General features: G+C 45.2%; 57 protein-coding genes (1 of these 57 only partly in view). 24 read left to right on the forward strand and 33 right to left on the reverse strand.

Annotated features, from left to right (window positions below):
• The 4 genes in view from ACYTXU_RS10895 to ACYTXU_RS10910 are tightly spaced (at most 14 nt apart) and all read right to left on the reverse strand, a layout consistent with a single transcriptional unit that may run on beyond the window.
• A protein-coding gene (locus tag ACYTXU_RS10895) for a class I SAM-dependent methyltransferase (RefSeq protein WP_462206794.1) crosses the window boundary here: on the reverse strand, positions 1–423 show its 5' portion. It extends 894 nt beyond the left edge of the window; only the first 423 of its 1,317 coding nucleotides appear in the window; it begins with the start codon at positions 421–423; its stop codon lies off the left edge, out of view.
• 14 nt (positions 424–437) lie between these two features.
• Positions 438–1,256 (reverse strand): DUF1365 domain-containing protein, encoded by an 819-nt coding sequence (locus ACYTXU_RS10900; protein ID WP_462206795.1) that lies wholly within the window; start codon positions 1,254–1,256, stop codon positions 438–440.
• Positions 1,249–2,511 carry an NAD(P)/FAD-dependent oxidoreductase gene (locus ACYTXU_RS10905; protein ID WP_462206797.1) on the reverse strand — a complete coding sequence of 421 codons (1,263 nt, stop codon included), beginning with the start codon at positions 2,509–2,511 and terminating at the stop codon, positions 1,249–1,251. Before ACYTXU_RS10905 ends, ACYTXU_RS10900 begins: the two co-directional genes overlap by 8 nt.
• Positions 2,508–3,419, reverse strand: coding sequence for an acyl-CoA desaturase (locus tag ACYTXU_RS10910; RefSeq protein WP_462206798.1), 912 nt, complete (start codon positions 3,417–3,419; stop codon positions 2,508–2,510). The genes ACYTXU_RS10905 and ACYTXU_RS10910 overlap by 4 nt, the downstream gene beginning before the upstream one ends.
• Positions 3,420–3,643: 224 nt before the next feature.
• Here ACYTXU_RS10910 and ACYTXU_RS10915 point away from each other — a divergent pair, with 224 nt between their 5' ends.
• Both ACYTXU_RS10915 and ACYTXU_RS10920 read left to right on the forward strand, forming a co-directional pair.
• Entirely contained in the window at positions 3,644–4,132 is a 489-nt protein-coding gene (locus tag ACYTXU_RS10915; protein ID WP_462206799.1) for a nuclear transport factor 2 family protein, read from the forward strand.
• Positions 4,113–4,709: a chalcone isomerase family protein gene (locus tag ACYTXU_RS10920; protein WP_462206800.1), complete on the forward strand. Its 597-nt coding sequence runs from the start codon at positions 4,113–4,115 to the stop codon at positions 4,707–4,709. The genes ACYTXU_RS10915 and ACYTXU_RS10920 overlap by 20 nt, the downstream gene beginning before the upstream one ends.
• A gap of 16 nt (positions 4,710–4,725) precedes the next feature.
• Here ACYTXU_RS10920 and ACYTXU_RS10925 read toward each other — a convergent pair whose 3' ends face one another.
• The 10 genes from ACYTXU_RS10925 to ACYTXU_RS10970 all read right to left on the reverse strand — a co-directional run bounded on the left by ACYTXU_RS10925 (position 4,726) and on the right by ACYTXU_RS10970 (position 18,204).
• Positions 4,726–6,105 (reverse strand): cryptochrome/photolyase family protein, encoded by a 1,380-nt coding sequence (locus tag ACYTXU_RS10925; protein ID WP_462206801.1) that lies wholly within the window; start codon positions 6,103–6,105, stop codon positions 4,726–4,728.
• Between the two features lie 11 nt (positions 6,106–6,116).
• Entirely contained in the window at positions 6,117–7,064 is a 948-nt protein-coding gene (locus ACYTXU_RS10930; RefSeq protein WP_462206802.1) for a YbgA family protein, read from the reverse strand.
• Positions 7,065–7,244: 180 nt separating this feature from the next.
• The gene (gene greA / locus ACYTXU_RS10935) at positions 7,245–7,727 is read right to left on the reverse strand and encodes a transcription elongation factor GreA (protein ID WP_462206803.1); all 483 of its coding nucleotides are present in this window, start codon (positions 7,725–7,727) and stop codon (positions 7,245–7,247) included.
• Positions 7,724–10,948 carry a carbamoyl-phosphate synthase large subunit gene (gene carB / locus ACYTXU_RS10940; protein WP_462206804.1) on the reverse strand — a complete coding sequence of 1,075 codons (3,225 nt, stop codon included), beginning with the start codon at positions 10,946–10,948 and terminating at the stop codon, positions 7,724–7,726. Before carB ends, greA begins: the two co-directional genes overlap by 4 nt.
• 14 nt (positions 10,949–10,962) lie before the next feature.
• Positions 10,963–12,141, reverse strand: a complete 1,179-nt coding sequence (gene carA / locus ACYTXU_RS10945; protein ID WP_462209416.1) for a glutamine-hydrolyzing carbamoyl-phosphate synthase small subunit — start codon at positions 12,139–12,141, stop codon at positions 10,963–10,965.
• Positions 12,142–12,250: 109 nt separating this feature from the next.
• On the reverse strand, positions 12,251–13,327 hold the full coding sequence (locus ACYTXU_RS10950) for a tetratricopeptide repeat protein (protein WP_462206806.1): 1,077 nt from the start codon (positions 13,325–13,327) through the stop codon (positions 12,251–12,253).
• A gap of 405 nt (positions 13,328–13,732) precedes the next feature.
• Entirely contained in the window at positions 13,733–14,539 is an 807-nt protein-coding gene (dapB, locus tag ACYTXU_RS10955; protein WP_462206807.1) for a 4-hydroxy-tetrahydrodipicolinate reductase, read from the reverse strand.
• Between the two features lie 32 nt (positions 14,540–14,571).
• Positions 14,572–15,192 (reverse strand): GDSL-type esterase/lipase family protein, encoded by a 621-nt coding sequence (locus ACYTXU_RS10960; protein WP_462206808.1) that lies wholly within the window; start codon positions 15,190–15,192, stop codon positions 14,572–14,574.
• Positions 15,192–17,189 (reverse strand): OPT family oligopeptide transporter, encoded by a 1,998-nt coding sequence (locus ACYTXU_RS10965; RefSeq protein ID WP_462206809.1) that lies wholly within the window; start codon positions 17,187–17,189, stop codon positions 15,192–15,194. The genes ACYTXU_RS10960 and ACYTXU_RS10965 overlap by 1 nt, the downstream gene beginning before the upstream one ends.
• A gap of 79 nt (positions 17,190–17,268) precedes the next feature.
• Positions 17,269–18,204, reverse strand: coding sequence for a LysR family transcriptional regulator (locus ACYTXU_RS10970; RefSeq protein WP_462206810.1), 936 nt, complete (start codon positions 18,202–18,204; stop codon positions 17,269–17,271).
• A 287-nt stretch (positions 18,205–18,491) separates the two neighbouring features.
• Between ACYTXU_RS10970 and ACYTXU_RS10975 the strand changes: the two genes are divergently transcribed.
• From ACYTXU_RS10975 to ACYTXU_RS10985, 3 genes are read left to right on the forward strand one after another with little or no spacing between them, the layout of a single operon-like run.
• On the forward strand, positions 18,492–19,430 hold the full coding sequence (locus tag ACYTXU_RS10975; protein WP_462206812.1) for a sodium-dependent bicarbonate transport family permease: 939 nt from the start codon (positions 18,492–18,494) through the stop codon (positions 19,428–19,430).
• Positions 19,431–19,439: 9 nt separating this feature from the next.
• Positions 19,440–19,937 carry a 5-(carboxyamino)imidazole ribonucleotide mutase gene (gene purE / locus ACYTXU_RS10980; protein ID WP_462206813.1) on the forward strand — a complete coding sequence of 166 codons (498 nt, stop codon included), beginning with the start codon at positions 19,440–19,442 and terminating at the stop codon, positions 19,935–19,937.
• Entirely contained in the window at positions 19,934–21,106 is a 1,173-nt protein-coding gene (locus ACYTXU_RS10985; protein WP_462206815.1) for a 5-(carboxyamino)imidazole ribonucleotide synthase, read from the forward strand. Before purE ends, ACYTXU_RS10985 begins: the two co-directional genes overlap by 4 nt.
• A 202-nt stretch (positions 21,107–21,308) precedes the next feature.
• Here the strand turns inward: ACYTXU_RS10985 and dnaJ are convergent, their stop codons facing one another.
• The 9 genes from dnaJ to hrcA form a co-directional block, all read right to left on the reverse strand.
• A complete protein-coding gene (gene dnaJ / locus ACYTXU_RS10990; protein WP_462206817.1) occupies positions 21,309–22,439 on the reverse strand; it encodes a molecular chaperone DnaJ in 1,131 nt (376 codons plus the stop codon).
• 132 nt (positions 22,440–22,571) lie between these two features.
• The gene (gene dnaK / locus ACYTXU_RS10995; RefSeq protein WP_462206818.1) at positions 22,572–24,497 is read right to left on the reverse strand and encodes a molecular chaperone DnaK; all 1,926 of its coding nucleotides are present in this window, start codon (positions 24,495–24,497) and stop codon (positions 22,572–22,574) included.
• A 295-nt stretch (positions 24,498–24,792) separates the two neighbouring features.
• A complete protein-coding gene (locus ACYTXU_RS11000; RefSeq protein ID WP_462206819.1) occupies positions 24,793–25,077 on the reverse strand; it encodes a hypothetical protein in 285 nt (94 codons plus the stop codon).
• A gap of 61 nt (positions 25,078–25,138) precedes the next feature.
• Positions 25,139–25,414: a hypothetical protein gene (locus tag ACYTXU_RS11005; protein ID WP_462206820.1), complete on the reverse strand. Its 276-nt coding sequence runs from the start codon at positions 25,412–25,414 to the stop codon at positions 25,139–25,141.
• 384 nt (positions 25,415–25,798) lie between these two features.
• Positions 25,799–26,515, reverse strand: a complete 717-nt coding sequence (locus ACYTXU_RS11010) for a YebC/PmpR family DNA-binding transcriptional regulator (protein WP_462206821.1) — start codon at positions 26,513–26,515, stop codon at positions 25,799–25,801.
• 92 nt (positions 26,516–26,607) lie between these two features.
• Positions 26,608–27,150, reverse strand: coding sequence for a hypothetical protein (locus ACYTXU_RS11015; protein ID WP_462206823.1), 543 nt, complete (start codon positions 27,148–27,150; stop codon positions 26,608–26,610).
• A 458-nt stretch (positions 27,151–27,608) separates the two neighbouring features.
• Positions 27,609–27,794 carry a hypothetical protein gene (locus ACYTXU_RS11020; protein WP_462206825.1) on the reverse strand — a complete coding sequence of 62 codons (186 nt, stop codon included), beginning with the start codon at positions 27,792–27,794 and terminating at the stop codon, positions 27,609–27,611.
• 249 nt (positions 27,795–28,043) lie between these two features.
• Positions 28,044–28,667, reverse strand: a complete 624-nt coding sequence (gene grpE, locus ACYTXU_RS11025) for a nucleotide exchange factor GrpE (protein ID WP_462206827.1) — start codon at positions 28,665–28,667, stop codon at positions 28,044–28,046.
• A 57-nt stretch (positions 28,668–28,724) separates the two neighbouring features.
• Entirely contained in the window at positions 28,725–29,753 is a 1,029-nt protein-coding gene (gene hrcA, locus ACYTXU_RS11030) for a heat-inducible transcriptional repressor HrcA (RefSeq protein WP_462206828.1), read from the reverse strand.
• Between the two features lie 137 nt (positions 29,754–29,890).
• Between hrcA and nadK the strand changes: the two genes are divergently transcribed.
• On the forward strand, positions 29,891–30,766 hold the full coding sequence (gene nadK / locus ACYTXU_RS11035; protein ID WP_462206829.1) for an NAD(+) kinase: 876 nt from the start codon (positions 29,891–29,893) through the stop codon (positions 30,764–30,766).
• A 41-nt stretch (positions 30,767–30,807) separates the two neighbouring features.
• On the forward strand, positions 30,808–32,466 hold the full coding sequence (gene recN, locus ACYTXU_RS11040) for a DNA repair protein RecN (protein ID WP_462206830.1): 1,659 nt from the start codon (positions 30,808–30,810) through the stop codon (positions 32,464–32,466).
• A gap of 50 nt (positions 32,467–32,516) precedes the next feature.
• Here the strand turns inward: recN and ACYTXU_RS11045 are convergent, their stop codons facing one another.
• Entirely contained in the window at positions 32,517–33,284 is a 768-nt protein-coding gene (locus tag ACYTXU_RS11045) for a hypothetical protein (protein ID WP_462206832.1), read from the reverse strand.
• 582 nt (positions 33,285–33,866) lie between these two features.
• A complete protein-coding gene (gene fur / locus ACYTXU_RS11050; protein ID WP_462206833.1) occupies positions 33,867–34,268 on the reverse strand; it encodes a ferric iron uptake transcriptional regulator in 402 nt (133 codons plus the stop codon).
• A 123-nt stretch (positions 34,269–34,391) separates the two neighbouring features.
• Between fur and ACYTXU_RS11055 the strand changes: the two genes are divergently transcribed.
• Positions 34,392–34,712, forward strand: coding sequence for an outer membrane protein assembly factor BamE (locus tag ACYTXU_RS11055; RefSeq protein ID WP_462206834.1), 321 nt, complete (start codon positions 34,392–34,394; stop codon positions 34,710–34,712).
• A gap of 42 nt (positions 34,713–34,754) precedes the next feature.
• Here the strand turns inward: ACYTXU_RS11055 and ACYTXU_RS11060 are convergent, their stop codons facing one another.
• Together ACYTXU_RS11060 and ACYTXU_RS11065 are read right to left on the reverse strand one after the other, a co-directional pair.
• Positions 34,755–35,000, reverse strand: coding sequence for an anti-sigma factor family protein (locus ACYTXU_RS11060; RefSeq protein WP_462206835.1), 246 nt, complete (start codon positions 34,998–35,000; stop codon positions 34,755–34,757).
• Positions 34,994–35,626, reverse strand: a complete 633-nt coding sequence (locus tag ACYTXU_RS11065) for an RNA polymerase sigma factor (RefSeq protein ID WP_462206836.1) — start codon at positions 35,624–35,626, stop codon at positions 34,994–34,996. The genes ACYTXU_RS11060 and ACYTXU_RS11065 overlap by 7 nt, the downstream gene beginning before the upstream one ends.
• A gap of 185 nt (positions 35,627–35,811) precedes the next feature.
• On the opposite strand from ACYTXU_RS11065, the gene ACYTXU_RS11070 reads away from it, so the two are divergent.
• Together ACYTXU_RS11070 and ACYTXU_RS11075 are read left to right on the forward strand one after the other, a co-directional pair.
• Positions 35,812–37,332 carry an FMN-binding glutamate synthase family protein gene (locus tag ACYTXU_RS11070; protein ID WP_462206838.1) on the forward strand — a complete coding sequence of 507 codons (1,521 nt, stop codon included), beginning with the start codon at positions 35,812–35,814 and terminating at the stop codon, positions 37,330–37,332.
• A gap of 24 nt (positions 37,333–37,356) precedes the next feature.
• Positions 37,357–37,947 carry an HvfX family Cu-binding RiPP maturation protein gene (locus ACYTXU_RS11075; RefSeq protein ID WP_462206839.1) on the forward strand — a complete coding sequence of 197 codons (591 nt, stop codon included), beginning with the start codon at positions 37,357–37,359 and terminating at the stop codon, positions 37,945–37,947.
• A 5-nt stretch (positions 37,948–37,952) separates the two neighbouring features.
• Here the strand turns inward: ACYTXU_RS11075 and ACYTXU_RS11080 are convergent, their stop codons facing one another.
• A complete protein-coding gene (locus ACYTXU_RS11080) occupies positions 37,953–38,825 on the reverse strand; it encodes a helix-turn-helix domain-containing protein (RefSeq protein ID WP_462206841.1) in 873 nt (290 codons plus the stop codon).
• A gap of 128 nt (positions 38,826–38,953) precedes the next feature.
• Here ACYTXU_RS11080 and ACYTXU_RS11085 point away from each other — a divergent pair, with 128 nt between their 5' ends.
• A complete protein-coding gene (locus tag ACYTXU_RS11085) occupies positions 38,954–40,240 on the forward strand; it encodes an alkaline phosphatase PhoX (protein ID WP_462206842.1) in 1,287 nt (428 codons plus the stop codon).
• A gap of 155 nt (positions 40,241–40,395) precedes the next feature.
• Positions 40,396–41,589 carry an NAD(P)-dependent malic enzyme gene (locus tag ACYTXU_RS11090; protein WP_462206843.1) on the forward strand — a complete coding sequence of 398 codons (1,194 nt, stop codon included), beginning with the start codon at positions 40,396–40,398 and terminating at the stop codon, positions 41,587–41,589.
• Here the strand turns inward: ACYTXU_RS11090 and ACYTXU_RS11095 are convergent.
• Complete coding sequence (locus ACYTXU_RS11095) at positions 41,586–42,623, reverse strand: alpha/beta hydrolase (RefSeq protein ID WP_462209418.1); 1,038 nt, start codon at positions 42,621–42,623, stop codon at positions 41,586–41,588. The genes ACYTXU_RS11090 and ACYTXU_RS11095 overlap by 4 nt on opposite strands.
• 177 nt (positions 42,624–42,800) lie before the next feature.
• Between ACYTXU_RS11095 and ACYTXU_RS11100 the strand changes: the two genes are divergently transcribed.
• Complete coding sequence (locus ACYTXU_RS11100) at positions 42,801–44,597, forward strand: choice-of-anchor B family protein (RefSeq protein ID WP_462206844.1); 1,797 nt, start codon at positions 42,801–42,803, stop codon at positions 44,595–44,597.
• A 223-nt stretch (positions 44,598–44,820) separates the two neighbouring features.
• Complete coding sequence (locus ACYTXU_RS11105; RefSeq protein ID WP_462206845.1) at positions 44,821–45,684, forward strand: hypothetical protein; 864 nt, start codon at positions 44,821–44,823, stop codon at positions 45,682–45,684.
• 88 nt (positions 45,685–45,772) lie between these two features.
• On the opposite strand, the gene ACYTXU_RS11110 is transcribed toward ACYTXU_RS11105, so the two are convergent.
• On the reverse strand, positions 45,773–46,642 hold the full coding sequence (locus ACYTXU_RS11110) for a DUF4382 domain-containing protein (RefSeq protein WP_462206846.1): 870 nt from the start codon (positions 46,640–46,642) through the stop codon (positions 45,773–45,775).
• Between the two features lie 281 nt (positions 46,643–46,923).
• Here ACYTXU_RS11110 and rph point away from each other — a divergent pair, with 281 nt between their 5' ends.
• Entirely contained in the window at positions 46,924–47,640 is a 717-nt protein-coding gene (gene rph / locus ACYTXU_RS11115) for a ribonuclease PH (protein WP_331892615.1), read from the forward strand.
• Between the two features lie 70 nt (positions 47,641–47,710).
• Positions 47,711–48,217 (forward strand): transposase, encoded by a 507-nt coding sequence (locus ACYTXU_RS11120; RefSeq protein ID WP_462206847.1) that lies wholly within the window; start codon positions 47,711–47,713, stop codon positions 48,215–48,217.
• Positions 48,218–48,287: 70 nt separating this feature from the next.
• Here ACYTXU_RS11120 and ACYTXU_RS11125 read toward each other — a convergent pair whose 3' ends face one another.
• Genes ACYTXU_RS11125 through ACYTXU_RS11135 form a run of 3 tightly spaced genes read right to left on the reverse strand, consistent with a single transcriptional unit; the run spans position 48,288 to position 50,013 of the window.
• Positions 48,288–48,770: an FKBP-type peptidyl-prolyl cis-trans isomerase gene (locus ACYTXU_RS11125; RefSeq protein WP_462206848.1), complete on the reverse strand. Its 483-nt coding sequence runs from the start codon at positions 48,768–48,770 to the stop codon at positions 48,288–48,290.
• 2 nt (positions 48,771–48,772) lie between these two features.
• A complete protein-coding gene (locus ACYTXU_RS11130) occupies positions 48,773–49,201 on the reverse strand; it encodes an MAPEG family protein (protein WP_462206849.1) in 429 nt (142 codons plus the stop codon).
• 29 nt (positions 49,202–49,230) lie between these two features.
• Positions 49,231–50,013, reverse strand: a complete 783-nt coding sequence (locus tag ACYTXU_RS11135; protein ID WP_462206850.1) for an SDR family oxidoreductase — start codon at positions 50,011–50,013, stop codon at positions 49,231–49,233.
• Positions 50,014–50,215: 202 nt separating this feature from the next.
• On the opposite strand from ACYTXU_RS11135, the gene apaG reads away from it, so the two are divergent.
• The 8 genes from apaG to trmH all read left to right on the forward strand — a co-directional run bounded on the left by apaG (position 50,216) and on the right by trmH (position 57,114).
• Entirely contained in the window at positions 50,216–50,593 is a 378-nt protein-coding gene (gene apaG / locus ACYTXU_RS11140) for a Co2+/Mg2+ efflux protein ApaG (protein WP_462206851.1), read from the forward strand.
• Between the two features lie 5 nt (positions 50,594–50,598).
• Positions 50,599–51,408: a symmetrical bis(5'-nucleosyl)-tetraphosphatase gene (locus tag ACYTXU_RS11145; RefSeq protein WP_462206852.1), complete on the forward strand. Its 810-nt coding sequence runs from the start codon at positions 50,599–50,601 to the stop codon at positions 51,406–51,408.
• A gap of 303 nt (positions 51,409–51,711) precedes the next feature.
• The gene (locus ACYTXU_RS11150) at positions 51,712–52,578 is read left to right on the forward strand and encodes a YicC/YloC family endoribonuclease (RefSeq protein ID WP_462206853.1); all 867 of its coding nucleotides are present in this window, start codon (positions 51,712–51,714) and stop codon (positions 52,576–52,578) included.
• 223 nt (positions 52,579–52,801) lie between these two features.
• On the forward strand, positions 52,802–53,455 hold the full coding sequence (gmk, locus tag ACYTXU_RS11155) for a guanylate kinase (protein WP_462206854.1): 654 nt from the start codon (positions 52,802–52,804) through the stop codon (positions 53,453–53,455).
• A 137-nt stretch (positions 53,456–53,592) separates the two neighbouring features.
• Positions 53,593–53,841: a DNA-directed RNA polymerase subunit omega gene (gene rpoZ / locus ACYTXU_RS11160; RefSeq protein ID WP_462206855.1), complete on the forward strand. Its 249-nt coding sequence runs from the start codon at positions 53,593–53,595 to the stop codon at positions 53,839–53,841.
• Between the two features lie 24 nt (positions 53,842–53,865).
• Positions 53,866–55,983 carry a bifunctional GTP diphosphokinase/guanosine-3',5'-bis pyrophosphate 3'-pyrophosphohydrolase gene (spoT, locus tag ACYTXU_RS11165; protein ID WP_462206856.1) on the forward strand — a complete coding sequence of 706 codons (2,118 nt, stop codon included), beginning with the start codon at positions 53,866–53,868 and terminating at the stop codon, positions 55,981–55,983.
• 36 nt (positions 55,984–56,019) lie between these two features.
• Entirely contained in the window at positions 56,020–56,406 is a 387-nt protein-coding gene (locus ACYTXU_RS11170; protein ID WP_462206858.1) for a RidA family protein, read from the forward strand.
• 3 nt (positions 56,407–56,409) lie between these two features.
• Positions 56,410–57,114, forward strand: a complete 705-nt coding sequence (gene trmH, locus ACYTXU_RS11175; RefSeq protein WP_462206859.1) for a tRNA (guanosine(18)-2'-O)-methyltransferase TrmH — start codon at positions 56,410–56,412, stop codon at positions 57,112–57,114.
• Positions 57,115–57,137: the final 23 nt, after the last annotated feature.

Consider the following 57,137-nt stretch of genomic DNA (forward strand, 5'->3'; position numbering starts at 1 on the left):
TAACTTAAGAGCACTATTCTTTAACCAGGCAAGGCCACCTTCCATTTCATCCAGTATATGGCGGTTAATCACTAATATCCGAACCAACCCGGTGAGGTCATCAGTAGACCACTGTTCTTTCATATACGACTCTGCGGCACCAATGCTGCCATGCATGGCCACTTGTCGATAAAAATCCAGTTGCTTAATGTTCAGAGTCACACAAAGATTTGATTTCGGGCTGGCAGCCCCGCAAAAATATTGACCTAGTGAGTCATTAATAATGATCTGGCCGCCCTTGATTCGGTTCAGTGTTTTCAGCACCTGATTTCTTATCAAGCGCTCGAAACCCGAGGCCTTTTTATTTTCAGACAAGGCTAGCTCAACAGACTCGCTCTGCTTTTGCCTGGTTGTTACTGCCTGTTTTTCAGTAAAATCATTCACGACCTGTTGTCCTCTTACCTATTATCCGATTTTGGCTGGCCCTTGTGTGACTCTTTGCCACCTTGAGGGTGGGGCACAAAAGGAATCTTTTTTAACCATAACTTAAATGCTTGCCAATAAATTCCTGCCATCATCTTTAGTGGCTGAAAAGGCCTTTTTAAGACAAGACTGCGCATACTGCTTTTCGTTAATGGTATGAAGTCAGCTGTGAAGGTAGCGTCAAAGAATTTGTGATGAGTGTTCTTCTGGTTGACGACCATATGGATCCTTAGCTCATCATCTTCAACTTTAAACAGCCATTGATAGTGCATGTCCATGGTCAAAAATGGTGATATATGGAAAGCTTTATCAAACTCGAACTTATACAGGTTGCCTCCCTGTTTGCCTTCATTGCACTGGTGAAGATAGGTATGACGTTCTCCCCATGGGGTATTGGTTATCTCCGATAAGATGTATTTTAATTCGCTATTTTCAACACAAAAATAAAAGCATACTGAGTTGAAATTAAAACCGAGGTATCTAAGGTGTGATAATAGAAACACCTGTCCCTTGAATGCTTTACCGGTTCTCTCACGAATAGTTTCAACAATTGAATACTTGTTTAATACTGAAGAATTATTGCTTTGACCAAGATTAAAGTTCTGATGAAAGTCTTTACTACGAAATGAAATCAGGTTCCATTTTTCGTAGGACCATAGCCTGCTTTTGCTGAAAGTTTCTGGAAGTTTATCCAGGTCCAATAAACTCCAATACATGTCATAGGTAAATTCATGCCGCTTGGGTCGATAACGACGGTGGCGAATCGAGCCGACAAAAAATCCTTGCTTAAGCATAACCGGCATCCTTCAGAAGTTGCTCCGCCGCCTCAAGTCCACTTCGTGCACCATCTTCATGAAAACCCCATCCCCAATAGGCGCCGCTAAAGTAACTCCGGTGGAGCCCTTGAATTAGTCCTTTGTTTTGCTGAGCATTAATGGTCGCCTGCGTATACACCGGATGATGGTAAGTCAATTGCTTCCATACCAAATCGGGGTTAACACGCTCCGCCATATTTAAGCTTACGATAACAGGAGTATCAGTCTCAAGCGACTGCAATAAATTCATATAATAACTTACAGTACACTGCTTGCTGGTTTTTTCATCGATCATGACATTCCAGCTAGCCCAGGCACGACGCTTGCTGGGTAGTAAACCAGTGTCAGAGTGCAGGGTGATTTGGTTTTCCTGATATTTAATTGAACCTAAAATTTCCTTTTCTTCATTACTCGGGCCTTCTATCATGCTCAATGCCTGATCGCTATGACAGGCAAAAATGACATAATCAAACTCCTGTTTTCCTTCAGCAGTGTGCAACCAGACTGTTTGATGATTTCTGATCACCTTGTTGATAGGACAGCTCAGCTTTACTTGAAAACCAGCGTTCTTTGCTACCGCATCAATATAGCTCTTGGAACCGCCTGCTACGGTTTTCCATACTGGACGGTTAAAAGCCTGCATCATCTGATGATTATTCATAAAGGCAACCAGATAACGAGCCGGGAAGTCTAAAATTAGTTCGCTATCACCAGACCATAAGGCACATGCCATTGGTAAAATATGCTCATTAATGAATTGCCGGCTGTAGTTATTTCGCTTGAGGTAATCGCCCAGAGTTTCGCTGCTCTCACCACCAAGTAGTTCACCCGCTTCACGATAGAACCGGAAGATGTCTCGTAACATGCGATAGAAGCTGGGACTGATCATATTTTTACGCTGACTAAAAAGCCCATTCAATGTACCGGCGTTATACTCAAGCCCAGTTAACTTATTCGATACAGCAAAACTCATATCGCTGTCTTTGTACGGCACCTGATATTTCTGTAACAGCCCGTCAAATACCGGATAGTTTTCCGGGTTGAACACAATGAATCCAGTATCTACAGCAATCGTTTTATGCCCGCCTTGTTCATCCTCGACATCAATCTGATGAGTGTCAGCATGTCCACCTAACTTTGCGGCGCTCTCAAATAAAGTGACATCCATATCGTAAGCCAGCCTTTCTGCAGCTGTTATTCCAGAAATGCCTCCGCCAATCACTGCCACCCTCATGATTTCGCCTTTGCCTTAATTAATTGCTTATCGGGATACTTCAGATCCCACACCAGACCGATTTTCTCCATACTTTTCAGCACATAATAACTCAAGTCCAGTTCCCACCAATAAAAACCCTGTTTAACAGAACCAGGACTAAAATGATGGTTGTTGTGCCAACCCTCTCCTAATGTGAACAAAGCTAATAAAAAATTATTTCGACTATCATCATTGGTTTCAAATCGCTTACTGCCCCAGCGATGCGCCAGTGAGTTGATACAGTAAGTCACATGCGATAATAGAATGGTTGAAATGAAAAACCCCCAAATCAGGATCTGCCATCTATCGGCTCCCAATTCGGGATGTAACTTTTCAAGATAAATCCCTAAACCAAAAATCATACCGGCAAATATAATCGGAGGGAAAATATCAAACCTGTCCAGCCAGCGAAGCTCCGGATACTTTGCCAAGTCCTTCACTCTCTGCTCCTGAGTTGGAAAGTTCTTTTTATTGAGGAACCACAGCATATGACTTTTCAAAAAACCATGCCTAGGCGAGTGTACATCTTCTTCGGTATCTGCATGAATATGATGATGACGATGATGAGCGGCCCACCAAAGTGGCCCGCGCTGGGTAGCTGACGCACCCAAAAATCCAAACAGAGCTTGCACCCAACGATAGGTCTTAAAGCTTTTGTGCGAAAAGTAACGATGATAAAAAGCGGTAATAGCGAACATGCGCACCAAATAGGCTAGCACACAGACTATGATTGCAATCCACGACACGCCTGTAACAAAGGCAAATAAGCACACTAAATGCAAACCGATATAAGGAATAACCCTTGGCCAATCGACGCCTTCTATTTGTTCTGGCTGACCTGTCTGGGTACTGATTTGACTGTTATCAAACCACTGTTTCATTTTCATATTTAAGCTACTTGGCAATTTCGCTCATCCTATGTCCTTTCTTGTGAAATCCGTGTGAATCGATCCTATCTAATTGGCCATTCTTCTTCACATAATCTTTACGAGCCCGGCAGTACAGTGGCAGCATGGTTTCACTTTATCAGTGCTCTATGACAATTTCCCGTTATTTACTATATTCTGCTATAGCCATAACTTTTTCTGGATGTAGCCATTCGAGGAGCGAGATGAATAATCAACGCGTAGAAGATTTTTTGCAGGTTGCCAGTAAAATGCCACCCACTGAAACCGTCGAATCACCAGATAAGGCCTTTTTAACTCTGTTTGGTGATTTCAAAGCCGGCACTAAAGAAGACATCATTCGTCAACTGTATGCTGAAACCTTCTATTTCAATGATACTTTTAAGACTTTCGGCCATATCGACGAACTACTCAAGTACATGCCAGAAACTGCCGATGCTACAGAGCTGACTACGGTCGAAATTATTGATGTAGCGAAATCAGATACAGACTATTACCTGCGCTGGGTAATGCACATGAAGTTCTCTGCCGCAGGTAAAAAAATTGATTCTAAGTCTATTGGCATGACCCAGCTTCGTTTTAACGAGGAAGGTAAAATTGTACTTCATCAAGACTATTGGGATGGTGCCGAAGGTTTTTATTCACGCTTACCAATAGTGGGGTTCTTTGTTAATTATGTCCAAAACCGCCTCTAAGTATTCACCAGTTTCCCCAAAGCTGCTCAACCTGGCTTGGCTGCTGTTTGGCTTTTCATTGCTCATCATATCTGGCTCCGTTCAGGCTAAGCTTGAAGCTCAAGTGAGTCATCAGCAAACCGACTATCAACTGTGCGCCAAGCAACGAGTAACCAAAGCCTTATTCTTTGATGTGGTCGACGTCGGTGTTTATTACCCCAATTGCGATCAAGCTGATAATGTCTTTGATTCACAACCCAAGCTTTTACGCTTTTCTTATCTGCGTGAGGTAGAAGGTGTTCAGTTAACGGAAGGCGCGGATGATTTCCTGGAAGACAACCTGACCGACACCGAAAAAGAAACCTGTATGGTTGCATTTAAAGACTTTAATACTATTTATCAGGATGTTGCAGACGGTGATTACTACGATCTGTTTGTGACACCAGACCAGGGTATCACTCTACAGCTTAATGAGTCCCAGCTTGCCGAACTTAACAAGCCCGACTGTGCAGTACCTTATCTCAATATTTGGTTTGGTGCGGAATCGATGGATGATGACTTTAGCGAGCTGCAGGATAAAATCAAATCCCTTAACTGAGATGCAGCAGGGACTGCTAACTCAATAGTTCCAGTGCAGTCTTTCTTGCTGATTTGTAATCAATGATTGGCTCAGGGTAGCCCAGCTCTTTACGTTGCTGGCTCGTTGGGAAGTGGATATCTTTATCGCTCAAACTTGCCAGCTCAGGCACTAACTTCCGAATAAATTTCCCTTCCGGATCAAATCGTTGCGACTGAGTAATAGGGCTCATGATTCTGAAATAGGGAGCACCATCGGCACCGGTCGATGAACACCACTGCCAACCGCCATTGTTTGAAGCAAAGTCACCATCAATTAAATGACGCATAAAAAAGGTTTCCCCTTCTCGCCAATCAATCAGGCACAACTTGTTTAAAAACATGGCCACGTTCATGCGTAAACGATTATGCATCCAACCAGTTTGCAGAAGCTGTCGCATGGCTGCATCGATTAATGGAAAACCAGTTTCACCTTTACACCATTTAACAAACAACTCATGTTGACCATTCCAAACTTCTTTGGCGTCACTTTTAAAAGGCCGGTGATGGCTAATCTGCGGATTATCAATGATGATCTGACGGTAGAACTCACGCCAGATTATTTCTGACAACCAGGTGTCTTGATAAAAAGCTTCCTGATTACCTTCGTGCCACTCTAGCAATGCTTCTATACATTGCCGGGCTGAAATAGCACCAACCGCCAAATAGGGCGATAGCATGCTGGTCCCTTTGACTGAGGGAATATCCCTGCGTTCCTTGTAATAGCCAGCTTTTGGCAAGAACTCATTCAATTTTTCTCGTGCAGCCTTCTCACCTGCTGGCCACAAGTCCCCTCGATACTCTTGTTCAAAGTCATAATCATGCTGTCGGTCAATCTTGAAGTCCTGTTTATCAGGCGCTGGAAGTGGAGCTATGCCTTGCGTCTTATGAAACTCAATCCAGGCTTTTTTGTAAGGGGTAAAAACTTTGTAAGGCTCCCCCTTACCTGTGCTGACACTATTAGGCGGAATAATCACATCACCGTCGAAGCGACTTACTTTCAATCCTTTTTCCTGAAGCAGCTGCTCCAATTGGTCGTCGCGCTTCTTTTCATTTAATGGATATTCGTTATTAAAATATACTCCAGAAGCTTTAAATTCTTCGACTAACTGTTCTACTTTCTCCACTGACTGCTGATAGTTTTCCACCTTAAAACTGTATAAAGGAATGTTCAGTTTATTCAGCTGTTTTCGCAACTCTTTAACCGTATCATTAATAAAACCAACTTTGCACGGAGCATCATTATGCGCCACCCGTTGCTCAACGGGCTCAAGATAAACACCTATCACGGTACCCTGTTCTGCGGCATAAAAAAGAGCAGGGTTATCACCTACTCTTAAATCATTTCTAAACCAGACTAAGTTAATGTCCTTGCTCATCGCGACGGCGCTCATAAATAGTTTCGCAATCCTAGCTCCAAAGGATGAGGATCAAGGTAAGCCTGTTGCTTGATATATTCGGAGCCAAATTGAGTCAGGTAGTGATTAATCAATGTTACTGGAACAACCAATGTGACCAGGCCTTTTCGATATTGCTCTATCACTTTCACCAACTCCTGTTTAGCTGCTGAAGTCAGGTCTCGTTTTAAATATCCCAAAATATGATAGAGCACATTGGTATGTGACTTACTAGATGCTACTTTCTTTAGCGTTTGCATCAAGGTGTCTTCATACTCTTTTAACAGCTCAGTAATTTCTTTCTGTTCAGTATTTGCGACCAGGCGTCCAAGCTCCTTATAAGCCTGATAGCTATGTGCCATCACCAGGTATTTATAGCGGCTGTGGAAATCAATCAGTTTCTTCATGCTCGGCTCGCCCATAACAGACTGCTTCCAGTCATGATAGGCAAACACTCGGGTAATAAAGTTTTCCCGTAATTTGGGATCTTGCAAGCGACCTTCTTCTTCCACCGGCAGGTTAGGATGCAGTTTCATAATTTCATCAATATAGACACCACGGAAGGACTCACCGGCAGGGTTGCCGTTCTCATGATAGACCTTGACCCGCTCCATGCCACAGCTGGGAGAATTTCGGATGACAACATAACCACAGGCATCATGAATCTTTGGTAAGGTCTTGTGCGCATAGTCTCGCAACTCATCGGTCACATCAAGCCTATGGTCATCGACTTTTTTCACTCGAATATCTTCTCCGACACGCACTAAATGGATCGGAGGCCTTGGCGTAGGCAATCCGATGCCCATTTCGGGGCATACGGGTGTGTACTCAAACCAATCGCTGAGTACATTCAAACAGTATTTTGACTGCTTATGTCCGCCATCAAATCGCACTTTATTGCCGAGCAGACACGAGCTTATGGCTATCTTAATTTTGCTCATTTTTGGATTATTGCTAACTCCGTGTGAAAAGGCTGTGAAAACTTACAAGTGTCACCCTTTCTCCTAACTCATATCAATCCCATTACCTAGTATTGCTACAATCAGATTAGCATCAAACTATTGTAGCCACAAAAAAAGGCCTCGTAAGAGACCTTTTTTATTTGTTTATTAAAGCTAAAACTAAATATATAAAACCTCGGCAATTTCGTATTCAACACTGCCTTTTGGCGTTTGAATATTGGCTATATCACCTTCTTCTTTACCAATCAAGCCGCGCGCAATTGGCGAGTTAATGGAAAGTTTGTTTTTCTTTATGTCCGCTTCGTCATCACCCACAATTTGATATTGAACCTCATCAGAATTGTTGTCATCCATATTAATCAGGATAACGGTGGAACCGAAGATTACCTTGCCATTGTTGGTTATCTTAGTGATATCAACAATTTGAGAGTTAGATAGCTTAGCTTCGATTTCCTGAATGCGACCTTCAATAAAACCTTGTTGCTCGCGCGCAGCATGATATTCAGCATTTTCTTTCAAATCACCATGCTCACGTGCTTCAGCGATGGCCGCAACAACTTGCGGCCTTTTCACTTTTTTAAGCTCATTTAATTCAGTCTGAAGTGCCTCGGCACCTGCGACTGTCATTGGAACTCGATTCATCGTTCATCAACCTGTGTATGTAGTTCTTGCACTGAATATATCTGACTACGACCATTCTCTTTCATTGCTGCGCATGACGCAACAGCGCCGGCCAATGTCGTTGTGTATGGCACCTTATGTTGCAATGCACTACGGCGAATCAAGAATGAATCTGCAATCGCCTGTTTGCCTTCAGTGGTATTGATAATGTAATCCACTTCACCGTTTTTAATGTAGTCAACAATGTGTGGACGACCTTCAAACATCTTGTTGATACGTTGACATGGAATACCGGCTTCACGAATGGCTCGTGCCGTTCCGCCCGTTGCTAGCAACTCAAAACCTTGGTCTGCCAATGAACGAGCTACTGCCGCCAGACCATTTCTATCGGCTTCACGCACACTGATAATCACTTGTCCGGAATCCGGTACTGGCTGGCCGCCACCCAGTTTAGCCTTGTAGAAAGCATCACCAAATGTTTTGCCAACTCCCATCGCTTCGCCCGTTGACTTCATCTCAGGGCCAAGAATGGGGTCAGAACCCGGGAACTTGTTGAATGGGAAGACTGGCTCTTTAACAGAGAAGTAGCGAGGAATGATTTCTTTAGTGAAGCCTGTTTCAGCCAATGTTTTACCGGCCATTACTGACGCTGCCACTTTCGCCATCGGTGTGCCAGTTGCTTTTGATACAAATGGTACCGTGCGCGATGCACGTGGATTCACTTCAAGAATGAAGATTTTCTCACCTTGAATAGCAAACTGAGCATTCATCAAGCCACGAACTTTTAATTCTTTGGCCATCACCAACATTTGACGACGCAGTTCATCCTGCACTTCTTTGCTCAGGCTAAAGGGAGGGATTGAACAGGCTGAGTCACCTGAGTGAACACCTGCTTGTTCAATGTGTTCCATAATGCCGCCAATCAGAATGTTCTGACCATCAAAGATGGCATCCACATCGACTTCAATCGCATCATCAAGGAAGCGATCAAGCAATACAGGTGACTCGTTTGAAACGCTCACCGCATCGTTCATGTAGCGACGCAATTCCTCTTCGTTGTAAACGATTTCCATCGCACGTCCGCCCAAAACATAAGAAGGACGAACCACTAATGGATAACCAATCTCTTCAGCTAAACGCACACCTTCTTCCATGTTACGCGCGGTACGGTTTGGTGGCTGCAATAAGCCTAAACGGTTAATCGCACGTTGGAAACGCTCACGGTCTTCCGCACGGTCAATCGCATCAGGCGAAGTACCAATAATCGGTACACCAGCAGCTTCCAGATCACGCGCCAGCTTCAATGGTGTCTGACCACCATAGTGAACAATCACGCCTTTCGGCTTTTCGATATCGACAATCGCCAACACATCTTCAAGCGTTAAAGGCTCGAAGTACAAGCGATCTGATGTGTCGTAATCGGTCGAAACCGTTTCCGGGTTACAGTTAACCATGATGGTTTCATAACCATCGTCACGCATCGCAAAAGCGGCGTGAACACAGCAGTAGTCAAACTCAATACCTTGACCGATACGGTTTGGACCACCACCTAAAATCATGATCTTGTCGCGATCCGTCGGATTCGCTTCGCACTCTTCTTCATAGGTTGAGTACATATAAGCAGTGCTGGTAGCGAACTCTGCCGCACAGGTATCCACCCGCTTGAATACTGGAGTTACACCAAGTTCTTTACGAAGTTTGCGAATCTCTTTTTCACTGGTGGCAAAGATATCGGCCAGTCTTTGATCGGCAAAACCTTTACGCTTTATTTGACGCATTAAGTCTGCATCTAAGTCAGAGAAAGATTTGTCTTTTAAGCTTTCTTCGATTTGAATCAGCTCTTGAATCTGAATCAGGAACCATTTATCAATTCCAGTCAGTTCAAACACTTCATCCAATGACAAACCTCTGCGGAAAGCATCCCCGATGTACCAGATACGATCAGAGCCAGGTACACGCAAGTTTTGGCGGAGCGTATCAACCCAGCTTTCATCATCATCGGCCAACTTTGGTTCAAAACCCGATGAACCAACTTCTAATCCGCGAATTGCTTTTTGGAATGATTCCTGGAAGTTACGACCAATCGCCATCACCTCACCCACCGACTTCATCTGGGTAGTTAAGGTCTTATCAACATTCGGGAATTTTTCAAAGTTGAAGCGAGGAATTTTGGTTACGACGTAGTCAATACTTGGCTCAAACGAGGCAGGTGTTTTGCCACCGGTAATTTCGTTTTGCAGTTCGTCCAAGGTATAACCCACCGCCAGTTTCGCTGCCACTTTTGCAATCGGGAAGCCGGTTGCTTTAGAGGCTAGCGCTGATGAACGTGATACACGCGGGTTCATCTCAATAATGGTCATGCGACCATTTTCAGGATTGATTGCAAACTGCACGTTTGAACCACCGGTTTCAACACCAATCTCGCGTAATACTGCAAGCGATGCGTTACGCATGCGTTGGTATTCTTTATCGGTCAGAGTTTGCGCTGGTGCAACCGTAATCGAGTCACCAGTATGCACACCCATTGGGTCAAAGTTTTCGATAGAACAGATAATGATGCAGTTGTCGTTCTTATCACGAACAACCTCCATCTCATATTCTTTCCAACCGATTAATGATTCATCAATCAACAACTCATTAGTTGGCGACAAATCCAATCCGCGCAAACAGATTTCTTCAAATTCTTCTTTGTTGTAAGCGATACCACCACCGGTACCACCCATAGTAAAGGAAGGACGGATAATACATGGGAAGCCGACTTCTTTTTGGACTTTCCAGGCATCTTCAAGGCTGTGTGCAACCTGCTGACGAGGCTGGTCAAGACCAATTTTTGACATCGCTTTAGCGAACAACTCACGGTCTTCTGCTTTGTCGATAGCTTCGCGAGTCGCGCCAATCATTTCTACACCGTGGATTTCTAAAACACCACGTGAGGCCAGATCAAGTGCACAGTTCAATGCAGTCTGACCACCCATGGTGGGTAGAATCGCGTCTGGCTTTTCCTTTTCGATAATTTTGGCAACCACTTCCCACTGAATCGGCTCGATGTAGGTCACATCTGCCATATTAGGGTCAGTCATAATAGTTGCCGGGTTAGAGTTCACCAGAATGACTCGGAAACCCTCTTCACGCAAAGCCTTACAGGCCTGAGCGCCGGAATAGTCGAATTCGCAGGCCTGACCAATAATGATTGGGCCAGCGCCTAAAATCAGAATACTTTTAATATCAGTACGTTTTGGCATGTCTCAATCGTCTCCTAAGCTTTGTGTTGTTCCATCAATTCAATGAAGTGGTCGAACAATGGTGCAGCATCGTGTGGACCGGGACTTGCTTCAGGGTGACCCTGGAAGCTAAACGCAGGTTTATCCGTACGCTTGATACCCTGTAGGGTGCCATCGAATAGGGAACGATGAGTTGCTTTTAAATTATCCGGTAACGATTTCTCGTCTGCCGCAAAACCGTGGTTCTGGCTGGTAATCATTACCGTGCCATCGGCTACGTCTTGCACAGGATGGTTGGCGCCGTGGTGGCCAAACTTCATCTTCGCCGTCTTGCCGCCGCTGGCCAGAGCCAACAACTGATGACCAAGACAGATACCGAACACTGGAATATTGGTTTCTAGAACTTCCTGAATCGCTTTAATAGCGTAATCGCATGGCTCCGGGTCGCCTGGGCCATTGGATAGGAAAACACCATCAGGATTCATCGCCAGAACTTCGCTGGCAGGAGTCTGTGCTGGCACAACCGTTAAGTCACAACCGCGCTCAACCAGCATTCTCAAAATATTGTGTTTAGCACCAAAATCGTAAGCAACGACTTTGAATTTTGCTTCTTTGAGTTTGCCGTAGCCTTCTTCTAAAGACCAGGTGCTGTCTTGCCATTGGTAGCTTTCCTTGGTGGAAACTACTTTAGCTAAGTCCATTCCTTTCAAACCAGGGAATTCTTTAGCCAGCTCTAATGCTTTATCCGCATCCGGCGCTTCACCAGCAATGATACAACCACTCAAAGCACCTTTGTCACGTAAGATTCTGGTTAAGCGACGCGTATCAATATCAGCAATAGCAACTTTCTTATGACGCTTTAAATAGTCTGATAAAGACTCTTCGCTGCGATAATTGCTGTGTAATAAAGGAAGGTCTCGGATAATTAATGCTTCAGCCCAAATATTGGTCGATTCAACATCTTCGGAATTGGCACCGGTGTTACCGATGTGGGGATAAGTGAGGGTTACCATCTGCTTAGCGTAGGAAGGGTCAGTCAAAATCTCCTGATATCCTGTCATGGCGGTATTAAAAACCACCTCGCCTACTGCATGTCCTTCGTAACCGATTGAAACTCCATGGAAAACACTACCATCTTCAAGAACTAAAATGGCGGGCTGCTGGGCGGGTCTTAGCAGCTGTTGAGACTCTTGTTCTAACAAAGAAACCTCCATTTTTTTTAGGCGCAAAAAATTTGGGCTCAGAAATATGAGTCCAGCAAATTGTTCACTTAGTGGAATTTTGGCAAATTCTGCGCATTATAATGGAAATGGCTTTTGATGTCTATTTAAGAGGGGCTTCGCTCTGTGCCTTAAGTACCAATCTAAATACAGCACAGCGGTTCCTTTTTAATCCTTGAAGTCTAGCCAGACCCATATAAGCTCCTCTGTCACCTAGCGCAATCGCCTTCAAAAAGTTGTATTTAGCTTTATTTAGATCTATATCAGTTCCTAAACCATCTAAATAACACAGACCGAGATGATGAAATCTAAGAGAGTCTCTAACTCCTCTTGCCCGAATTAGGTATTTAAATCCAACTTCGGGAGAGCTATCTTTAATTTCTTGATTCATGTGCATAACCCCAAGGCACATCAATGATAGCTCGCACTGATATGTCTCTCCTTGCTTGAAATAGGGTAACGCCTTGTGTTTGTTTAAGTCAGAGTCATTTTGAGTGTAAAAGAAATATCCGATCAAACCATCACAAAAATGCCCTCTTTTATGTAACTCCATTAATACACTCAAAGCCCTATTAATATTCCCCTCATTTGTAGCTTCTGATACTAACAACCATAACTCATCATCATCTCCAATGATTTGATCCGGTTCTGCTTTACTATTAATGGCTTGCAATTCATGACTTTTCCGAATCATCTGTGTATGCGTAATCACTTCTAATTCAGGTCTATGCTCTTGCATAAACTTTACAAAATCTCCATCGCTACAACTGTTGTAGGGTATCTCTGCCGTATATTTACCACCGCTTTTTTTATAAATGATCAATTGTATTCCTGAGTCATCATTAAGCTCAGTTTCTATTGTTTTAATATCGGCAATGGAAACTTTATCTCGCATAATCAAGCCACGATACGTTACAAAAGTATCTTTATCGATTCTCACCATTGGTAATCGAGATTTTATAATTATATAGATCAAGAAAGATAAAATTGGGATCGTGTATAAATAAAGGAATGCAGTGCTTGCAAGAGGGTCTCCCTCAAAAAGCCACTCAAGAACTGTTTTAATAATAACAATAAAAAGCCAATACAATATTGCAGCAATGATTAATTGAAACAGAAACTGGGCATCTAGTAAGGATGTATTTTGGGTTTTCCCGTTAGGGTATAGGTAGTATCTCAAGGCTTTTATTTTTTTCTTTTTGAAGGTTATTCATTATACAAAAGAAAAAGGGCGGATAAACCGCCCATTTTCAATTGGCCTCATGCCCCTTAGGTGCTCCCTGCTACTTCCTTGTGTCACCATGTCCTTCGGTTAGATTTCCTTACGTGCGTCCCTTGCACAGTTGTTAATCTACTCTTTTTTGAGTCAATAACAACAAGGCCTGACATAACGTCAGGCCTGCATTAAATATAAAACTCTTTTTAAATCAATCAACTAGATAAAATCTGTAGCGAAAAAAGCACTTTTTCTGAGCGATCTTACGGCGCTAGATTACAGATCCTTGCGAGATCTCTTACAAACACCATGGACGATCTCTTACACGCAATGCACATATGATTGAACACTTTTTGAACAATGTGGTTTTTAACCGTTTTTGAGTCCTAAAACATCCTGCATATCGTACAATCCAGCAGGTTTTCCCAGTAACCATTTGGCAGCTTCAATCGCTCCCTGCGCAAAACATTCCCTTGTTTGTGCCTCGTGGCGTAGCGTGACCAGCTCACCATTTAAAGCAAACACTACTTCATGGGTACCAACAATGTCACCGGCCCGCATGACTGAAAAACCAATGGCTCCAGATTTTCGCTCGCCAACTCCGTGACGCGCCCATTCAGCCACCTCATTCAAATCATGCCCCTGAGTATCTGCAACAACTTCGCCTAACGCCAGGGCTGTGCCTGATGGTGAGTCTTTCTTGTATTTATGGTGAGCTTCGAAAATTTCGATGTCCGCTTTATCTCCCAGTAATGTCGTTGCTTGCTTGACCAGACCCAACAGGCTGTTAACACCCAGGCTGTAGTTGGCAGCAAACACAATCGGAATCGATTGTGCAGCTTCACTAATTTTTCCCTTCTGCTCTTCACTAAAGCCTGTAGTGCCTATTACAACCGGTGAGTTAGCACTTACCGCATGAGCCAAAGTTTCAATGGAATGATCCGGTAAACTAAAATCAATCAGAACCTTTCGCTCATTCAACGTAACCGATAAATCATCGCCAACAAAGACACCTTGCGGTTCCATACCTACCAGATAGCCAATATCCGTACCCAGCTTTTTATGTTGCTCGCGCGCCATGGCGCCGACAATTTCAACCTGGTTATCGTTAATAGCGACTTTCAGTAATTCCTGTCCCATTCGTCCGGTGCAGGCATTAATTACAATTGGAGTCATTTACAAGTTGTCCTATAAATTAGTGCATTCTGTTAAGGCAAGGCGCCTTCTTCTTTTAATGTTTCTGCTATCTGTTCCGCTAACACTCGATAGCCTTGTGCGTTCAGGTGAATTTGATCCGACTTATACTTCTTAGTTTTCAATAAATCGGAAATCACTCCGCGCATGTAAGCAACTTCATGCTCTTCAGCAAGTTCATCATAAAAGCCTGCCACCGATGAGAAAAGATTTTTCTCCGGAACACCCATCAATAGCACCTGCACATTATGCTGTTTAGCAATATCAATCATCTGCGCCAGATTTTGCTTGGTTTGGTTTTGATTCTGGTTACGCAGAATATCATTACCACCTTCTAGCAAAATCACCAGCTCCGGATTGTGTTGCGTCAACACATCCTTAAAACGTGCCAAGCCCCGATCCGTGGTTTCACCTGAAACGCCCGCATTGATCACTTCCAGCCCTGTAATGATGGCTAACTGGCTTGGGTAGCTGGCCGCTTCGGAGGCGCCAATCCCTTCAGTCAAACTATCACCAAAAGCCACAATGGTTGCGTTCGAACTTAACGGTTTTAGCTTTGGGTCACTGCAGGCAGTTAATAATAAACTGCCCACCAGCAATAGGGTTACATAGAGGTATTTCTTTAACTCAGCCATTAGGCTTCATCTCTCTTTTTCAGTAGCTTAACAAACCATACCACTAATAATGAGAATGAAATTGCGCCGAGGATCATCGCCATCACATCGCTACCAATCCAGCCGGTACCTATACCATCCGGCTTTCTGCCTTCAACAAAAGCCATGGCAGCAATCGCGACACCGAGCAAACCTTCACCACCAACAAAGCCACTGCCCAGCAAAATACCTTTCTCGCGGCGACTTTCTTTGACATCCTCTTTTTTGGTTTTTGACTCAACCCAGTGGCGAATCAAACCACCAATTAGAATTGGCGTCATAGTTGAAAGTGGTAAATAAACACCTACCGCAAAGGGTAGCGACGGGATTCTCACCAGCTCGCAGACAATCGCAATACCAACTCCGATTGCCACCAGCACCCAAGGCAGGTTTTGTTCAAGCACGCCATCAATAACCAGCTTCATCAAAGTTGCTTGCGGCGCAGGCAATTCTTTGCTGCCGAAACCAAAGGTTTCCGCCAGTAACAATACTGACAGGCAAACAAATGTCGCCGAAGTCAAAACACCAATCAACTCAGCCATTTGTTGCTTACGTGGCGTTGCCCCTAGCAGATAACCACTTTTTAAATCCTGCGAGGTATCACCCGAAATAGAAGCTGCAATGGCTACCACACACCCAACAATCAGAGTCGCCGCTTTACCGCTGGTATCAGTCCATCCCATCGCAAGGAAAATAGTCGCAGTACCCAGCAGGGCTGCGATGGTCATGCCTGAGGTCGGGTTTGAAGTCACCCCCACTAAACCAACAATACGTGCTGCTACTGTGACAAAAAAGAACGCAAAAACGGCAACACAGATAGCCGCTAGCAAGCGCGTATCAATGCCCCCGACAGCACCAAACACTCCCGGCACAAAAGTCAGCATTAAAATGACAGCCAATATGCCGAAGAATACCACTTTAATCGGTAAGTCCTGATGGGTTCTTGGCTCAACGGTTTTATGTTGCTTATCTTCATGTACTTCCTGTTCGACTGTTTTGGCAATCGTCTTGGCGCCAACCTTGAAGCTTTGAACCATCACCGGAACACTTTTGATTAAGGTGATAATACCCGCAGTGGCTACTGCACCCGCACCGATATAACGGACATAACGTGACCAGATTTCGCCGGTGGACATATCCGATATCAGTTTTACCGTTTCAGGAAAGAAAGGCGTTGTTTGTCCATCACCCCAGTAGGCAATGGCTGGAATAATAATAATTGCCGATAAAAGACCACCGCCCACCATCACCCAGGCAATACGTGGTCCTAAGATGTAACCCACGCCAAACAGAGCGGCGGAAAGATCGACGCCGAGCACACCTTTTTTAAGGAAAGGAATTTTAACGGCAGCATAATCTGGGATGACTTTAATCCATGAGGTCAGCGTTTTAAAAAGTGCCGCCACCCCCATACCATAAAAAATATACTTAGCTTTATTGCCACCAACTTCATTGGCGACCAGTACTTCCGCACAGGCGGTGCCCTCCGGATAAGGTAACTTGCCATGCTCACGCTCAATCAAAAATTTGCGCAGCGGAATCATAAACAGGATACCAATAACACCACCACTCATTGCCAGAATTGTCATCTGCAACAAGTCAGGAGCAACTCCCCACATAAACAAGGCAGGTAAGGTGAAAATCACACCGCTGGCTAGAGAGCTGGATGCTGAACCCGTGGTTTGCGCAATATTGGTTTCAAGAATGGTGCTGCCGATTCCGAACTTGGATAGGATCTTAAAGACCGCTACTGCCATCACCGCCACCGGAATAGAGGTACTGATGGTCAGGCCGGCCCGCAATCCCAAATAGGCATTGGCCGCACCAAAAATAATCCCGAATAATATCCCAAGGCCGACTGCCTTAAAGGTAAACTCTGCCATATCCTCTTCAGCAGGAACATAGGGCTTATAGGTTTCGCCTTCTTTTAAAGGCACATAGGCGTTTGCGTCCAGCCCTTTTTTTATTTCAGTGGTCAATAGAAACTCCCCAGTTTTTATCAGCAATATGCGCTATTAAATAGAGGGGGCTTACGCCTGTCAAATTATCGCTTGTACATTAGCGGCTATGTTTCAAGACCCTTTGTGATTGCTTTTCCAGCTGCTTATAGCCTTCAGTGGTAACCCATTCCAGGAACCTTTGGGAAATAGGCGATAGCTGTTTGTTTTCCAAATAGCCCAGATACCATTGTGACCGTATCGGCAAACCCGTTACCGGAAGCACTGACAAACCAGCATCTTCGCCATAAACCAAGGTGTAGGCTGACAAAATTGACACCCCAAGATCCGACATCACAGAATGCCTGATGGCCTCATTACTTTCGATGATCATTCGGGTATTGAGTTGTAGGTTTTTCTCCTCAAGAAATCGCTCGATTGCATAACGCGTTCCCGAACCGCGTTCGCGTAAAAGAAATGGCAACTTAAAGAACTGTTGCAAACTGATGCGTTTTTTCTGAGTCAGCGGATGTTGGTTGTGGGCAATGGCCACTAGCGGATTATCAAGGAACTTGATCGTCACCAAGTCAATCTCTTTGGGCGGATAGGTGAACACATAAAAATCATCAAGATTATCCTTCATCCGATCAATAATTTGCTGTCGGTTACCCACGCTGAAATTCACTTCCACATTCGGATACAGCTTACAAAATTCACCCAGCAAATGTGGAATAAAATATTTCGCAGTACTAACTACCGCGATGCGCAACTTGCCCGCCTCAAGCCCCTGCAAAGCATTTAAGCGCATTTCAAGCTGATCAAAACAATCGACCACGTCTTTCGCTGTCTTCAAGACTTCCAAACCGGCATCTGTAAACTGTAATTTTTTACCATGCTGCTGATACAGCGGCATACCAATCTTATCGGCTAGATTCTTCAACTGCATCGAAACCGTCGGTTGCGTGAGGTACAAAGCCTCCGAGGCAGCAGTGACCGAGCCGTGCTCTCTTAAAGCCAGCAAGATCTGTAATTGGCGCAATGTTCCAATCGAAGCCATATAGACATTCCTCTATATAAAGCTTAAATAAAATCGATTATACACTAACCTCCAGATTCTTATAATAGCGCCCAAATCTACCAACCCATTTGACACAATGTCGCTAAATCGTACTCAAGCTTTTGAACTCTTTACTTCATTAATGATTACGCTGATCGGCTGTTGCTTAGCCTATTTCGGATACAGCAGCTGGATGCTTGCCATAACAGGCGCAGCCCTATTTGTATTAAGCATTAGCCGAGTATTGCGCCGAAACAACCGCCGTAATAATACTGGTGAGGCCCAGCATGCAAATTGATATCGTTGTTGTCTTTTTTCTGCTGGGTTTTATAGCGACCTTCCTAAAATCGGATATTGATTTTCCGGAAGGTCTCTATAAAGGGCTGGTGCTATTCCTTTTATTGGCCATCGGCCTCAAAGGTGGTGCGGCTTTAGAGCAGTATTTTTCAGCGAGCCTGATCATTCAGGTCATTGCGGTACTGGCTTTTGGTTTTGTTCTTCCCCTGATCGCTTACCCGCTACTGCGTTATTTCGGCCTACTGGACCGCATTAATGCAGCCAACATTGCTGCCCATTACGGCTCGGTCAGTGTTGCCACTTATGCGGTGGCGGTGGCTTTTCTGGAAAGCAAAGGCATTGAATACGAAGCCTACTTTCCTCTGTTTGTTGCCATTCTTGAAGCGCCTGCAATTGCAGTTGGCATCATGTTAGCAAAGCGTCGCAAGAGCTCGGTCAATGTCAAAGGCCTGCTCCATGAATCGCTACTAAATCAAGGTGTATTACTACTGTTCGGCGGCGTTCTCATTGGCTGGTTAGCGGGCCCACAACAAATGGCTTCGATTGCTCCACTATTCAAAGATTTATTTCATGGCGCCTTGGCCTTATTCTTGCTGGCAATGGGTCAGATTGCTGCCCGTCAAAGCAAGCACCTCGTCGAGTACGGCACCTTTATCGCTACCTTTGGCATCTTAATGCCGTTAATCGGTGGCCTGCTCGGCGGCCTATTAGCCTGGTCATTCGGCCTAAGCGAAGGCGGCACATTATTGTTAACGACACTCGGCGCGAGTTGCTCTTATATTGCTGTACCTGCAGCCATGTCGGTTGCGCTGCCACAAGCCAACCAAGGAATTGCCATTACAGCCTCGTTAGGCGTGACCTTCCCATTCAATGTTCTGGTCGGCATTCCTTTGTACTACAACCTCATTCACAAATTACTTTTCAGTTAGGAGATTACTATGAGTTCATCTCAAGTCAGACCTAAGGTCAGCATCATCATGGGCTCGCAGTCCGATTGGAACAGCATGCAACACGCCACCACGGTACTTGATGAGCTTGATGTTCCATACGAGACCAAGATTGTCTCTGCCCATCGCACCCCAAATCGACTCTATCAATTTTGCGATGAAGCGGCTGAGCGTGGCATTGAAGTCATCATTGCCGGCGCTGGCGGTTCCGCTCACCTGGCAGGTATGGCAGCTGCCATGACCTGGCTACCGGTTATTGCCGTGCCTATGTCGAGTAAGCAGTTAAAGGGTATGGATAGTCTTCTGTCTATGGTGCAAATGCCAAAAGGCGTTGCCGTTGCCTGTCAGGCGATTGGCGATGCAGGTGCATTCAATGCCGGACTACTGGCCAGCCAAATTATATCTTTGCACGATGCCACTCTAAGAACGGCTCTACAAGAGTGGAGAGCTAACCAAACGGCTTCAGTTGCCGAGGAGGTATCACAGTGAGTTCAGCGAATGTAATCGACCTACTTAATTCAAACAGCTATAAAGTCGCAATTGTCGGCTCGGGTCAGCTGGCACGCATGATGGCGCTGGCCGGTATTTCCATGGGCTACAATTTCGCCTTTTTGTGCACTGAGCAGGATGACACCTCGGCGGTTCAAGGGTTAGGACACTTGGTTCAAACCGATTATGCCAAACTGTCTGCCAATGAAATCTATCTGCTGCTAGGTAAGCCAAATGTCATAACGGTTGAAAAAGAAGACCTGGATGTTGAGCTACTACGTGCCTTAAATGAGCTATGTCGGGTATATCCTAATCCTGATGCGGTAGAAATATCTCAGAACCGTCGCTCTGAAAAGAAGTTTATCGAGTCATTAGGATTTGCGGTAGCCCCCTGGGCGGCAACTGATCACGTTGAATCTTTAATGAATGCAGGCATTAAGCTTGGCTGGCCCTTAATCATCAAACGCTGCTCGACCGGTTACGATGGCAAAGGCCAATGGCGCGTTAACAATCTGCAGGAAGCATGCGAAGTTCTTGAAAAGGCAGCTCCTAAAGAAACTTTTATCACTGAGCAGATGATTGATTTTGATAAAGAAGTGTCTATCGTTTCTGCGCGCGACCAGCATGGCAATATCATGCACTACAGCCTGACTGAAAATGTCCATAAAGACGGCATCCTGCATTATAGTTTTGCGCCGGCCAAAGACGTCAGTGATGAAGTCATTGAACAGGCGCAAAAAGTAGCAAGTGCTGCACTTGAGAAGCTCGATTATGTTGGTGTACTGACTATTGAGTTTTTCCTCAAAGATGGGCAGTTACTCATCAATGAGTTCGCACCACGCGTTCATAACAGCGGACACTGGACACAAATTGGCTGCAACTCATCGCAGTTCCACAAACATATCCGCGCCATCAGTGGTCAGGCGATAGCTCAGGCACCTAATAAAGGCTATTCAGCCATGGTCAACCTATTAGGCAAAGCACCAATTGAAAAGCACCTGCTTGATGATGAGCTGCAAATTCATTGGTATAACAAGTCACTAAAGCCTGGCCGCAAAGTAGGACATATCAATATCAATGATATGGATGCAGCCAGAGTCGAAACCAAGCTTCACCAGACACTGCTTGATATTAACAACCCACAATCATCAATAAGTCAGACAGGTTAGTGGTTTCGGTGAGAATGTAAGACACTAAAAGTGCTTTAAACTTAATCTTTCTATGAAATTTTACTTAACTAAAACCTCGTCATCCCGCGGCTTGACCGCGGGATCCAGTGACTTTAAAACCTTCATTTTAAGTTTCTAAATCGTGCCTGAGTTTTCAAAAAAAAGCCCGCTACTTAGCGGGCTTTTTAATAGAGTTTTTGGATTAACCTGTCATGTTTTCCCAGAATTTTTTCACGCCGTCGAACCAGCCTTTTTCTTTCGGACTGTTTTTGCCGCTGGCCAGTGTTTCACCAAATTGCTTCAACAAGTCTTTTTGCTCCTTGCCTAAACTGACTGGAGTTTCAAGAACCACACGACACATCAAGTCACCGGTGTATCCCGCACGCATGGCTTTAACGCCTTTGCCTTTTAAGCGGAACATTTTGCCGGTTTGCGTTTCTGCTGGAATTTTTAGAGAAACACGTCCTTCTAAAGTTGGTACTTCGATTTCACCACCGAGCGCAGCAGTCACAAAATTGACCGGCACTTCGCAGTAAAGATTAGCGCCATCGCGTACAAAAATCGGATGTTCTTTGACGTGCACCTGCACATACAAATCACCAGTTACTGCACCTGGACCACCAGCCTCGCCTTCACCTGACAAACGAATACGATCACCGGTATCAATGCCGGCTGGAATTTTAACTTGCAGGGTTTTAGTTTTCTGAACACGACCTTGACCATGACAATCAGTACAAGGATCTTTGATAATCTGACCGCTACCACGGCAATCAGGACAGGTTTGCTGAACTGAGAAGAAACCCTGAGTCATGCGCACCGCGCCTTGACCATGACAGGTGCTACAGGTAGCTGTACCTGTGCCCGCTTTGGCACCAGAGCCATCACAAGTGTCACAGTTAACCATGGTCGGAATACGAATGGTTTTAGTCACACCAGATACGGCTTCTTCCAGTGTAATCTCCATGTTGTACTGCAAATCAGAGCCACGAGCCTGACGTCGACCACCGCCGCCGCGACGACCGCCACCAAAGATATCACCAAACACATCGCCAAAAATATCGCCAAAATCAGCGCCGTGGAAACCGCCATGACCACCACCCATGTTCGGATCAACGCCCGCATGACCATATTGATCATAAGCTTGGCGTTTTTGTGGGTCATTTAGAACTTCATAGGCTTCCTTGGCTTCCTTGAAACGTGCTTCCGCATCCTTGTCATCAGGGTTACGATCCGGATGGTTTTTCATAGCCAAACGGCGATAAGCCTTTTTTAACTCGGCTTTATCCGCAGACTTTGATACACCCAATACTTCGTAATAATCTCTTTTTGACATACTTAACTACTTTGGTTGTTGATCTCTGGCTGACTTAAGCAGCTCACTACAGCAAACGCAGGACGGTATCCCAAGAGACCCTATCCTGCGTTATTTTACTTTCCTGAATGCCTGAGCAAGAAGCTTTTGAAATTACTTCTTATCTTCATCCTTAACTTCAGTGAATTCGGCGTCCACTACATCATCGCCAGCATCTTTAGTCTGCTCACCGCCTGGCTGTTGGCCGGCTTCTGCTTGCGCCTGGGCGTTAGCGTACATACGCTCTGCTAACTTGGCTGATGCCTGGCTTAGAGCTTCAGTTTTAGCTTTGATATCTTCGATCTCATTGCCTTTAATCGCTTCTTCCAGCTCATTGGCTGCTTTCTCGATGGCTTCTTTCTCGCCTTCTTCGAAGGTAATGTTCTCATCTTTTAGCGATTTACGAGTTGCGTGCACCAAACCATCAGCCTGGTTGCGCGCTTCGACAAGCTCCTGGAACTTCTTATCGTCTTCAGCGTGTGCCTCGGCATCTTTAATCATTTGATCGACTTCTTCTTCGCTCAAACCTGAAGAGGCTTTAATCTGAATCGATTGCTCTTTGCCAGTTGCTTTATCTTTCGCCGATACGTGCATGATACCGTTCGCGTCAATATCGAAGGTTACTTCAATTTGTGGCATACCGCGTGGCGCAGGTGGAATGTCCGCCAGGTCAAAACGACCCAGTGACTTATTCTCTGAAGCCATTTTACGCTCACCCTGTAATACGTGAACGGTTACTGCGGTCTGGTTATCGTCGGCTGTTGAGAACGTTTGCGATGCCTTCGTTGGGATCGTGGTGTTTTTCTCAATCAGCGGAGTCATAACGCCACCCATGGTTTCGATACCGAGTGACAATGGTGTTACGTCCAGTAGCAATACGTCTTTAACATCGCCTGACAATACAGCACCCTGAATCGCGGCACCTACGGCAACGGCTTCGTCTGGGTTAACGTCTTTACGTGGTTCTTTACCGAAGAAACCGGCTACAGCTTCTTGTACTTTCGGCATACGGGTTTGACCACCGACTAGAATCACGTCATTAATTTCTGAAGTTGAAAGACCTGCATCTTTCAGCGCCTGCTTAACCGGCTCCATGCTGCGCTCAATCAAGTCTTCAACCAGCGCTTCTAATTTAGCGCGAGTCAATTTCAAGTTTAAGTGCTTAGGACCTGATGCATCAGCTGTGATGTATGGCAGATTGATTTCAGTTTGCGTGCTTGAAGACAATTCAATCTTAGCTTTCTCGCCCGCTTCTTTTAAACGTTGCATGGCAAGCGCATCGCCTTTCAGGTCGATGCCTGAGTCTTTCTTGAACTCAGCTGCCAAGTATTCGATAACGCGCATATCGAAATCTTCACCACCAAGGAAGGTATCACCGTTAGTCGACAATACTTCGAAGGTATGTTCGCCATCCACTTCAGCGATTTCGATGATAGAGATATCGAAAGTACCACCACCTAAGTCATAAACCGCGATAGTGCGATCGCCGCGTTCTTTATCCATGCCATAGGCAAGGGCTGCCGCGGTTGGCTCGTTGATAATACGCTTAACATCAAGACCCGCGATACGGCCAGCGTCTTTTGTCGCCTGACGTTGTGAGTCATTGAAATAGGCAGGAACCGTGATTACCGCTTCCTTAACTTCTTCGCCCAGGAAATCTTCCGCTGTTTTCTTCATTTTCTTAAGAACTTCAGCAGAAATCTGTGGCGGAGCCATTTTCTTACCGTTCGCTTCAACCCAGGCATCGCCATTATCAGCTTCGATAATGTTGTATGGCACCATGCCTCTGTCCTTTTGAACGACGTCGTCTTTAAACTTACGACCGATCAAACGCTTGATAGCGTACAGAGTATTTTGCGGGTTAGTAACCGCCTGGCGCTTAGCTGATTGGCCGACCAAAGTCTCGCCATCAGTAAAGGCAATAATGGATGGGGTGGTACGCGCACCTTCAGAATTCTCGATAACGCGTGGTTTGTCGCCGTCCATAACGGCAACACATGAATTTGTTGTACCTAAGTCAATACCAATGATTTTGGCCATCTTACTACTCCAAAAATAACGTTAAAACTTGCTTGAAACATATATGGGGTGCGGGTTTTGGAGATCAACCCCTTGAACTTACTTTTTTTGGGGTTAATCATTAGAACAGACTGGTATACCGACAGGCCCGCAGATGACAAGCTATATTGGTTTAAGGGCCAAAATTTCAAGAGGGGCGACTAGATATTGCAGATTAAGGCTCATAAAAAAGCTGACCCGAAGGCCAGCTTTTTTGCTTCTAAAGAAACCTCTAGCTAGGAGAGGCTCATGCTAAGCATGTTTCTAAAAGGTTTCTTTATTGGCTACCGGGACAAGCTTGGTGTGCCTTGTCTTTTATTTCCTGAACTTTTGCTGCATCACCTTTTTTCTCGGCTTCTACTAATGCTTCATAGTCCGTATTTTCAACCACACACTGACAAGCGTCTTGTCGCTTAGAGCGAACATCTTCGGGTAATTGCTTAGCTTTGGCTTCACAAGTTTGCAGATCTTGCTGTTTCTTACTATTGGCTTCATTTGCGTAAGATGCGCCAGTTATAACAAGACCCATAATCATACTGAGGGTTAATAGTTTCTTCTTCATAATAATCACCTTTAAGATTTCAAATGTATATTATTGGGGGAAGGAGGAATTTATCCGTTAATTATTCAGTACAAGCTTCTTTTGCTTCCTGCTTAATTTTCTGGATCTTAGCTAAGTCACCTTTTTTCTTAGCTTCGGCTAAAGCTTCATAGTCAGTATTTTCGATTTCACATTCACATGACTTTTCAGCTTGATTTCCTTTCAGATTGGCCTGTTGTTGTGTTTGTGCTTCACATGCACGCACATCCTGCTCTTTCAAAACCTCGGGATCACCTGCATAAGCAGCACCGGCAGTAAGACCAAAAATTACACTTAGAACCACAATTGCCGTCTTCATAATGTTTCTCCTTTTTGTCACAAGTGGACTTATTTTTTAGCACGCTAAAAATTAAAGAAACACGATTCAGTTCACACTCAATTGTTTGTAATCACTTACTTGCTATTTTGTTGTTTTTTTGTGATAAAAGACACTGCGTTTGTGGCTACTGATAATCATAACCATTGCGAAACACGACACACGTTTAGACCACATAACCGACTGATTAATAAAGAATTTCTATTTTATGAAATATAAGAAATGAACACTTCATCACGATTTTAAAGGGAACTTTTCAAGGCAGGAACCTCTGTCAAATAACGAGGTCATAACTGGGATAAAAAAACCTCTTTAAGCCTTCAAAACTTAAAGAGGTTTGGTCTAAAAATTTACTTAGAGTTGAAACTAATATTCTGCGCTATGATAAATATTCTGTACGTCGTCCTGATCATTAGCCATGTCTAAAAATTTCTCAAACATTTCAAGATCTTCGCCGGAAATTGGCGTCATAACTTTGGGTACAAATTGGATTTCATCGACTTCAAACTCGATATCACCAAAGTGTTCTTGCAGAGCCTGTTTAGCTTTGAAGTAATCAGTTTGCGGAGCGAACACTGTGATTTTGCCATCTTCGTGCTCAATGTCGGTTACGTCCACATCGGCCATCATTAAAGCTTCCAAAGCACCTTCTTCATCATCACTTTTAAAGACGAAAATAGCGCTGTGATCAAACATGTGCATAACGCTACCTTCGGTGCCAATTTTACACTTGGTTTTAACAAAGCACTGACGAACTTCACCAAAGGTCCGGTTTGGGTTATCGGTCAGGCAGTCTACAATCACCATCACATTACCTGGCGCATAGCCTTCATAACGAGCAACCGCAAAGTCTTCTCCGGCACCACCTTGCGCTTTGTCTAAGGCTTTCTGAATAACATGGACTGGCACCTGGTCACGTTTAGCGCGATCCATCAGACTGCGTAATGCCAGATTACTTTCCGGCTCCGCCCCGCCCTGTTTAGCACAGACGTAGATTTCGCGGCTGTATTTACTGTAAACCCTGGCATTTTGATCCGAGGTTTTGGCCATAGATTCTTTGCGGTTCTGGAAAGCGCGTCCCATAAGATTCTCTCTTGATGAAATGTGATGAATAAATAAGCCGGATATTGTATTAGGCTTTTTATTGATTGGGAAATATTAATATAGCTGTCTGATCAGCTCTCTGTTTCTTTCTGTTTTGGTTTATAGAGCCCATTAAAGATAGTTTGCCAGTTATCGCCGTTATCTCGCGAAATCTGCCAGACCTGACGCACAAACTCTTTCTCCTGAGTCCAGCGGATACGATTCAGTGTTTTTCCTTGAGCACCCTGAGTTTCTCCCACCAACTCCATGACTCCATCTTTAATACCACCCTCAAGTTGCAGCAAGGTTCCTGTATTATCGACCCAGCTCTGATGCCATACCTCACGAGAAGCATCATAAATGTTATAGCTATTGCCGCGGAATGGGCTTTCACTTATCCAGTTCTCATGCAAAGCACAGCCATCAAGAACCTTAGTAATGGTGTTCTCACCCACTTTTTTCCCTTCAGGATTAAAAACTGCCCACTCACCAACCCAGAAATCAAATTGTCGGTGCTCTTCAGCTGGACAGCCTGGAGGTGGGGGCGGGGGTGAAGGTGGCGTAGTTTCTGCACTTAACGTAGCGCTAGCACCGCTAATGACCAGTAGTGTGATAAAACGAGCGAACAGCTTCATAGGGTTTCATCCATTAATTATAGATACCCTATTTCTACTCACCACCAGAGAAGCTGTCAATAATATATTCTTTAGATACAAAAAAGGCGAGCCCCTACATACTTGGAAAACTATTTAAATTTACTGGACCTCTAGCGGATCCCTTTTATTATCTTAGAGTCACTTTCAATTTAAATAGAATATATGTATAGCACATAGCAGCACTAAGAAGTGCAGAAGCTACTCCAAACATTGAGTAGCTCAATAGGTTAAAGTATTGCAGTATATTTTCAGCTAGAACATAAGAAATAGGTAATGTGAGGAAAAATACAATATATGCCTGGAGTTGGACCACTCCCCAGTTTGAGGCGAGTTTAGAACCACAGCTTTGACAATCAAATTCATTGTCAATCCTCTTGAACTTCAGCCTCATCAAACAAGATGGACATTTAAATTTACACATTATAATCACGCTATATTTACTTTTTATTTTTCGTTTTAAAGTCTAATAAGCCGCCTAATCCACCACCGATAGCTCCAAACAACGTAGCTCCAAGTGCTTCCTTCACATCAAATCCTGAGCTACTACTTGAAAAAAACTCATAAAAATACATTTGGTACGCAACGATACTTATTGCGATGCCTATAATCATATATTTCCCCATAAGACTTAACTCCTTTAATGCTTCTTTACTATTTAATTTGAACGCATGAAATATTATAGATTAATTTGCTCTGCCACTGATATGTCAAATAACATGCACTTTAGAGGGTATACGGGCATTTAAAGCTTCTCATTTTGATAGAGTATTGATGGGTTACACTGTGTTAACCCATCCTATGCCCAGTGTATGGCTTTAATAGATACAATAAGGGCGTGCACATTGGCCCGCCCCTACCTAGTTATTGATAGCTCACTGTGCGACAACAACTCGTGCTGGTCGAATCAAACGTCCGTTCAAGGTGTAACCTTTCTGGAATACGTCGATCACTGTATTCGATTCGTGCTCTGGGCTTGGCACCATGGTCATGGCTTCGTGCAGTTGCGGGTCAAACACTTCTTCCAGCGGATTGAGTTGTTCAACGCCAAACTTCTCCAGGGTGGACAGCGTCATTTTCAAAGTCAATTCCATCCCATCCTGAATCGCTTTGCTTTCTTCGCTTTCTGCTTTTAATTGCAGACCTTGTTCGATACTGTCAACCACGGCTAGCAGTTCAACAGCAAACTTCTCAATTGCATATTTGCGTGCACTGATGACTTCATTCTCAGAGCGGCGGCGAATATTTTCCGCTTCGGCTTTAGTGCGAAGTGCTAAGTCTTTATTGTCAGCAGCTTCCTGGCGGGCAGCTTCGAGCTCAGCTTCAAGCTCTGCAAATTTACGGTCTTCTTCAGTCATATCTTCAAATACCTGGCCTGCATCCACCTCGGATTGCTCGGCATCATTCTGCTCTGCTTCTGCAGCTTCTTGCTCAACCGCATTCTTAATTTCTTCAATCTTATCTTCAACCGATTGATTTTTATTGTCTTTTTCAGACATTAGCACTCTCTCCGATCTGCATTCATTAAATTGGTAAACTGGCCGATATATTAGGGTTTAGCTGTCCTTTTTCAAGGCTGAGCTGATTAATTTGGCGGTAATATCGACCATTGGAATCACTTTATCGTAGGCCATGCGCGTCGGCCCAACGACTGCCAAAACGCCGACTGCCTTGCCGTCGATGGAATAAGGTGCACCGACTACACTGCATTGCGAGAACACATCATAACCAGACTCTTCACCAATAAAGAGTTGCACACCATCGGCACTCAAGCATTTATCCAGCAAAGTCAGCATTTGGGTTTTCTCGGCAAAAGCATCAAACACTGACTTCAGATCCGATATATCACCCGTGTAGTTGAGCAGTTGCGATCGACCCGTTACCTGTACTTCGTCATCATTTTCATCTTTGGAAAAGCCTTTCTCGGCCACTTCCATCATCGAAGACATCATCGCGTCCATCTGCGCGCGATCACTCTTTAACTCTTGCAGCAACTCCTGACGCACCGTATTCAATTCTTTGCCGGAGAAATGATGGTTTACATAATTAGACGCCTGCTGCAATTCATCGCGCGACACTTCGGAGTCCAGTTGGATGACTCGATTTTGCACTTCACCGTCATCGAGAATCAGAATCACCAGAATCTTGTTCTGAGATAACGGTAAAAACTCAACGTGCTTAACGCGTGTCACATCACGACTTGGCACCCGGATCAGACCCGCCATATTGGTCATGTTAGACAACATGCGGCTGACACTGGACAGCATTTCACCGGTTTCCGAGGCCCGACCCAGTTGCTGCTGCAACTGTTTCAAGTAGGCTTCTTCAACATTAGAAACCGTTAGCAACTGATCCACAAACACACGCACACCTTGCGCGGTAGGAATACGTCCCGCAGAAGTATGCGGCGCGGTCAGCAAACCCATCCCTTCTAGGTCCTGCATCACGTTACGCACCGTAGCCGGGCTTACCGACAGCTGCGTTTGCTCAAGCAGCTTTTTCGAGCCCACGGGCTGACCACTGGCGATATAAGTTTCCACCAGAGCCTTCATCAGAGTTTGTGCACGTTGATCAAATTTGCTCATAAGTCATCTTAACAATCTGGCGTCGTCCAGCCGGCAATTCTATAAAACCACAAATTATGGCAGACGACTTGCCTATTTGCTCTATATATTCTTAAATGTGGTTCAATATGACAATTACAAGTAATTAACCACTAATCATGCCGTCACAACTGAATTTTGCAACCATTGGCATCATGGGTAAGCCCAAGCATCACGAAGTTGGCGAAACCATTGTCACCTTATTTAGCTACCTGCAACAGGAAAACTATGCCGTGCTGGTCGAAGCAGCGGTTGCAAAAGATTTGGATATCCCTGCCAATGTACAGTGCGACTGGCAAACGCTGGGCGAAAAGTGCGATCTGATCATTGTCGTCGGCGGTGATGGAAGCATGCTGTACGCCTCACGCTTAATGGCACAGTACAACAAACCTCTACTCGGTGTGAACCGCGGTTATTTAGGTTTCTTAACCGATATTCAGCCGCAGCAGGTCACTGAAAAAGTTAGCGAGATTCTGGCCGGAGACTACACAGAAGAGCGTCGTTTTTTGCTGGAAGCCAATATCGATGGTGATGATCGCTCCAGCGATGCACTCAATGACATCGTGCTCTATCCCGGTGAGATTTCGCGCATGATTGAGTTTGAGGTCTATATCGACAACTCATTTGTCTATAGCGCCCGCGGCGACGGCCTGATTATTTCAACGCCTACCGGATCTACCGCCTATTCATTATCTGCTGGAGGCCCTATCCTGTCTCCATCCATTAACGCCATCACGCTAGTGCCGATGTTCCCACACACTTTATCCAGCCGGCCTATTGCCATTGATGCCGATAGTAAAGTAGATATCGTATTCAGCAACAGCAATCCGAACGAAGCACGCTTAAGTTGTGATGGTCAGGTACGTTTTCCGGTGCAACCCGGAGAGAAAATCTGTGTCCGCAAACGCAAACAGGACTTGTGGTTGTTGCACCCAAAAGATTATGATTACTTCCGCTTATTAAGAACCAAATTGGGCTGGGGCTCAAAGCTCTAAGCTGGACTCTGGACCAGACCACCAAGAAGCCATAACAACTTATGCTAACCAGTATTCATATCAAAGATTTCGCGATTATCGATCAACTGGATCTCGACCTGAAATCCGGCATGACTGTGATCACCGGGGAAACCGGTGCCGGCAAATCGATTATGGTCGACGCCCTGTCTTATGCACTGGGTGAACGCGCTGACAGCAACGTGGTGCGCAACGGTGCCAAACGTGCTGAAATCAGTGCCTATTTTGATATCCAGCAATTGCCGCATGTTAAGGACTGGTTAGACGAACAAATGCTGGATGATGACGACCATTGTATTTTGCGTCGCGTCATCAATCATGATGGTCGTTCCAAAGCTTTCGTAAATGGCCAGCCGGTCAATCTGGCGCAGGTGTCGGAACTGGGCGATTTTCTGGTGGATATTCACGGACAACATGAACATCAATCCCTGTTCAAACCTCAGGTACATTTGCAATTGCTCGACCGCTACGCGGGATTAACTGAGCAAAGTGCGGAACTGGCCAAAGTAGCCAGTAAAATCAGTACCATTTCTTCCAAGCTCAAAGCCTTTCAAAGTGCCCTGAAAGATAAAAATGATCGAAAAGATCTGATCAGCTTTCAGTTACAGGAGTTAGAGCAGGCACCCATTGATAAAGCCAACGACATTGAACTGGAACATAAGCGTGCCGCCAACGCCAGCCGCCTGCTGGAAAAAGGTCAACAGAGTCTCGCTGCCCTGAGTGAAGATGAAGACACCATTTCTTCCAACCTGGGCCGCATTGTCCACAACATCAGTGACATGCTGGCAGTGGATGAAGGTTTAAAAAATACCCATGATTTATTGCAGTCAGCGCTGGTTGAAATTGACGAAGCCAGTCATGAACTGCGCGATTATCTGGAAGGGCTTGATATCGACCCGCAAGCGTATCAGGAGCTCGATCAACAGATATCTGCTTTACATGACCTGGCACGCAAGCATCAGGTCAGCATGGAAGACCTGCCGCAAACCTTACAAGAGTTACAGCAGGAGCTGGAAAATCTGGAAGGCGATGAGCAAACCTTTGATGATCTTGAGAAAGAACTCGCCAAACTCGAAAAGCAGTACCTTGAACTGGCCAAAACACTCAGCACCAAGCGCCACCAAGCAGCCAAGAAACTGAATCAAGAAGTGGTAAAACTGATGCAGCAACTTGGTTTAGGTAATGGTGTTTTCGAAGTGGCCTTTAATGAGCAAGATGCCAGTGCACATAAAAGTACCGGTTTGGAAACCGCAGAGTTTATGGTCAGCACCAACCCGGGGCAAAAACCGATGCCATTGCGTAAAGTAGCATCCGGCGGTGAGCTGTCTCGGATCAGCCTGGCACTACAAGTTATCAACGCACAAACCACTCAATTACCCACCCTCATTTTCGATGAAGTAGATGTCGGCATTGGTGGCGGAACCGCCGAAATCGTCGGCAAGCTATTAGCAGAGCTTGGCAAACAAGCTCAAATCCTCTGCGTGACCCATCAGGCACAGGTCGCCGCTCAAGGCCACCACCACCTGCAAGTCAGCAAGTCACAAGACAAGAAAGCCACTCAAACACAGCTTCTGGAAATCACCGAAACTCAGCGTATCGAAGAAATCGCCCGCATGATTGGCGGCGTCGAAATCACCGCAACCATTCGCCAGCACGCTAAGGAATTGTTGAAATCGGCATAAAAAAGAGCGGTAGCACCGCTCTTTTTTTGTTTCTGCGTTTCTGCGTTTCTTCATTTTTTCGCTGGAATAGAAAGCTCTGGACGGTGACGATAAATATTGTATTTAGTCTTACTATAGCTTTGACTAAACCGATCAAATATCTCATCCACCTTCTCTTCTGAACCCAAATGCTTTTCTGCCAGTTTTCCAAAACTTGGTTCAGGAGGTTGCATGTCAGCAAAGTTTTTAAACGGAAATGCTAAATTAAGCTCATTAGAACCGGTAACATTGTAAGTCCACCCCCAGCTTCGATCCCACTTCATAGCTTTTGCCAGATCGCTAATTTCTTTCACTGACTCACCAATGTTAGAGCCCGGTTTGATATGGTAACTACGGACGCCTACGAAACGGTAGCTTTCATCATCTTGCCAATGACTATTTTCCATGTCCACCCAACTGTAATGATGGGCATAGCGCTCAACATACTTGCCAGCACCTTTTTCCCAGTCATTCATTATCTTTGAGTCACTTGACCACTTTTCATAAGCATCTTGTTCTGCCCATTTGAAGCAACAATACCGGATAATATATCGATTAAAGTGAGAACCCGTATGAGGCGTATAGACCTGCCAGCTTCGAGTATCACCTGCCTTTTGGCGGGCTTTAATATGCGACTTGAACGCTACTTCAAAGTCTTTTTCTGAGCCCGATTTAACATCCATTGTCCACATGCTGACTAGCGCAGGAGGTTTTTCTTCTGCTGCAAATACGGTTAATGGATTTAGTAAAAAAGCCAGGAACGCGAGAATCGCGACTGTTATGAGAGAATGCTTGTACATGGTAAAACTCCTTAGTAGTAGTTAATTCCATCCCCTGACAAGCACAAGCTGAAGGTGCCAAATTAGCACCGAATAGTAGTTAGCATACTCATTGCTGTACAAAATTCAATCAATTAACAAGTTTTTTATAATCAAAGTATGCTCCTCCTTAAACATGCTTAGCCGCTCTCCGATACTGGCTGTTTAAAGAGAGCCTATAGAATGGATTGCACAACCCATCGGTTGCTTTGATGATGGGTTACGCATAAATGCTAACCCATCCTATAGTTCTACTAAAATGTGTGGTTTCGCTCAAGAGCAAGGCGCAAGCTGGCGAAAAAACGGAGGCGACCTTTAATTTATAGCTCTTAAACGTAGGATTAAAATGAGGATTTTGCTTGAGAGTGCGTGACTATAAGAAATACCTTTAGGTACGGCAAATTTACCGCGCATCGAAGGAGTGCATATTAAAATTTTAAAATGTGGATTTTCGCTCAAGAGCAAGGCGCAAGCTGGCGAAAAAACGGAGGCGACCTTATAGGTCGTTGAGTATTTTGCAGCCACTTGCAACACAGCTATTGGGCGAAAAGACCATTTTAAAAGTTACTTCTTGTTTTTGACGTATAAGACAAGACTATGATCCACAATTTCAACACCATGCTTCTTGGCAATTTTGTGCTGTAACTCTTCGATCTCCTCGTTGAAAAACTCTATCACGGTGCCATCATCCACATTAACCATGTGGTCATGGTGTTCGCCATCATCAATTTCAAATACGGAATGGCCACCTTCGAAATTATGGCGGGTAACGAGTCCAGCTGACTCAAATTGGGTTAATACTCGGTAAACCGTTGCTAATCCAACATCATCACCAGCTTCGAGCAATAGTTTATAAACGTCTTCCGCGCTTAAATGGCGATCATCGGAACTTTCCAGGATTTGTAATATCTTAACCCTCGGTAGAGTAACCTTTAATCCGGCTTTTTTAAGTTGCTGATTTTCCAAAAACTCATCCTCCAATAGATTTGCGCGGCAAAATGATTATACTATGCCAAGAATTTATGAAAAGCCATTCAGTATACTTGTGAATGGCGATTACAGCAAAAAACACTAACTATCAGGATTTCCATGAAAACTATTTTTCTTTCTGCACTTTTGCTCAGCTTCAGCCTTTTAAGTGCCTGCGTTTATAAACCAACCATTCAGCAAGGTAATATCCTTGAACAATCTGAAGTGAACAAGATTAAACCCGGTATGACTAAGGATCAGATTTCCTTCGTGCTAGGTAATCCGGCTCTTGACACAAACCTTAATGCTGATACCTGGTACTACTTGTATTATATGGTGCCATCGTCTGGCGATAGACGTGAAGAACGTTTGATTCTGCACTTTGAAGGCGATGTGTTGCAATCGATGGAAGGCACCATTAAGCCTGAAGCTGAGGAATAATCCTTAGCAACTTGTTTAAGAACCCTGCTTCGGCAGGGTTTTTTAATGCTTTTCCTTCTGAGACTTTTCCTTTTGGTATTCTTTTAACAACTGATAGCACATTGCTTCTGATGCCTGATGATGATTTTTCTTGCCTAGCATGGCTATAGTCAGTTTTAACTGCTTGAGATATCGACGACAGCTCACGCACACAAAGAGATGCAGCTTGACCTGAATTTTCTTTCCAGTAGTCATTTCATCATCAATGTATTCGCTGGCCTGTTCGACCAGATGTTTACAGCTTAACATTCGCCTGTCCTCTGAAATTTTGCTACTACCTGCTGAATTTTATCCCTGGCACGATGCAATAGCACTCTGGCATTGGATGAACTTACCTCTAAAATGTTACAAATTTCTTCCATCCCCATACCTGCAGAGTCACGTAACTCCATAATGTATTTCTGTTGATCGGGCAGGCGAGTCAGGTGTTTATCGACACAGTCTTGTAATTCATCGGCAGCCAGTAACTCATCCGGGGAGCTAATATCCCAAGCTGGGTTTCGCTGATTCCAGTGACCGCTACTATCAAAGCGTGGATCGCTTATCATTCTGGAGTCTGTCGACCAGTTTTCATCGACCGACTCCAAAGATACGGAACGCGATTCTTTGCGGTAACGATTTTTGGCTTCATTGGCAACAATTCGAGTGACCCAAGTCTTCAGAGCCGAGCGACCTTCGAATTTGGGCAGGGCTTTTATCACCGACACCCAGGCTTCCTGTACTACCTCGTCCGCAATTGAGTGGCCAACGATTGCCGCAGCGACACTATATAAAGAGGGATGCCAGGCTTTAACAACAGTCACAAATAGCTGCTGGTCATGATTGATAAGCCTTTGAATCAATTCGTTTTCTTCGGGCAAGTCAGTTGTATCCATCAATCCTCTTTAATTCATCGTTACTTCGACCCAGGGTGGCCATGCCTATTAGAATAACGGCATTAGAGTAGCATTTGCTATCAATATTACACCCTAGCTAGTAATTGCAGTTTTCACTATCAATAGTATATTGAGTGATAAATTATGTCTGCACACTTTTTTAATTCACTGGAAGGTATAAATCGATGCAATTAGAAGGCTTCATGTCATTTGTTAAAACCGTTATGGAATGGATAGCGGGCTTTTTTGTCATTGCTATCATCCTCCTAGTTTTGACCATTATTGCCTTTTATATCATTGATTCTACTCAGAAAAAACACGCGATTAGACACAATTTCCCAGTCATTGGTCGTTTTCGCTATTGGTTTGAACATTTAGGTGAGTTTTTCCGTCAATACTTCTTTTCCATGGATCGTGAGGAATTGCCTTTTAATCGTGCAGAGCGAACCTGGGTCTATCGAGCCGCTAAAAATATTAGTCGAACCCAGGCTTTTGGTTCCACTCGAAATTTGAACCAGGTCGGTACGGTTCTGTTCATGAATGATCAGTTTCCGACTCAGGAGGAAAATGCTGTCGAAGCATCTCCGGTGATGATCGGTCCCTACTGCCGCACCCCTTACCTCGCTCGCAGCTTCTTCAATATTTCCGGCATGAGCTACGGTGCGCTTTCTAAAGTCGCGGTAGAAGCCTTATCGCGCGGAGCAGCACGTGCGGGTTGCTGGATAAATACGGGAGAAGGCGGGTTATCCTCTTATCACTTAGCCGGAGGCGGTGATGTGGTATTCCAGATAGGAACCGCAAAATATGGCGCTCGTGATGCAGAAGGCAAATTAAGCGACGATAAACTCAAAGAAGTTGCGCAACATCCCCAAGTTAAAATGATCGAGCTCAAACTGGCGCAAGGCGCCAAGCCGGGCAAAGGCGGTATTCTTCCCGCAACTAAAGTCACAGCCGAGATCGCGCGAATTCGAGGCATCCCTGAAGGGGAAGCCTCCATCAGTCCCAATGGCCATCGTGAAATTCATAATGTCGGTGACTTGCTGGATATGATTAACCGCATCCGTGAAATTACCGGCAAGCCGGTCGGCTTTAAGACTGTGCTCGGTGGCGAACATTTCTTATTTGATCTTTGCGCCGAGATCCATAAACGTGGCATCGAATTTGCACCTGACTTCATTACCATTGATAGCGCCGATGGTGGTTCAGGGGCAGCGCCACAACCCTTATTTGATTATGTAGGCTTAACCCTTAAAGAAAGCCTGCCCATGGCTATCGATATTCTTCAGCAACAGGGGTTACGTGATCGGATCAAAGTTATCTGCTCAGGCAAAATGATTAACCCATCGGCAGTGGCCTGGGCCCTGGCTATGGGAGCAGACTTTGCCCTGTCAGCACGCGGATTCATGTTCGCTCTTGGCTGTATCCAAGCCATGCAATGCAACAAAAACACCTGCCCAACGGGCGTTACCACCCATGATCCCGATCTACAAAAGGGGCTGGATATCACAGACAAATCGGTTCGCGTCTATCATTATCATAAGAATATGGTTAAAGCAGTTGGCATGATTGCGCACTCTTGCGGGGTAAAAGAACCTCGCCGATTAAAGCGTCATCATATGCGGCTTGTAACAGAAACCGGACTTTCGACTCCAATAGATAAGGTTCACCCTTATCAAGAAAACAAGATTCCGACTAAGAATCTCTAAATTCACACCAAAAGGAGTATATTGATGCAAACTTTAGCGGATAAATATTACAGTTTTACCGGGGCAATCTGTAATTCAGTCAAGCACATTGATGGATTACCTCCATTGCTGTTTCGGGTACTCCTGTTCTTCCCTTTTTGGGAAGCGGGAACTCGAAAGTTTGCCAATTTCGAGAACACCTCAAACTGGTTCGGCAATAGCGAATGGGGGTTAGGATTACCATTCCCCGATGTAATGACTTTTTTAGCGGCAAGTACAGAAACTGTTGGTGCCGTTTTGTTATTGACTGGTTTTGCTGTTCGCTGGGCAGTCATCCCATTGATGATTACCATGCTGGTCGCTATTTTTGCCGTACATTGGGATAACGGCTGGTTTGCCATCGCGCAATCAACCGATCCAGAAATTTCCGAGCGCCTTGCAAGAGCACGAACCATTCTCCAAGATCATGGTAATTACAGCTGGCTCACTGAAAAAGGTAATATTGTGATACTGCAAAACGGTATCGAATTTGCAGCAACTTACTTTATTATGTTGCTATCCTTGTTCTTTACCGGCGCAGGGCGATACGTCTCGGCAGACTACTGGTTAACTAAGATCTTCCCAAAGAAACAGTAACGATGTTAGACAGACAAATATTGGCGATATTGAGCTGGCGTCAATCTTGTCTGTCTTTTGAAGCTTTGTGTCATATGACTTTGGTGACTGAATCCAGTTTGTAAACTAATGTCCGATAAAGACGCTTGTGTTTTTAACAACTCCTTTATGCGTTCCACGCGAGCAAAGGCAATAAACTGAGCCGGTGGCACGCCAAATGATTGTTTGAATGTTCGAGCAAAGTGATAAGGACTCAGGCCAACCTCTGTCGCTAGTACTTCTATCGTCAGCTTTGTCGATAATCCCTCTACAATAGAGTTCTTTAGGCGCTTCTTCTGATGGCTCGACAATCCACCCGTTACCATTTCTTTTTTTATAGGGTGCGCGTTATAGGTTTTTACCAGATGCCCAATCAGCTCTATTTTTAGTTGCTCTAGCACTAAGGCATGCATCTTTGTGGCTGTGTTTACCGCCTGAGCAAAAAACTTTTTGAGTATGGGGTCTTCCGCATACACCACGTCTGTTAATTCAAACATGCGTACGTCCATATCGAAATAATAAGCAGCGCTACGCTTTAATGTCAGATCGCTTAAATAAAAGTGTGCGAACTCCAGCTGATTGCCCAGGTGCCACAATGACTCGTGCCCCTGTGGCATGATGCACAATCTCCCAGAGCCGCCCCGCTTTAAACGCTGATCATGGCGATAGCTATTGTCACCACCTCGCATATAGAGACTGATGGTATGCTCTCGATCATTTTCATAACGCACGGTTTTGGGGCTAATCTTCCAATGCTTAAAATCCAGCCCCTCCGTAAGCATACGCTCTTCAAGTCCGATGACACCGCTTTGTTCAAAGTCTGGCGCACAAGCTTCAGCTGTCCCGTTTTGTCTGTCCATAATATTCCTAGCATCAGCCACTAAAAAAAGTAGCAAGATTTTGATATATAAATAGCCTTATTGTTAACAAAATACAATTTTAGAACGTAACTGAATATGAATAATAAGGACTTATTGTGATATCCAATATGAACCGAAGAGCCTTTCTTTCATCAACAGTCAAAGTGGGAGCGTCTATAACTCTAGGCTCTACTTTGGTCGGCCTGACAGGCTGTAGTGAAGAGATCAAGCGCCCCACATTCAACCTTAAATCAGATCCCAAAGGGATTTGTGACCTGCCTGAGGGCTTTAGTTACACTATCATCTCTGCGTATGGCGAAATGATGAACGATGGGCTTGAAGTACCTGACTATCATGATGGCATGGGTTGCTTCGCAGGTCCCAATAACGCCATCGTACTGGTTCGCAACCATGAAATTTCAACCTATTTTCCAACCGACCCTCCGTCCCCATTACCGGAGCATGCCTATGATCCCGACTCCAGCGGTGGCGCCACCACCATCTGGCTTGATCAAAAGATGAAAGTAACTAAACATTTTATGAGCTTAACGGGGACTATCCGTAACTGTAGCGGTGGTGTCACACCCTGGAATACCTGGATCAGTAGTGAAGAAGCAGCCAATGAAGGTTGGTTTATGGGTAAACGCCACGGTTATAATTTTGAAGTAGATCCATTTAGTGGCATAAAAAAAGTGGAGCCATTAAAGGCGATGGGCAGATTCAACCACGAAGGTGTGGCAATCAGTACGCAATCTGGCATAGCTTATCAAACCGAAGACAATCCAAAGGGTTGCTTCTATAGATTCATTCCCAATAAACGGCAACAGCTAGCTGATGGCGGTGAGCTACAGGCTCTTAAATTTTCTGATAGTTCTATTACCCACACCTCAAAAGATAAACTCCAACTTAATAAAGCCTATCCTTGTCAGTGGGTAACGGTTGAAGAACCTGATCCAGAAGAAAACACTGTGTATCAACAGGCTAAGGCCAAAGGCGCGGCTGTTTTTGTGCGCGGCGAAGGCATTATTGCTGAGCCTGATGGTATTTACTTTGTATGCACTTCCGGTGGTGCCAAAAATAGAGGCCAAATTTTCAAGTACACCGAAAATCACGATGGTAGTGGCTTCATCACGCTGGTGTATGAAGCCGATGATAAAGGTATTATTGATCGACCTGACAATATCACCACCAATCAGTGGGGGGATCTGATTCTCTGCGAAGATACAGGCCTGGATAAAAAGTGTTTGGTTGGACTCACTCCACAAAAGAAAGTCTATTATATCGCTGCCAATACTCAAGCCGAGTGGGCAGGCGCCTGCTTCTCTCCCGACCAAAAAACACTCTTCGTCAATATCCATAAAAAGCCGGGGATGACGCTAGCGATTCAAGGTCCCTGGGAAAAATTGCGCAGCTAACCCTCATTTTTTGTTTTAAATACTACTCAAGCCAGCTTCTGCTGGCTTTTTTGCAAAAGCGTGCTGTTTGACGGTGCTAATCCGACCACAATTCCCGTACAATAAGCGTATCATTGCACCCATTTATGGCGAACCTAATTAAGTTTGACTAACTTATGAGCGACTACTTCAAAAAATCTCTAGATATTCACCGTTATTTACGTGGCAAGTGGGCCATCAAGAGCAAAGTCCCGCTTCAGAATCGTGAAGACTTATCCATTGCCTACACTCCCGGTGTGGCCGCCGTTTCTAACCATATCGCCAAAGATAAAAACTCCAGTTACCTCTACACCATGAAAGGTAATTCCGTGGCTATCGTATCCGATGGTTCAGCAGTATTGGGTCTTGGCAATATTGGCCCCGAAGCTGCGCTGCCTGTGATGGAAGGCAAAGCCATTTTGTTTAAAGAGTTCGCGGATATTGATGGAGTGCCTTTGGTGCTCGACGCTAAAAGTGCTGCAGAAATCATTACTGCAGTGAAAGCGATTGCTCCAACTTTTGGTGGCATCAACCTGGAAGATATCGCGGCGCCCAAATGCTTCGAAATTGAAGAAGCGCTGCAGGACATTGGCATTCCGGTATTCCACGATGACCAACACGGTACTGCGATTGTTTTACTGGCAGCCTTAATCAATGCCTGTAAAGTCACCGGTAAAGACATAAAACAACTTAAAGTCGTAATCAATGGCGCTGGTGCAGCCGGTACCGCCATTGCGAAACTCCTCCGTTGTGTTGGCCACGATGAAGCAGCCTGTATTCCGGTTGAGGATGTGCTGGTCTGCGATTCCCAAGGTATCATTTCACCTGACCGTTCTGATCTAAATGATGAGAAGAAGAAATTACTGGCCTATACCAACCGTCATAACCGTAATGGCAAATTGTTGGATGCATTAACAAATTCCGATGTCTTTATCGGTGTGTCCAAAGGCAACTTGTTAACTGGCGAAAACATCAAGCTGATGAACAAAGACCCCATCATTCTTGCAATGGCCAACCCTATTCCGGAGATTATGCCTGATGAAGCAATCGCTGCCGGTGCAGCTGTTGTCGGCACGGGACGTAGCGATTTCCCGAATCAGGTTAATAACGTATTGGCCTTCCCGGGTATTTTCCGCGGCGCATTAGAAGCTCGTGCAACCCGTATTACGGAAGCGATGAAAATTGCCGCAGCTTATGCGCTAGCTGATGCCGTCAATCATCTTGCACCGGATCACGTATTGCCGGATCCATTAAACCGCAATGTGGCACAAAAAATTGCAGAAGCGGTAAAACAGCAAGCGATTAAAGATGGTGTGCAACGCCCGCTTTAATTTTGTTGCTGACAACTTAGTATTTTTTCAACGGCCCGAGTGAGCAGCTCGGGCTGTTCCATCATAATCAGATGTTCTTGAGAGGCAACCGGCCAGTAAGCGCCGCATTCGCTCTTTTGAGAGATTTGAAAAAACCAATCCCTTCCTTCATCTCGCCATTGAATAATGGATGCTTTAACTGACTCATCCTCAATTTTCGGCAAGTAGCCTGTTTCAAAATCACTATCAATAATAACCAACGGTAGCTCGACTGGCAGTGGGTTTTTTTGTGCTTGAATCAGATCGTCACGATAATGAGTAGTTTCCCAAAATTTATCTAATTGGTAACGACGAGTATTTCTGACCTTTTCAACCGCCGAATAGAAATTCCAATCCATATAGTGTTCATGCTCAGCAGAAATAATCGATTGTAAATGCTCTCGCTCATCATTGATTTTCTGCTGCATGATGTCATCGTATTTACCATCATTGATAAATTGCTCAATTTCATCCCAACCTTTTCGATAGCGTTCCGTTTCGGAGCTGTAATGCTCAATAGAGTGCTCGGTTAACGCATCAGGATCGATGAGCACGGCACCTTTAACCAATGCAGCAGCCTCTCTATCCTGCATCAAAGAATGAAGCGATAAATTGGAACTGGCAAACGCAACGATAATGACCGGCCTATCTTGTAGCGCAATAAACTCTGCTAAATCTTTCGCAAAGTTCAGGTAAGAAGGTTTCTTGACTGATTCCGACCAGGCATGCCCGGCTCGGTCAATTAAAACCGTGCGATATTCTTGAGCAAGAAAACTTTGTCCTAATGCCCACCAGCCACTATCACTGTGCCAGTTGTCCGTTGGCCCGGATAATAAAATCAGATCGGGTTGTGAAGGGTCTTCTTCGCCAAGTTTACGGATATGCAGGTTATGGTCATTAATCCTTATTAGCTCACTACCTAAAGGAAGTTGACTATCACTTTCCGAGTCTGTGGATTCAGCATAAACTGACCCGCCAAACAGCGTCATAAATATCAATAAGCAAACCCGTTTCATCACTTTATACTCCTTAATTCTTAAGGGTTTTATTCTATTAGTTAACCGCCTGACTTAATGCAGATTTCTGTAACAGATTGTAACTGTTAAACGTCTTATTGTTTTAATGTGATATTGTCGTAAGTTCTGAGAAAACTTCTCAGATAAATTGTATGGTATAGAAGCGGGGTAGCTCACATGAAATCAATAATTACAGTCACAGGAAGTATTGCCTTAATACTCGCCTCCCTATTGCACTCATCAGTTTTAGCTCACAGCGGATCGCATCCGGTGCGTTATGTTGCTGAAGATGGTACCGATCAGGGTGATTGCTCCAAGCCATCCTCACCTTGTGCGAGCATAGCTTATGCCGTCAATCAGTCCAGCAAAGGCGATAAAATCCATGTCGCATCAGGTACCTATCATGCTGGTGAGATGGACATCTTCTATTTGCTTAACGATATGGTGGCTGTAAAAGGCGGTTTTTCGACTCAGGATAAATTTGCCAAGCAAAATGCTGATCAACATCTAACAACCATTACTGGCATTCCTGCCGATTACCGCGAAAAATTAGCCAATAAAGGTTTTCGCTTACTACAGGATGCCAAGGGACTACCTGAGCAACGGCTCAAACCAGAGTATCTAAAACTACTTGAACGCTATCAAAAAATCACTACCAGTGTTGAAAAACAACTAACCTGTTCAAACGGCCAGGCTGGTGAATACCCATGCCATAATGTTGATCTTGAATCGCACTTACCGTTAAGCCAATTAAGCTCATCACCATCCAGTGCCAATGATATCTGGGGGTATGTTGATCTCAATAATAACCGCGAATATGCAGTGATGGGGATTTATAACGGAACAGTGCTGATCGATGTGACGGATCCTGCAAACCCAGCTGAGGTTGATACCATTACCGGTGCCAATAGCACCTGGCGCGACGTTAAGGTTTACCAGTATTTCGATGATGTCGCTTCTGAGTATAAAGTCTATGCTTACGTCACCACCGAAGGTCAGGGCGGATTACAGGTTATCGACTTAAGCAATGCTCCGCAGTCAATTGAACTGGTCAATACCATCAGTGTTTTCCAAACGGCTCATAACGTCTATCTTGGTAATATTGACTACGCTAATGGTACAGCACTTGATGGCCAAGACGCCTATTTATATATTGCCGGCTCTAATCTTGATAACGGTTCTTATCGCGTATTTGATCTGACCGACCCGGTTAATCCAGCCCTGATTACTACGCCCAGCTCAGCCGGTTATGTGCATGATGCAACCAATCTGATTATTGACGACGCACGGACCGCTCAGTGTGCAACGGGCCATAATCCTTGCGAAATCTTCGTCGACTTTAATGAGAATACCGTCGACATCTGGGACACCACCGATAAATCAAACCCATTCAAGGTCAGCAGCACAGGCTATGCTGGCGCTAGCTATACCCACTCCGGCTGGTACTCAAAAGATAAAAATTACATCTTTATTCAAGACGAATTGGACGAACGTAATCGAGGTGTCAACTCCACCCTTTATGTGATGGATATTCAGGATTTAACCTCTCCCAGAATTGTCGGTTCTTATGTCGGTTCAACACCGGCCATTGATCACAACGGATTTACGCTCGAAGACAAATATTATATGTCGAACTACAAACGCGGCTTAACAATTCTAGATGTATCTAATCCTGTTGACCCCAAAGAGATTGGTTTTTTCGATACTTATCCGATTCCCGAAGCCAACGACCCACAGTTCGACGGTGCTTGGGGAGCTTATCCTTATTTACCCAGTGGCAATATCCTGGTCAGCGATATTTCTAATGGATTATTCGTATTAAAAGATAATAGTCAGATTGGCGGTTCTGAGCCTCCTGCACCACCCCAGCCTGAACCAGATTCAGGTGGCGGCGGAGGTGGTGGCTCAACCTCGCTTTGGTTATTACTTGGATTAACACTGTTCGGCATGAGAAGGAAACTTATGTCTAACTAAACGACTCCTCAAGGAGGAGCAATTCTGGGACTCGCCGCATTAAGCTGCTATCCATTGCTGGAAATCCTACCCCTCCAAACCTCTGGCAGGATGGGTAGCAGTGCGGCCCCAGTTGCTTTTCTCTTTACTCAGCAAATCAATAACTACTACTCAATCCATAAACCTTTTCGAGATTTGTCGATTACCTCTTGCTAGGATATTCTAGGCATAACGAGGTAACTCTATGAAAAAACTTAATCTTTCGATTTATATTTTAGGCTTGTTGCTCGCTTCTTTATTAGCAGGCAGCAAGGCTCTCGACCATTTCGGCGAAGAATATGCCAATCAAGCTTTAAAGCGGGCGCTCATTTCTTTTGCTGTAGCCAGAACACTCAATGGCCTTATCTCCGTTGCTCAGGAAGCAGAAGTTGCCATGCAGCCTGCTGGGGTTGGTCTGAATATTTCACCGGGCGAAATTCTCGACCCAGTCAATGATTTAATTGAACGCTTTTCGCTAGTGATGCTGGTTGCAGCATCTGCCATCGGCGTACAAAAGCTATTACTCGCCATGTCCGCCTGGGAAGTATTTAACTATTTTGCCATTGGTTTTTGGTTGCTCTATGGCGCCCTGTTAATCGTCAAACGGAACAAGCCTGATGGCTTACATCCTTTGTGGTTTAAGGCAGCAATCTTTTTAGTGTTAGTTCGCTTTGCAACGCCTGTTATGGCACTGGCCAATGAAGGCTTTTATCATGTTTTTCTGGACAATAATTACCAAGAAGCCAGTGTTCAACTAGAAGGCGTTAGTAAAACCATTGAAAATAACACCCCAGAAGAGGCGGTTGCTGAACCTGAGCGATCTGCCTATCAAGGCGCGAAAGAATGGCTAAGCAATGCTATCAGCCAGCTGGATATAAAAAAGCAAATCAAGGCTTATCAGGCAGCGGCTGAACGCGCCAGCAAGAATGTGATTGAACTGATTACCGTTTTCGTAGTGCAAACGATCCTGTTTCCACTATTTTTCTTATGGCTGATCTATCGCTCAGGAAGGAGCCTGTTGAGCACACGATCGCATCGATCGGTGTCCCACATTAATCACAACCCATAACTCTCAATGCATAAAACTCTAAGCATAAAAAAGGTCGGCGTTTGCCGACCTTTTTACTTACCTACATTTAAACTAACTATGCCATAACTTAAAAATCTACAGTGGCTGTTTCGTTAGCGCTAACCGTAACATTCTGAGTCGCGCTGAATGTTATTACATCATCCGTTTCAGGATCATCATTAGCGGCTTCACAAGTGAACGCTAGAGTATAGTCTCCGGCCTGAACGAAACCAATTTCATACTCATAGAAGCCATCGGTATTCAACTCAACTGTCGTTGTTGTAATCGGCTCTGGCTCATTGGCATCGATGTCATCAGTTTCCGCATCATACCCTGCGAATAAATAAACACCGCTAGTGTCTGAACAACCCTCTGCATTGACGAGCGTTTCATCCACCAGGCCATTCAAGTGACCCACTTCCAGGTTGTCAACAATGCGTAATGTCGGACGCAGGTAGTAATCTCCACTGCCATTTTGAGGTTGATGTATCGATTTTCTTAAATCAAAATCAATGGTGAAGTCAGCAATTCCTCCTGCGGCCACCATGAAGGGTCGGTTCAATTTTAGACCCGTTTGAGCACCACTTGGAACGAATAGGGAGTAACGCGCACCATCAATATCAATATAGGAATCAGTCACACCGCGTTCAGCATTTACCTTCAATCGAATCCATTGATACTGGCCGGCGTTAACCGTTGTCTCAGGCAGTAATTCCAGTGACTCATCGCCAGTAAGCTGCAACAAATCAATGGTCATTGGTGTATCAAAATCGAAATTTAATCGCTCACCAGCACCTTGAACCTCAATCCCAGTAAACTCCACAACAACTGCCTCCGCACCATCAACCGGTGCATCAGTGATGGCTAAAGCCATTTTACCTTTATCTGGGTCATCAGATTTACAACCAGCCAATGCTAATAAAACACTGGCTAGTATCAAGCCATGTTTAAATTTCATAATAAATACCTCCACTTTTGGTGAAAGCTAGAGTACCTCAGCTGATTTAGATACATTGTGATACAAATCGCAAAGAAATTGTCATCAAAGGCGTAGTCATCTTGATTTGTGACCAATGTCAAAAATCCTGACAACCGATATCACAAAACAATAACTTATATCATCTAAGTCAGATCATCGGGCGATGATTTATTATGCCTGGTTGGTGTCACTGGCATAGGAATACCGTCGACTTTTTCGTATAATTGCGCCACTTAACACAATCCAACCAAGGGATCCCCATGAGACCGAGTGGCCGCACCAGCAATCAACTTCGTCCAATCACCATCACGCGCCAATTCACCAAGCACGCAGAAGGTTCAGTACTGATCGAATTCGGTGAAACCAAAGTGCTATGCAATGCCAGCGTGGTCGACAATGTGCCGAGGTTTTTAAAAGGCAAAGGTCAGGGCTGGATTACAGCAGAATACGGTATGTTACCGCGCTCCACACACACCCGCATGGATCGTGAAGCCTCGCGTGGTAAGCAAGGCGGCCGCACCTTAGAAATTCAAAGGTTAATTGGTCGCTCATTACGCGCAGCCGTTGACCTCTCGCAACTCGGCGAAAACACCATTTACGTAGACTGTGACGTTATTCAAGCGGATGGCGGCACTCGTACCGCCTCCATTTCCGGCGCCAGTATTGCTTTGCATGACGCCTTATTTCATATGCGTAAAACCGGCATGATTAAAACTAACCCGCTTAAACATATGGTTGGCTCCGTCTCAGTAGGTATCTACAAAGGCACACCGATTCTTGACCTCGACTATCTTGAAGATTCAGCGGCTGAAACCGACATGAATTTAGTGATGGATGAAAACGGTGGCTTTATTGAAATTCAAGGCACCGCCGAAGGCGAAACCTTCACCGGTGATGAATTGATGCAAATGTTGGAGCTAGGCAAGCAAGGCATTCGTGAAATCTTTGACCTGCAACATAAAGCAGTCGCGGTATAAAAAAGTAGCAATATTCTACTTCGGTAGGGGCAGACCTGTGTGTCTGCCCAATTAATTCAAGGACGACACTATGTTTCAGGAAAGAAACAGACGATCCATTCGCCTATCAAATTATGATTATTCATCCCCCGGCGCTTACTTCGTAACAATCTGCACTCAAGACCATCAATGCTTATTTGGAAATATCACTAATAATGGCGATATGGAACTTAACGCTGCAGGTGCTATGGTTAAGCAATGGTACAAAGAACTCGAACATAAATTCGTATCATCTACTCTAGATTATTTCATCTGCATGCCTAATCATGTCCACTTCACTGTCTTTTTAGGGCAGACACGTAGGTCTGCCCCTACCAATCTAAACTCCATTGTGCAGTGGTTCAAGACTATGACTACTAATGATTATATTCGAGGCGTTAAAGAAAATGGTTGGCCAACGTTTAACAAACGGTTATGGCAAAGAAACTATTGGGAACGAGTGATTAGAAGTGAAACTGAGCTGCAAAAGTTCAGAGGTTATATCAAAACCAATCCGACACGTTGGCATCTTGACAAGTTAAATCCTGAGAATTTCTGATTTGAGGATGGGCGGACACACAGGTCCGCCCCTACCGAACTTGCAACTTTTGCAAGGAGGTAACCTAACATTACTCCCCGCACTTTCCATGCTGGTGAACATGTCCATGAGCTACTTCGTCGGCATCAGCTTTGCGTACTGCTAATACTTTCACTTCGACTTTGACGGTTTGTCCGGCAAGTGGGTGGTTGGCATCAATCACCACTTTGTCTTCGGAAATTTCACGCACTACTACCGCATGTACCCCGTCGCTGCTTTCGGCTGCCAGACGCATCCCTTCACACAGGTTTTCAACATCTGCAAACGCTTCGCGGGGCACTTCGGTGCGTAGATCGTCTTCGTACTGACCATAAGCTTCGTTTGGTGGTAACTCCACCTTAACTTTCTGACCAATCGCTTTGCCGGTTAACTCTTTTTCCAGTCCAGGCATCACTTCGCCGTAACCATGCAAATAGACCCAGGGACCACCTTCCGCTGAGCTTTCCCAAACCTGCCCTGCTTGATCCATTAATTTATAGTCCAATTCAACGACAGTATCTTTTTCAATATTCATAACTAAAACTGGGTTCCAAAAATCAGGTTTGATGCTAATACCAGCCATAGAGCAGTCAGCGTTACAAAACTCAACATGAAGGCTGTGAATCTGTGCATCACCTTGTTGTAGGTACAATGAATAATACTATGTACCACCCGAAAAGCGACAAATGCCCATGCTAAGGCTACCATCAGATGTGAACTGTTATTAGTCAGCATGATGGTAAATATGGCCACATAAAACAGTACCGGTAACTCGAACAGGTTCATATAGTTATCGGAAGCACGGGTGTCGGCAAAGTACTCCAGACCACCTTTTCGTGAGTGAACCTTCTGCGGATGAATGCGCTCCGACTTCATAGAAGTGACGCGTCGACGGTACATTACGATGGCAACAATGATGGTCAAAAACATCATCGCCACCAGTGGTAAAATAATCGGTTGTGTCATAATAATTCCTTGAGGGTTAACGTATCATTTTAGCCAAGCACTTTATCAATCGCCAGCGCTGCCCAGGCTTGTGAGGTGGGCATTAACTCAATACTGTTTATATTGACATGCTGTGGTTGCTCAGCGGCCCACAATACCGACTCGGCGATATCTTGAGCAGTCAAAGGATTGGCCCCTTTATAAACATTCTCGGCTTTCTCTTTATCGCCATGGAAGCGAACTAATGAGAATTCGGTTTCTGCAAGACCCGGTTCGATGTTGGTCACTCGAACCTGGGAGCCCAATAAGTCCGCGCGCAAGTTGCGACTAAATTGCTTAACAAAAGCCTTGGTGGCGCCGTAAGCATTACCACCTGGATAGGCGTAATTGCCAGCAATCGAACCGATATTAATGACATGACCTGACTTGCGCTCGACCATGCCCGGCAATACTTTTCGAGTCATCAGATACAAACCTTTAATGTTGGTATCCACCATGCGGTTCCAGTCGGTCAGGTCCGCTTGGTGTGCCGGCTCTAAACCTAATGCCAGCCCCGCGTTGTTAACCAGAATATCGATGTTAGAAAACTCTTCAGGAATCGCATCGAACATAGCGTCAACCTGTTCCTCGGATGTCACATCCAGAGGCAACACAAACACTCGATCCTCGCCCAGTTCCTGCTTAAGCTCTTCCTTCAGAGTCTGCAAGCGCTCTTTACGACGAGCAGCAGCAATAACCTTGCAACCCTTTTGGGCAAACGCTTTAGCACAAGCCAGGCCAAAGCCGGAACTGGCGCCGGTAATCATGACGGTTTTGTCTTTTAGATGACTCATAATCTATTCTCTAAACTATTCTCAATAAAAATATTACTCAACTGAATTGTTCGGATATTAGCACAGGCTAATAGCTTTCTCATCGCCAAATAACCGCTAACCTTCCGATTAAAGAGTTGATGCAGGGTTGCACCACACTCGTGATCCATAGACAATGAGGTTAACTGGTCAATCACAAACTACTCACAATACTGACTAAAAAATGACTCAAGAATATCAATTTCAAATTAGCGTTCAGACCCAATACATCGACGAACAGTCCGAGCCCGAGAATGAGCGTTATGTATTTGCTTATACCATTCAAATCACCAACACTGGCTCGCATGGTGCGACCCTTAACGCTCGCCATTGGATCATCACTGATGCCAATGGAGAAATAACCGAAGTCAAAGGGCAGGGCGTGGTCGGAGAGCAACCTTATATCGCCCCTGGCAAAAGCTATGAATACTCCAGCGGTGCCGTGCTCAACACCCCGATTGGCACCATGCAAGGCAGTTATCAGATGGCAACGGACAGTGGCACGGAGTTCGATACGCCGATACCTGTCTTCAGTTTGGCAGCCCCCGGAGCACTTCATTAGACTTTATGGCGACTTATGCAATCGGCGATATTCAAGGTTGTTATGATGAGTTTCGTCTTCTTCTAAAAAAAATCCAGTTTAGTCCAGCGCATGATACCCTGTGGCTGGCTGGCGACCTTGTTAGCCGCGGCCCCAGATCACTCGAAGTATTGCAGTTCGCTTACGAGCACCAGGATGTATGCCAGCTGGTGCTGGGCAATCACGACTTAAGCATGCTGGCGAGCTATTACACCAAAGCTAAGCTCAGCAAAAAAAGCGAGCTACACGCTATATTTGCCGCCGAGAATATAAAGCAACTCATGAAATGGCTACGCAAGCAGCCGATGGCAATTTACGATAAAAACCTCAATGCCCTGATGACACATGCTGGCGTGCCACCACAATGGAATCTGAAAACTACCCTCGCCTGCGCTTACGAACTCGAAGACGTGTTAAGCAAAAAAGAAACTGCCAAGGATTTTTTCAAGCATATGTACGGCAACAAACCTGCGTTATGGAATCCGAAACTGGAGGGCATAGAGCGTCTGCGTTACATCACCAATGCCTTCACTCGTATGCGCTTTGTTCATCACGACGGCACTCTTGATTTTAAGAGCAAATCTTCGCCCGGTAAGCAGGGGAAAGGTTTATTCCCCTGGTACGAACTCACTGACATTGGCCACGAAACCCGAGTTGTCTTCGGTCATTGGGCAGCGCTCAACGGTAAATGCCCCATCCCCAACTTACATGCCCTCGATACTGGCTGCGTGTGGGGTAACAAACTGACCGCCCTGCGCCTGGAAGACGAAAAGCGCTTCCGCGTCAAAGCTCTGTAATCCTTTTTAGATTCGGGTAGGGGCGGTACCTATGTGTCCGCCCTCTGAATCTGTACGGACAACTCATGAGTACCCAATGGGGCAGACCCTTGTCCCTACTACTGGGATGAAAGTTTCAACTATAGCGCAGGTTGAGCCTTGCCCTCGCCATGTCTGCATCATTATCGACTAGGACGACCTGCGGTCGCTTTCCGAATCTATAGATGCAAACCACCCCTATCGCCAATCCACCCAAAGATCGGTACAATTGCCCTTTTCGCTCCTATATTGAGCCGAACACACTGCAAAAGGTCATTAATTTACATGGTTAGAAGCATGACAGCCTTCGCCCGCCAACAAGTGGCGACCGAGTGGGGCAACGTAACCTGGGAAATCAAATCCGTAAACCAACGATTCCTCGAACCCAATTTCAGAATGCCTGAAACCTTCCGTCATATGGAGTTCTCACTACGTGATGTACTACGCAAGCAACTGAGCCGTGGCAAACTTGATTGCACCTTGCGTGTTGAAATGAACGCAAAAAGTGCCGGTAAAATCAAACTCGACCAGGAAATGGCACAACAGTTGCTCACCGCCCATGAAGAGTTACAGGTTCTTGCCCAGGACAACCAATCCCCCGATTTGACTCAACTGCTGCGTTGGCCTGGTATTTTGCAACAGGAAGAAGCAGATACCGACACCATGGAACAGGACGTAAGGAATGTCTTCGAGGAAGCTGTGAAGCAACTAATCACCGTTCGCGAGCGTGAAGGTTCAGCCCTGAGCGAGATGATCGAACACCGTCTGGCTGGTATTGGCGTCGAAGTAGACAAGGTCGCTGAACAAATGCCACAAGTGATGCAATGGCAGCGCGATAAACTACTGACTCGCTTCAAAGAGGCAGAAGTTGAGCTGGACCCAGAACGTCGTGAGCAAGAGTTGGTCTTTCTGGCACAAAAACTTGACGTCGCCGAAGAGCTTGATCGTCTAAAAACTCACGTCATCGAAGCACAACGCATGCTGAAAAAAGGCGGGCCAATCGGCCGACGACTCGACTTCTTGATGCAAGAATTCAACCGCGAAGCCAATACTCTCGGCTCAAAATCCATCAATGCCGATATCACAGCCAGTGCCGTTGAAGTCAAAGTCCTGATCGAACAGATGCGCGAACAAGTACAAAATATCGAGTAAAACCAATCTAACCGCTGTCTGGGGCGGGCAGATTGGCGCCGCCCCTCCAGAAGAGCACATTAATTGCTTACTTTCTATACCGCGCAGGCTTGGTCTTGTGTTATGATCGCGCCTTTGTGTTTTCCGTTTGACCTTCCAAGCTCTATTATCCCTGCAGGCCCTGTGCTATAAAGGTTTGGCTTGGTTAAGTTTTATTCTCTGGATTAGGATATAGCAGGATTTGATGACGACAATGACGCCTATCAACACCATAGCTAAAGGCACGCTGTATGTGGTTTCAGCACCTTCGGGCGCAGGCAAGACCAGTCTATTAAAGACCGTTTTGCAGAAATTACCTGAGCTGAAACTGTCTATTTCGCATACCACTCGCCCACAAAGACCGGGAGAGCAAGACGGTGTGGATTATCACTTTGTCGATCAGGCAACTTTCCAGAAGATGTTGGATAAACAACAATTTTTAGAACATGCTCAGGTGTTTGATAACTTTTACGGCACCAGTCGCGCCTGGCTGGAGAAGCAGTTGGTCGAGGGGCATGACGTGATTCTGGAGATTGACTGGCAGGGTGCACGTCAGGTGCGTGAGCTGATGCCGGAATGTCGCGGTATCTTTATTTTGCCGCCGTCGCGCGAAGAATTATTAAACAGGCTGACTAATCGCGGCCAGGATAGCGACGAAGTGATCGCGAAACGTATGGCGGCAGCGACTGCAGAAATGAAACATTATGATGAGTACGACTATGTGATCATCAATGACGACTTTGAAACGGCTTGCGCGGAACTGGAAGCTATCTTCACCGCTCGGCGCCTGCGCATAACAAGCCAGAAAGTTCGTCAGCACCATTTAATTCATGACCTGCTATCAGATTCTATGGAGTAAGCAGTTTTTTAAGGTACACTTACTTTATAAGTCTTTTTTTACGCTTTATTCACTGGTTTTTTGCTAAAAACCCTATATTAAAGCACCGAATTTAACCCTTGGCACTTTCGCCACATTATGTATGTAAGAGGTAAATTATGGCACGTGTAACGGTACAAGATGCTGTTGAAAAAGTTGGTAATCGTTTTGATTTGATTATGCTAGCCGCTAAGCGCGCTCGTCAAATCGCCACTGGTGGCCACGATCCTAAAGTGGATTGGGATAATGATAAACCAACTGTTGTTGCTTTGCGTGAAATCGAAGAAGGTTTAACCACGCGTGAATCGGTGATCGCAGACGAGCGTGCAGCTAAGCGCGAGCGTGAGCATAAGCCAGTTCTATTTTAATAGCTTAACCACTTAGGTTTATTAATGTCCGACTTGTCGCATTTCGAAAGCCTACGGGATGTGCTCAATGGCTATCTGGAAACGAACCAGGTAGCCGATATTGAGCGCGCCTATCTGCTGGCGGAACGCGCACATGAAGGGCAAATGCGCTCCAGCGGCGATCCTTATATTACTCACCCAGTCGCCGCTGCGCATATTCTTGCTGATCTTCATCTCGACCATCAAACTATCATGGCAGCTTTAATGCACGATGTGATTGAAGATTGCGATGTGACCAAGCAGGATTTAACCACTGAGTTTGGCGATACGGTTGCCGATTTAGTCGAAGGTGTCAGCAAGTTGACCCAAATCGACTTCCAATCCAAAGAACAGGCTCAGGCCGAAAACTTCCGCAAGATGATGATGGCTATGACGCAGGATATTCGCGTCATTCTGATCAAGCTGGCGGATCGTTTGCATAACATGCAGACTCTGGGCGCACTACGTCCCGATAAACGTCGCCGCATTGCCCGAGAAACGCTCGAGATTTATGCTCCGATTGCTAATCGTCTGGGTATTTATCGCCTAAAAGAACAGCTGGAGCTGTTGGGTTTCGCCAACATGTATCCATTGCGCTATCGAGTTTTACAGCACTCGGTCAAAAAAGTTCGTGGCCATCGCAAAGAGATCGTTGAACGAATCACTGAACAATTACGAACGCGGCTGAAAGATTCCCGAATCACCAGTAAGGTGATTGGTCGCGAGAAAAGTGTTTACAGTATCTATAAGAAAATGCGCGACAAGGTGGGAACATTTAACGAGGTGATGGACATTTATGCCTTCCGCGTCATCACCGATAGCGAAGATTCCTGTTATCGCATTCTTGGTCAAATTCATAACCTTTTCAAACCCATCCCCGGTCGCTTCAAAGATTACATCGCCATCCCCAAAGCCAACGGCTATCAATCACTGCATACGGTTCTACGCAATAAAACCGGTATTCATATCGAAGTGCAGATCCGAACTGAGTTGATGGATCAGATGGCGGAACATGGTGTCGCAGCGCACTGGCTCTATAAAACCGGCAGCGCTCATCCGGCAGAAACCAAAGCTCGCGAATGGTTGCAGAGCTTGATTGAGTTGCAACAAAGCGCTGGCGATTCAATGGAGTTTATTGAGAACGTTAAAATCGATCTCTACCCGGATGAAGTTTATATCTTTACGCCGAAAGGCAAAATCATTGAGCTACCCAAGGGCGCCACTCCCGTGGACTTCGCTTATGCGATTCACACTGATGTCGGTAACAGCTGTATTGCCTGCAAAATTGATAAACAATTTTCACCATTGAGCACGCCATTAAGCAATGGCAAAACCGTTGAAATTATCACAGCACCGGGCGCTAAACCGAATCCAGCCTGGCTCAGTTATGTGGTAACCGGTAAAGCGCGCTCCAACATTCGTAACTTTGTGAAAAACATTCGCCAGGATGAAGCCGTTCATCTTGGCCGACGTTTGCTTGAGCAAGTACTTAAAAAGCCACTCGAAGAATTCCCGCCAAGTCAGTTAGAGTCAGTCGCGAAAATCACTCATCACGACACAGTAGATGACATGCTGGCAGGTATTGGGCTTGGCAAAATTGCCAGTGTCTTAGTGGCGCACCGCTTAACCCGTGGCGAAGAAGACAATGATGAAACGGTAGTGGAAATGCCCCAGAAAGATCAGGCGCCGCTTGCCATCAAAGGTACTGAAGGCCTGGTCGTTAAATATGCCCGTTGCTGTCGCCCCATTCCCGGCGACCCGATCCTGGCTTATGTTAGCGCTGGTAAAGGCTTCACTATTCACCGTGAGACCTGCCCCAATGTCCAACGCGCGCACAAGCACAATGATCGCTATGTGCCAGTGCAATGGTCAGACGATGTGCAGGGTGATTATATCGCCGAACTGCGTATTGAAGTCTTCAATCAGCGTGGCGTTCTGGCGCAAATTACCAACATCATTTCCAACCAGGAAGCCAATATCGTTAATGTCGATATTAATGAGTTGGACGGTTCAACCAATATCCTAACGTTCCAGATGGGCGTGCATCATCGTGTTCATTTGGCTAACATTATCAAGAAATTAAGGGTCATTCCTTTCGTCAACAAAGTCCATCGTCACCCTTAATTAGAACTCTATCTAAACCTCTTTAAGGAAACTGCTGTGAGCAAAACCATTATTCAAACTGATAAAGCACCTGCCGCCATTGGCACCTATTCGCAAGCTGTCAAAGCTGGCAACACCGTATACTTGTCAGGACAAATTCCATTGATTCCAGAAACCATGGAGTTAGTTGAGTCTTTTGAAGATCAGGTACATCAGGTGTTCAAAAACCTGAGTGCAGTCTGTGAAGCAGCTGGTGGCAGCTTGAATCATATTTCTAAGTTGAATATCTTCATGATCGATCTTGGTCACTTTGCGACTGTAAACGAAATCATGGCGCAATACTTTGAACAGCCTTATCCGGCGCGTGCCGCCATTGGCGTTAAGGAATTACCCAAAGGTGCGCAAATCGAAATGGATGCAATCGTAACGCTTGATGAGGACTAAAATGTGCTACCTCGTAGTCCCGAACGTTTACAAAAAATTCTAACCTTATTATCTAACCGTCAGCCCGATCTGACGGTTTTCATGGACCAGGTTCATAAGCCGCACAATCTGGCGGCCATTGTTCGCACCGCTGACGCTGTTGGCATTGGTCATGTACATGCCGTTTTCCCGGAAGACGTAAAGTTTAGGGGTCATCATACATCCAGCGGCAGCAAACGCTGGGTAACCACCCATAAGCACCCTGACCTGAAGTCTGGTATTGCACAAATGAAAGCGCAGGGTATGCAGGTTTTGGCCGCTCATCTGTCTGACACTGCAGTGGATTTTCGCAGTATTGATTACACTAAACCGACCTGTCTCCTGGTTGGCTCCGAATTAGTGGGTGTTTCTGAGGAAGCTGCCGAAATTGCCGATCAGCACGTTATTATCCCTATGGTCGGCATGGTGCAGTCACTCAATGTTTCCGTTGCCACTGCGCTGATTCTGTATGAAGCACAACGTCAACGCTCCGATGCCAACATGTACGGCGAATGCAAAATCCCGCAAGCAGAAGTTGATGAGATCTGTTTCAAAGCCCTACATCCAACCATCACCAGGTTCTGCGATAAGCATAAAATTCGATATCCAAAGATGGATGAATTTGGCGATATTGATGATCCGGAATGGAATACATTACGGAAGCAGCTGTCGCAGAAGTCTGCTAAATAAAACTGTATAACTCACTAATACAA

Source organism: Kangiella sp. M94, assembly GCF_054926195.1.

What these genes read in the sequence shown, in the direction of transcription:
- ACYTXU_RS11135 (WP_462206850.1), bottom strand. Translation starts at nt 50,013, where the DNA reads ATGAGTCATCTAAAAGACAAAACCGTCATGATTACCGGCGCCAGTTCC.
- ACYTXU_RS11010 (WP_462206821.1), bottom strand. Translation starts at nt 26,515, where the DNA reads ATGGGACGCGCTTTCCAGAACCGCAAAGAATCTATGGCCAAAACCTCG.
- ACYTXU_RS11145 (WP_462206852.1), top strand. Translation starts at nt 50,599, where the DNA reads ATGGCGACTTATGCAATCGGCGATATTCAAGGTTGTTATGATGAGTTT.
- ACYTXU_RS11110 (WP_462206846.1), bottom strand. Translation starts at nt 46,642, where the DNA reads ATGAAATTTAAACATGGCTTGATACTAGCCAGTGTTTTATTAGCATTG.
- ACYTXU_RS11060 (WP_462206835.1), bottom strand. Translation starts at nt 35,000, where the DNA reads ATGTTAAGCTGTAAACATCTGGTCGAACAGGCCAGCGAATACATTGAT.
- ACYTXU_RS10900 (WP_462206795.1), bottom strand. Translation starts at nt 1,256, where the DNA reads ATGCTTAAGCAAGGATTTTTTGTCGGCTCGATTCGCCACCGTCGTTAT.
- ACYTXU_RS11045 (WP_462206832.1), bottom strand. Translation starts at nt 33,284, where the DNA reads ATGTACAAGCATTCTCTCATAACAGTCGCGATTCTCGCGTTCCTGGCT.
- recN (WP_462206830.1), top strand. Translation starts at nt 30,808, where the DNA reads ATGCTAACCAGTATTCATATCAAAGATTTCGCGATTATCGATCAACTG.
- ACYTXU_RS11080 (WP_462206841.1), bottom strand. Translation starts at nt 38,825, where the DNA reads ATGGACAGACAAAACGGGACAGCTGAAGCTTGTGCGCCAGACTTTGAA.
- dnaJ (WP_462206817.1), bottom strand. Translation starts at nt 22,439, where the DNA reads ATGTCAAAAAGAGATTATTACGAAGTATTGGGTGTATCAAAGTCTGCG.
- dnaK (WP_462206818.1), bottom strand. Translation starts at nt 24,497, where the DNA reads ATGGCCAAAATCATTGGTATTGACTTAGGTACAACAAATTCATGTGTT.
- apaG (WP_462206851.1), top strand. Translation starts at nt 50,216, where the DNA reads ATGACTCAAGAATATCAATTTCAAATTAGCGTTCAGACCCAATACATC.
- hrcA (WP_462206828.1), bottom strand. Translation starts at nt 29,753, where the DNA reads ATGAGCAAATTTGATCAACGTGCACAAACTCTGATGAAGGCTCTGGTG.
- ACYTXU_RS11015 (WP_462206823.1), bottom strand. Translation starts at nt 27,150, where the DNA reads ATGAAGCTGTTCGCTCGTTTTATCACACTACTGGTCATTAGCGGTGCT.
- ACYTXU_RS11120 (WP_462206847.1), top strand. Translation starts at nt 47,711, where the DNA reads ATGTTTCAGGAAAGAAACAGACGATCCATTCGCCTATCAAATTATGAT.
- ACYTXU_RS10915 (WP_462206799.1), top strand. Translation starts at nt 3,644, where the DNA reads ATGAATAATCAACGCGTAGAAGATTTTTTGCAGGTTGCCAGTAAAATG.
- greA (WP_462206803.1), bottom strand. Translation starts at nt 7,727, where the DNA reads ATGAATCGAGTTCCAATGACAGTCGCAGGTGCCGAGGCACTTCAGACT.
- ACYTXU_RS11000 (WP_462206819.1), bottom strand. Translation starts at nt 25,077, where the DNA reads ATGAAGAAGAAACTATTAACCCTCAGTATGATTATGGGTCTTGTTATA.
- ACYTXU_RS11065 (WP_462206836.1), bottom strand. Translation starts at nt 35,626, where the DNA reads ATGGATACAACTGACTTGCCCGAAGAAAACGAATTGATTCAAAGGCTT.
- rph (WP_331892615.1), top strand. Translation starts at nt 46,924, where the DNA reads ATGAGACCGAGTGGCCGCACCAGCAATCAACTTCGTCCAATCACCATC.
- ACYTXU_RS10925 (WP_462206801.1), bottom strand. Translation starts at nt 6,105, where the DNA reads ATGAGCAAGGACATTAACTTAGTCTGGTTTAGAAATGATTTAAGAGTA.
- ACYTXU_RS11090 (WP_462206843.1), top strand. Translation starts at nt 40,396, where the DNA reads ATGAGCGACTACTTCAAAAAATCTCTAGATATTCACCGTTATTTACGT.
- purE (WP_462206813.1), top strand. Translation starts at nt 19,440, where the DNA reads ATGAGTTCATCTCAAGTCAGACCTAAGGTCAGCATCATCATGGGCTCG.
- ACYTXU_RS11020 (WP_462206825.1), bottom strand. Translation starts at nt 27,794, where the DNA reads ATGGGGAAATATATGATTATAGGCATCGCAATAAGTATCGTTGCGTAC.
- gmk (WP_462206854.1), top strand. Translation starts at nt 52,802, where the DNA reads ATGACGACAATGACGCCTATCAACACCATAGCTAAAGGCACGCTGTAT.
- rpoZ (WP_462206855.1), top strand. Translation starts at nt 53,593, where the DNA reads ATGGCACGTGTAACGGTACAAGATGCTGTTGAAAAAGTTGGTAATCGT.
- ACYTXU_RS11055 (WP_462206834.1), top strand. Translation starts at nt 34,392, where the DNA reads ATGAAAACTATTTTTCTTTCTGCACTTTTGCTCAGCTTCAGCCTTTTA.
- ACYTXU_RS10930 (WP_462206802.1), bottom strand. Translation starts at nt 7,064, where the DNA reads ATGAGCAAAATTAAGATAGCCATAAGCTCGTGTCTGCTCGGCAATAAA.
- ACYTXU_RS11125 (WP_462206848.1), bottom strand. Translation starts at nt 48,770, where the DNA reads ATGAATATTGAAAAAGATACTGTCGTTGAATTGGACTATAAATTAATG.
- ACYTXU_RS10905 (WP_462206797.1), bottom strand. Translation starts at nt 2,511, where the DNA reads ATGAGGGTGGCAGTGATTGGCGGAGGCATTTCTGGAATAACAGCTGCA.
- ACYTXU_RS10970 (WP_462206810.1), bottom strand. Translation starts at nt 18,204, where the DNA reads ATGGCTTCGATTGGAACATTGCGCCAATTACAGATCTTGCTGGCTTTA.
- ACYTXU_RS11100 (WP_462206844.1), top strand. Translation starts at nt 42,801, where the DNA reads ATGAAATCAATAATTACAGTCACAGGAAGTATTGCCTTAATACTCGCC.
- ACYTXU_RS11150 (WP_462206853.1), top strand. Translation starts at nt 51,712, where the DNA reads ATGGTTAGAAGCATGACAGCCTTCGCCCGCCAACAAGTGGCGACCGAG.
- ACYTXU_RS11130 (WP_462206849.1), bottom strand. Translation starts at nt 49,201, where the DNA reads ATGACACAACCGATTATTTTACCACTGGTGGCGATGATGTTTTTGACC.
- carB (WP_462206804.1), bottom strand. Translation starts at nt 10,948, where the DNA reads ATGCCAAAACGTACTGATATTAAAAGTATTCTGATTTTAGGCGCTGGC.
- carA (WP_462209416.1), bottom strand. Translation starts at nt 12,141, where the DNA reads ATGGAGGTTTCTTTGTTAGAACAAGAGTCTCAACAGCTGCTAAGACCC.
- grpE (WP_462206827.1), bottom strand. Translation starts at nt 28,667, where the DNA reads ATGTCTGAAAAAGACAATAAAAATCAATCGGTTGAAGATAAGATTGAA.
- ACYTXU_RS10960 (WP_462206808.1), bottom strand. Translation starts at nt 15,192, where the DNA reads ATGGCTGAGTTAAAGAAATACCTCTATGTAACCCTATTGCTGGTGGGC.
- dapB (WP_462206807.1), bottom strand. Translation starts at nt 14,539, where the DNA reads ATGACTCCAATTGTAATTAATGCCTGCACCGGACGAATGGGACAGGAA.
- ACYTXU_RS11085 (WP_462206842.1), top strand. Translation starts at nt 38,954, where the DNA reads ATGAACCGAAGAGCCTTTCTTTCATCAACAGTCAAAGTGGGAGCGTCT.
- ACYTXU_RS10975 (WP_462206812.1), top strand. Translation starts at nt 18,492, where the DNA reads ATGCAAATTGATATCGTTGTTGTCTTTTTTCTGCTGGGTTTTATAGCG.
- ACYTXU_RS11075 (WP_462206839.1), top strand. Translation starts at nt 37,357, where the DNA reads ATGCAAACTTTAGCGGATAAATATTACAGTTTTACCGGGGCAATCTGT.
- ACYTXU_RS10910 (WP_462206798.1), bottom strand. Translation starts at nt 3,419, where the DNA reads ATGAAAATGAAACAGTGGTTTGATAACAGTCAAATCAGTACCCAGACA.
- ACYTXU_RS11005 (WP_462206820.1), bottom strand. Translation starts at nt 25,414, where the DNA reads ATGAAGACGGCAATTGTGGTTCTAAGTGTAATTTTTGGTCTTACTGCC.
- ACYTXU_RS11105 (WP_462206845.1), top strand. Translation starts at nt 44,821, where the DNA reads ATGAAAAAACTTAATCTTTCGATTTATATTTTAGGCTTGTTGCTCGCT.
- spoT (WP_462206856.1), top strand. Translation starts at nt 53,866, where the DNA reads ATGTCCGACTTGTCGCATTTCGAAAGCCTACGGGATGTGCTCAATGGC.
- ACYTXU_RS10920 (WP_462206800.1), top strand. Translation starts at nt 4,113, where the DNA reads ATGTCCAAAACCGCCTCTAAGTATTCACCAGTTTCCCCAAAGCTGCTC.
- nadK (WP_462206829.1), top strand. Translation starts at nt 29,891, where the DNA reads ATGCCGTCACAACTGAATTTTGCAACCATTGGCATCATGGGTAAGCCC.
- ACYTXU_RS11095 (WP_462209418.1), bottom strand. Translation starts at nt 42,623, where the DNA reads ATGAAACGGGTTTGCTTATTGATATTTATGACGCTGTTTGGCGGGTCA.
- ACYTXU_RS11070 (WP_462206838.1), top strand. Translation starts at nt 35,812, where the DNA reads ATGCAATTAGAAGGCTTCATGTCATTTGTTAAAACCGTTATGGAATGG.